Consider the following 56,430-nt stretch of genomic DNA (forward strand, 5'->3'; position numbering starts at 1 on the left):
TGACGATCGACAGCATGTGCTGGCGCTCGTCGACAATCGCCATCAGGCCGTTTTCCATGACGGTCAGGCCTTCCGGATTGCTCCAGCCCACCAGCGGCATCTTGCGCAGTACCTCGCCCTGCAACGTCAGCTCAGCGAGAAACGGATTTTTACCCATCACCGAAAACAGCGTTTTGGTCTGCGGGTTGTACGACAGATCGGAAGCCTCGTCCTTTTCCATCCCTTTTAGCGGCTTGGCATCGATCACCACCCGATAGTCCGGCAGCCAGATGCTCTCTTTCTGCTCGGCCTGGCTTTCAAAGCGTTCCTGCAGCCAAAGCACACCGCGATCATCCCAATGCATGGCAAACGCCAAGGCATAGGCGGCGGCAACCACCAACAAGAGCCAGACATACCAACGCAGGGCGAAACGTGAACGGCGAGTGGGTTTGAGCTGAGTTTGAGATGACATCGATGGACGCGTTCCGAAAATTCAGGCTATGGGTAATAGCACAAAGAGGCCGGCTCAGACGCCAGAATGAGAGGAATTATCCGTACAGGATGTGAAAAAAACGGCAAATGGCGGGATTGCCCTGCACTGCCAGCGGTCTGCAGGGCAGCACAAAACAATGTGGGAGCGAGCTTGCTCGCGAAGGCAGAGTGTCAGTCGACATCTTTGTTGACTGACAAAATGCTTTCGCGAGCAAGCTCGCTCCCACAGGTGATTTGCGGCGTGGCGGTTAGCGCACGCTGCTGGTGAAGCTGCTCGCGCCGACCAGTTCGAGGACGATGTCATCGCCAACGTTCAGCGGGCCAACGCCCACCGGCGTGCCGGTGAGGATCACGTCGCCGGCCTGCAGCGAGAAGCAGCCGGCCATGTGCTGGATCATCGGCACGATCGGGTTGAGCATCGCACTGCTATTACCGTCCTGACGCACTTCGCCGTTGATGGTCAGGCGAATGCCGATGTCAGTCAGGTCAGCAAAGGTGCTGCCAACCACGAACGGGGCGATTACCGCCGCGCCGTCGAACGACTTGGCGATTTCCCACGGCAGGCCCTTGGCTTTCAGCTCGGCCTGCTTGTCGCGCAGGGTCAGGTCCAGCGCCGGGGCGAAACCGGAAATGGCATCGAGCACTTCTTCACGGCTCGGCTTGGTCGACAGCGGCTTGCCGATCAACACGGCGATTTCCGCTTCGTAGTGCACCGAACCGCGCTCGGTCGGAATGGCGAAACCGCCTTCCAGCTCGACCACGCAACTGCCCGGCTTGATGAACAGCAACGGCTCGGTAGGCACCGGGTTGTCCAGTTCCTTGGCGTGTTCGGCGTAATTGCGGCCAATGCACACGACTTTCCCGATCGGGAAGTGGATGCGCGTGCCGTCGACGTACTGGTGCTGATAGCTCATTTACCGACTCCTGCCTTCATTGATTCATCAAAGATTGCCGATCAAACTGCGAAAATCTTGCCCGGGTTCATGATGCCGTTCGGGTCGAACACCGCTTTCACCGCTTTCATGTACTCGATCTCGACCGGGGAACGGCTGTAGGTCAAGTAATCGCGCTTGGTCATGCCGACGCCATGTTCAGCGGAAATCGAACCGTTGTACTTCTCGACGGTTTCGAACACCCACTTGTTGACGGTCGCGCACTTGGCGAAGAACTCGTCCTTGCTCAGGTTATCCGGCTTGAGGATGTTTAGGTGCAGGTTGCCGTCGCCGATGTGGCCGAACCAGACGATTTCGAAGTCCGGATAGTGTTCGCCGACGATCGCGTCGATTTCCTTCAGGAACGCCGGCACTTTCGACACGGTGACCGAGATGTCGTTCTTGTACGGCGTCCAGTGCGAAATGGTCTCGGAGATGTACTCGCGCAGTTTCCACAGATTCTGCAGTTGGGTTTCGCTCTGGCTCATCACGCCGTCCAGCACCCAGCCCTGCTCGACGCAATGCTCGAAGGTTTCCAGCGCGCTGTTGGCCACTTCTTCGGTGGTCGCTTCGAATTCCAGCAAGGCATAGAACGGGCAATCGGTTTCGAACGGCGCCGGTACGTCGCCACGGCCCATGACTTTCGCCAGGGCCTTGTCGGAGAAGAATTCGAAGGCGGTCAGGTCGAGCTTGCCCTGGAAAGCGTGCAGCACTGGCATGATCGAGTCGAAATCGGCGGTGCCGAGAACCATCGCGGTGAGGTTTTTCGGCGCACGATCGAGACGCATGGTCGCCTCGACAACGAAACCGAGGGTGCCTTCAGCGCCAATGAACAGCTGACGCAGGTCGTAACCGGTGGCGTTCTTGATCAGGTCTTTGTTCAGCTCCAGCACATCGCCCTTGCCGGTGACGACTTTCATGCCGGCGACCCAGTTGCGGGTCATGCCGTAGCGAATCACTTTGATCCCGCCGGCATTGGTGCCGATATTGCCGCCAATCTGGCTGGAACCTGCCGAGGCGAAATCGACCGGGTAATACAGGCCTTTTTCTTCGGCGACGTTCTGCAAATGCTCGGTGACCACGCCCGGCTGACAAACGGCGGTGCGGTCAGTGAGGTTCACGTCGAGAATCTGATTCATGTAGTCGAACGACACGACCACTTCGCCATTCGCGGCCACGGCAGCGGCGGAAAGCCCGGTGCGCCCGCCCGATGGCACCAGCGCAACCTTGTGCGTGTTGGCCCAGCGGACCACGGCCTGCACCTGCTCGATGGTCTTGGGAAACACGATGGCGCTGGGCGCCGGGGCGAAATGCTTGGTCCAATCCTTGCCGTACGCATTCAGGGAGTCGGCGTCGGTCAGGACCTTGCCAGGCTCGACCAGGGTCTTCAGTTCATCAATCAGGGCAGGATTGGTCATCGACAGAACTCTCGAACAATTCATGGTCATCCTGAGAACGCTTCACGTCGCAGGAATGAGTGTTTAGCGGGGAGGCTATGCTAGCATATCGACCCCGCAGGACAGTGCCCAAGGCCAGATCCGCGGAGACGACTTTCTTGTCGTCCGGGTCAGCGTCTGTTGACCATTTCCTGCCATTTTTCTCCGGGATACAGGTTTACGCAGATGAGCAAGACTTCTCTCGATAAGAGCAAGATCAAGTTCCTTCTTCTCGAAGGCGTCCACCAATCGGCTGTCGACGTCCTCAAGGCGGCGGGCTACACCAGCATCGAATACCTGACTGGTTCCTTGCCGGAAGCCCAGCTCAAGGAAAAGATCGCTGACGCTCACTTCATCGGCATTCGTTCGCGCACGCAACTGACCGAAGAGATCTTCGATCACGCGAAGAAGCTGGTAGCGGTCGGCTGTTTCTGCATCGGCACCAACCAGGTTGACCTGAGTGCTGCCCGCGAGCGCGGTATCGCCGTGTTCAACGCGCCGTACTCCAACACTCGCTCCGTTGCCGAGCTGGTGCTGGCCGAAGCGATCCTGCTGCTGCGCGGCATCCCGGAGAAAAACGCGTCCTGCCACCGTGGCGGCTGGATCAAATCCGCAGCCAACTCCTTCGAGATCCGTGGCAAGAAACTCGGCATCGTCGGCTACGGTTCGATCGGTACTCAGCTGTCGGTTCTGGCTGAAGGTCTGGGCATGCAGGTGTTCTTCTACGACACCGTGACCAAACTGCCGCTGGGCAACGCCACTCAGGTCGGCAACCTGCACGAACTGCTGGGCATGTCCGACATCGTCACCCTGCACGTTCCGGAAACCGCTGCGACCCAGTGGATGATCGGCGAGAAGGAAATCCGCGCCATCAAGAAGGGCGGCATCCTGATCAATGCGGCGCGCGGCACCGTGGTCGAGCTGGACGCCCTGGCGGACGCGATCAAGGACAAGCACCTGATCGGCGCAGCCATCGACGTATTCCCGGTGGAGCCACGCTCCAACGACGAAGAGTTCGAAAGCCCGCTGCGTGGCCTCGACAACGTCATCCTGACCCCGCACATCGGTGGTTCGACCGCCGAAGCGCAAGCCAACATCGGTCTGGAAGTGGCAGAGAAACTGGTCAAGTACAGCGACAACGGTACCTCGGTTTCGTCGGTGAACTTCCCGGAAGTGGCCCTGCCGGCTCACCCTGGCAAGCACCGCCTGCTGCACATCCACGAGAACATCCCGGGTGTGATGAGCGAGATCAACAAGGTCTTCGCCGAAAACGGCATCAACATCTCCGGTCAGTTCCTGCAGACCAACGAGAAGGTTGGCTACGTGGTGATCGACGTCGACGCCGAGTACTCGGATCTGGCGCAAGAGAAGCTGCAGCACATCAACGGCACTATCCGTAGCCGCGTTTTGTTCTGATTTAGCGTTGAGCGAGAAAAAAGGGAGCCTTCGGGCTCCCTTTTTCATGCACGGCGAAAGGTTATTCGACGTTGATGGTGATTTTCTTCGAGACGATTGGCGGGTCGAACGCCATGTGATTCTTGTCACCCAGCTCCAGTTGCAAGGTGTGCTTGCCCGGGGCCAGTTTGATTTCAGCGAAGGTCTGCGCCTTGCCGAAGTGCATGTGGTTGGCGTCAGTCGGCACCACAGCGCCGGCCGGAACGATTTCCTTGGCGTCGATCAGCAGATGGTGGTGACCGGTGTTGGCGGTGACGTCACCGGCCGGTGCCAGCGCGACGTCCTTGGTACCGAACTTGACGGTGAAGGTCTGCGAAACCGTGGCCCCGTCCTCGGGAGAAACGATGAACACTTCGGCGCCTTTGGGGGCCGGAGTAGCCGCACTGGCCAGCACCGAAACGCCCATCAGCACACCCGCCAACGCTGCACGTGACATAAAGCTTTTCATTTTCTTCTCCAGTTTTTCCGTAAAATCCGCACGGTCATGACAACTTCATGACCATTCGTTGTCGAAGGCACTCGACAACCATAGCAAAGCGCGCCAGAAACACAGGCCGCGATAATGATTTCAAAGGAGTGACCATGCGTTTTCTGCCTGGCCTGATCTGCCTGCTACCCCTTTTGAGCCCTTTGGCTCACGCCGAACTGATTGATGACGTCAACGACCGTGGTGAGCTGCGCATAGCCCTTGAGGCTAATACACCGCCCTTCAATTTCAAGGATGGCGATACCCTCACAGGGTTCGAGGTCGAGCTTGGGCAACTGCTGGCCAAGGAACTGGATGTGCGCGCCGACTTCATCGTCACCGACGAAGCGGACCTGCTCCAAGGCGTAGAAAGCGGCAAGTACGACGTTGCGCTCAACCACATAGCACTGACACCCGAACTCAAGGATCGTTTCGACGTCAGCGAGCCTTACGGCAAGGTCGACTCACAGCTGCTGGCGAAAAAGGATGAACAGCCACAACCGATGGTGCTGGTGCAGGCGTTGACTGAAGAGAAGCCGAAAGCGGCGGAAGCGGTGGATTTGGCGATTCCGTTTCAGAAGGGTAATCCGGCGTTTCAGGCCAGCCTTGCGAGTGCGATGCAGCGGATCAGGGCGGATGGGCGTTTGGCGGCGTTGACCGAGAAGTGGTTGAAGCCTTAAAAGCCCCTCACCCTAGCCCTCTCCCAGAGGGAGAGGGGACTGATTGGGGGATGCTGAAGAAATACGCCGACCTGAAATGGATGTACCGAATCCGAAATCGACTGGTCATGACTGTGTTGAATCAATAGTCGAAAAGGTTTTTCAGGTCGATGCAGGACGCCGGACAACTCGGTCGGCCCCCTCTCCCTCGGGGAGAGGGCTGGGGTGAGGGCAACGATTCCGGATCATTCCAAACCCGCCAGAGCCACCGCAGCCTGCGGCAGTTCAAGCTCGCTGAATACCTGCACACCATGGCGCTTGAGCAACGCAGCCGTCACGCCCTCGCCACTGACTTTGACGCCACTGAACGTCCCGTCATACGTCAGCAGATTCCCGCAAGAAGGACTGTTGGCCTTAAGCACCGCCACCCGAATGCCATGCTTCTGCACCAGCGCCAACGCCTGCCGCGCACCGTCGAGAAACTGCGCACTGACATCCTCGCCATCGGTAGTAATCACCGCAGCGACACCATCCAGCACGTCACCGCCCTGCCCTCCGGGAATCTCCGCCGCCGCCCGTGGCGTCGGCAACCCGCCCGCGACCTCCGGACACAACGGCACCACCCGCCCTTCGGCAATCCACTGTTCAAGCACATCAAACGGCCCGCTCGCGCCACCGTCGTAACGCACGCGGTGGCCCAACAGGCAACGGCTGACCAGAATCCTGTCCATCTCAGAACGGCTCGTTGCCACGGCGGCGGAACCAGCCGGTCAGCGACAGGCGCTCGCGGTTCGCCGGCAGCACTTCGTGCGGCACTTCGCCGGAAAGGAACACCACCAGACAACCGCCGGTGGGCTGCACGTCGTGCACGCGCTCGTCGTTCAGGTACATACGCAACTGACCACCGTCCTCCGGCAGCCACGCGTCGTTGAGATAGACCACCACCGAGACCATGCGCTTGTCATCGTCACGAAAACGGTCGACATGTCGGCGATAAAACGCACCCGGCGGGTACAGCGCGAAATGGCACTCGAAGTCTTCAAGACCGAGGAACAAGCCACGGTTGAGCGCCTCGCGCAGGCTCTCCATGAGGTTCAGATAACGGTCGCTGGCCTCGGCCTGGCCCGGGTCGATCCATTGGATGTGGTCGCCGCGAATGCCCTCGCGAATCTCTGAAAACGGCCCACGACCGACCGCCGCCGGCGCCAGTTCACCCTCGGCCTCACGTTTGCGGCACTCGGCCGCCAGCTCGCGGGTCAAACCGGCGGGCAGGAATATGTTCTGCTGCGACCAGCCGTGTTCGGCCAGATCGTCGACAATGCGTAACAGCAGTGGGTGCTCAGAGGATATTTGCATGGCGCGCATAGTATGTCGGCGGCAAGAAATCCGACAGAGCCACGCGGCGGCTTGCTACGAATTCTCGACAAGTACCGGCACCGCACGGAGAATAGTCCGCTGCTGACAGGAGTCCCTATGCGCCGTTTGCTTTTTTCACTGTTGATGTTCTGCGTGTTGCCCGCCTGGGCGGACGGCCACGATCAGTTGTACAAGGTCGCCGGCTGGCCAGATCAACGTGCGCATTTCAATGACGCCCTGAGTGCCGCGCAGCAGCGCTATCAAAACAGCCTGCCGCCTGCCGTGTTTCAAGCGTTGGTGAACAACAGCAACCAGCGCTTCGCCCCGCAGGCCGTGGATCAACGTGCCGAAGCACAACTGCGGCAGAACCTCGCCGACCCGAAACCGGCCCTGACCTTTTTTCAATCGCCATTGGGCAAGAAAATTGTTGCCGCGGAATTGCTCGCGACCCGCCGCGATCAACTGGCAAAGAATGCCAAGGGTCTGCCGAAGATGCAGGTCAGCGACAGCCGCCTGCTGATCATCGGCCACCTCGCGCAAGCCTTGCCTGCCCGTGAAGCCGGCGCCGAAGTGAGTCTGGCGATTGCCGGCGTCGCGGCGGACAGTTTGAGTTCGATGATTCCGGGGCTGCTCGGTGGCGGTCAGGCGCAAGGCATGCTCAACGGTCAGCGCCAGCGTTTGATGGATCAGATTGGCGCGGACATCAACAACACGCTGCTCTACGTTTATCGCGATCTGTCGGATGAAGAGCTGGAAGAGTTTGCAACGTTTGCCGAGTCGGCTGAGGGCAAGGCCTACTATCAGGCGGCGCTGGCGGCGATTCGGGCGGGGTTGGCGGTCGGGCAATGATCTTTAGCGCCTGACCGGCCGCCTTCGCGAGCAGGCTCGCTCCCACATTTGGATCTTCAGCGAACACAAAATTTGTGAACATCCCCAATCCCCTGTGGGAGCGAGCCTGCTCGCGAAGAGGCCCTCACAGACGCTACAGATTCCTGCCCCTGATCCGCTTGCTCAAGAATTCGAAATACTCCTCCCGCATCTCCGCCGTCTCATTCGCCAGATGATGCCGCGCCTCGGCCAGCAGCAAAATCTGCGGCCGGTCGAACTTCCACTTCATCACTTGCAAATTGTGCTGCCAGTCCACCGTCATGTCCGCCTGCCCCTGAATGATCAGCGGCCGTCGCGGGCTTTTTTTCGCGTGCTCGACGCGGATGATCCAGCGTGACAGCGCGCCTACCCACTTGGTTGGCAAGCGTCGCGGCTGCAACGGATCGGCCTGCAGAAACGGCAGGAAATCCGGATCGTTGGAGTTCTCGCTGAAGCGTCGCGCGACACCCCGAACGAAAGGCCTGAGCAGGTAATAACTCAGCTGCGACCAGCCCCACGCCCTTGGCCGCACCAGCGGCGCCATCAAAATCACCTGACCCTGCGCCGGGCTGTTTTCGCCATGGTTGAGCAGGTGATCGACCACAATCGCCCCGCCGGTGCTCTGTCCGCACAGATGCCACGGCTGCGGCAGCGCGATCGACTGTGCCTCGGCGAACAAGGCTTGCAGGACGTCCTGGTACTCGGAGAAATCGCGGATGCTTGCGCGCGGCCCGCTCGACAGGCCATGCCCCGGCAGATCGCAGGCAATCACCGCAAAATCCTGATCCAGCGCCCACTCGATCACATGCCGGTAAAGCCCGACGTGATCGTAATAACCGTGCAGCAGAAACAGCGTGGCTTTGACCTTCTCCGGCCACCAGCAATGGCTGACCACTTCATAGCCATCGACCTCGAAACGGCCCATGCCACGCCAGACATCGCGATGGGGAAAATCGGTTTGATAAAACTGCTGGTACGCCTTCGCCTCGTCCGACAACGGCTGCCACTCGGCCAAAGGCTTGAGGCTGGCGCGGATTTGATCGGGGTCGAAAGTGGCAGGCATGCGGAAATTCCAAAGCGGTAAACAGACTTTATCGGCCTGCGATATTCATCTGTCGTGGCAGACATGGCAAGCTAGCCGACCTTTCGAGGATCGAAAACCATGCGTTCGCCCTACCGCACCGCACTGTTTGCCAGCCTGCTCGCGCTGATTTGCGCCGGGGTGCTGTGGGCGGCGTACGACTGGTTTCAGGGGCGTTATCTGCGCGCGTTCAGCGAACACACGGCAGTGTTTTCCGGTGATCCGCTGCGCCTGCCGGACAATCTCGCCGGTCCCGGCAAGATCCGTCTGGTGCATTTCTGGGACCCGGCTTGCCCGTGCAATGTCGGCAACCAACAGCATCTGACCGAGATGGTCGAGCAGTTCAGCGCCAAAGGCGTTGAGTTCTTCGCCGTGCAGAAGGCTGGCAGCCACGGCCAGTTGCCCGCGACCCTCAGCAGCCTGAAAACCATCACGATATTGCCCGGTTCCGAACAGGTGCCCGCCAGCCCGGCCGTGGCGATCTGGGACCGCAGCGGCAAGCTGGCGTACTTCGGCCCGTACAGCGAAGGCCTGACCTGCAACTCCAGCAACAGCTTCATCGAACCGATTTTGAATGCCCTGACGCAAGATCGCCCGGTCAATGCCACGCACACCCTGGCGGTCGGTTGTTACTGCCCGTGGCCGGTGGAGGCGCAGTAAGGCATTCCGGACTTTTCAAGGACAGCGCTGCACGGCACAGAAGGTCTGTGCTAATTGTTTGCAGCCCGACGGGCGGCAATCCCGCATGCACAAGGAGTCACCATGAAGCGCGTGTTCACCGTACTTGGCTTGCTCATCGTTGTTCTGCTTGCCGGTGTCGGCTGGTATGTCTACAGCAAACAGCCAACACGCCAGGGTCAGGTTGAACTGCGCAACCTGCAAGGTTCGGTGACCGTGCGTTACGACGAACGCGGTGTGCCGCACATTCGCGCCGAGAATGAAACCGACCTCTACCGCGCCCTCGGCTACGTGCATGCCCAGGATCGGCTGTTCCAGATGGAAGCCATGCGCCGCCTCGCCCGTGGCGAATTGGCCGAAGTGCTCGGGCCGAAGCTGCTCGACACCGACAAACTGTTCCGCAGCCTGCGCATCCGCGAGCGCGCCGCCAGTTATGTCGCCAGTCTCGATAAACAATCGCCGGCGTGGAAAGGCCTGCAAGCCTATCTGGATGGCATTAACGAATATCAGGACACCCACGCCGCGCCGATCGAGTTTGACGTGCTGGGCATCCCCAAGCGGCCGTTCACAGCAGAAGACAGCATCAGCGTCGCCGGTTACATGGCCTACAGCTTTGCCGCGGCGTTTCGTACCGAGCCGCTGCTGACCTACGTGCGCGATCAACTGGGCGCCGATTACCTCAAAGTCTTCGACCTCGACTGGCAGCCCAATGGTGTGCTGGCCAACGGTCACGCCAAGCCAGCGCCAGCCCTCGCGGCCGGCGACTGGAAAGACCTCAACGCCCTCGCCCGCCTCAGCGAACAAGCGCTGATCGACAACGGCCTGCCTCAATTCGAAGGCAGCAACGCCTGGGTCATCGCCGGCAGCCGCAGCCAGAGCGGTAAACCGTTGCTGGCGGGTGATCCGCACATTCGCTTCTCGGTGCCGTCGGTGTGGTACGAAGCGCAATTGTCGGCGCCGGGCTTTGAACTTTACGGCCACCATCAGGCGCTGGTGCCGTTCGCGTTCCTCGGCCACAACCTCGACTTCGGCTGGAGCCTGACCATGTTCCAGAACGACGATCTGGACCTGATCGCCGAGAAGGTCAATCCGGATAACCCCAATCAGGTCTGGTATCGCGGACAGTGGACCGACATGGTCGTCACGCAGCAGCAGATCAATGTGAAAGGCCAGACACCGGTGACCCTCACCCTGCGCCAATCGCCCCACGGTCCGATCGTCAACGATGCCCTCGGCAGCGCTGCCGGCAAGACGCCGATCGCGATGTGGTGGGCGTTTCTCGAAACGCCGAACCCGATCCTCGAAGGTTTCTACCAGCTCAACCGCGCCGACACCCTGGCCAAGGCGCGCGCTGCCGCCGCCAAAGTGCAGGCGCCGGGGCTGAATCTGGTTTACGCCAACGCCAAGGGTGACATCGCCTGGTGGGCCTCGGCATTGCTGCCCAAGCGCCCGACCGGGGTGCGGCCGGAGTTCATTCTCGATGGCAGCAGCAATCAGGCCGACAAGGACGGCTTCTACCCGTTCAGCGCCAACCCGCAGGAAGAGAACCCGGCGCGCGGCTACATCGTCTCGGCCAACTTCCAGCCGCTGTCGCCGACCGGCATGGAGATTCCCGGTTACTACAACCTCGCCGATCGCGGGCAGCAACTCAATCGCCAGCTCAGCGACAAGAACGTGAAGTGGACCAACGAAGCCAATCAGAAACTGCAACTGGGCACGGCGACCGGTTATGGCCCGCGCTTGCTCGCACCGTTGCTGCCAGTGCTGCGTGAGGTGGTCAGCGATCCGGCGCAGCTGAAACTGGTCGAGCAACTGGCGCAGTGGCCGGGCGACTATCCGCTGGACTCGGTCAATGCGACGGTGTTCAACCAATTCCTCTACGACCTGGCCGATGCGGCGATGCGTGATGAGTTGGGCAATGACTTTTTCGACACGCTGCTGTCGACGCGGGTGATCGATGCGGCGCTGCCGAAGCTGACGGCGAATGCCGATTCACCGTGGTGGGATAACCGCAGCACGCCGAACAAGGAGACCCGTGCCGATGTCGTGCGCACAGCGTGGCAGGCGAGCATGCAGCACTTGAAGCTGACCCTGGGCGATAACTCTGCCGAGTGGAAATGGGGCGTGGCGCATACGCTGACTCACGGCCATCCGCTGGGACAGCAGAAGCCGCTGGATCGGATTTTCAACGTCGGCCCGTTTGCGGCGCCGGGCAGTCATGAAGTGCCGAACAACCTTTCCGCACGGATCGGCCCGGCACCGTGGCCGGTGACTTACGGACCGTCGACGCGGCGGCTGGTGGATTTTGCCGATCCGGCGCATGGATTGACGATCAACCCGGTCGGGCAGAGCGGTGTGCCGTTCGACAGTCACTATGACGATCAGGCTGAGGCGTATGTCGACGGCATGTATGTGCAGGCGCATTTCAACGAAGAAGAGGTGACGGCGAATACGCGCAGTACGTTGAAGTTGTTGCCGGCGCGGGCAGCGCCTTAAAAGCCCCTCACCCTAGCCCTCTCCCAGAGGGAGAGGGGACTGACCGAGGTGTCTTTCGCTATGCACCGACCTGAGAGATCGAGTCGATTATGGATTCGGTACAGCAACATCACGTCGGCGTATCTCCCCAATATCCCCGAATCGGCCCCCTCTCCCTATGGGCGGTCCGACGTTTCGGGAGGGCTGGGGTGAGGGTCAAACCATCGCCGCAAAATTCAGCCGAAACTGCTGCGGCGTAACCCCCAACCGCCGGTTAAACACCCCGCGCATATGCTGCGCATCGCGAAACCCGCACTGATACGCCACAGTCTTCAACGGCACCGCCGTGCTTTCCAGCATCACCCGCGCCGCATCCACCCGCGCCCGCTCGACGAACTCCGCCGGGGTGACTTTCGCTTCCCGGGCGAACACTCTGGAAAAGTTACGCGCACTCATGTTCGCTGCATTGGCCAGATCGGCAATCGTCAGATCGCCCGTGAGATTGGCCAATACATACAACTGCACCATCGCTACTGCCGATGTCGGCTCCGCATGGGGCGTGAGGAACGGACTGAACTGCGACTGCCCACCGGAACGCTGCGTAAACACCACCAATCGCTTGGCCACGCTCAACGCCACTTCGGCACCGTGATCACGCGCCAGCAGGTACAGCGACAGATCAATCCCCGCCGTAACCCCGGCCGAGGTGTAGAGCGTGCCGTCCTCAACATACAGGCGATCCGCCTCGACCCGCGTTGACGGACACAACTGCGCCAATGCCTCGGCATCGTTCCAGTGCGTGGTGACGGTGCGCCCTTCCAGCAAACCGGCGCGCGCCAGCATGAACGCGCCGTTGCAGATCGAGCCGAAACGCTGCGCGCGTGCGCAGGCCTCACGCAGCCAACCATCGAACGTCGCGCCAAAAGCCATGAACGGCAATTGCGGGCCACCGGCGACCAGCAGCAGGTCGTAGGCATCGAGTGCTGCGCTGAAATGCCGATGGGCATTGAGCACCAACCCATTGGAACAGGCCATCGCCTCATGCTCGACACCGATCACCTCCAGCCGATAGTGATCCTTGGGCGCGAGAAACCGGTTGGCCTCGGCGAACACGTCCATGGGGCCGGTGACGTCCAGCGACTGCACGCCGGCGAACACCACGATGGCGACTGATCTATTCATATGTTTTGAAGTCCCCTATATCCCTGTGGCGAGGGAGCTTGCTCCCTCGCCACAATGGATGGCATTCCAACCTGTGAGGGGCAGTTGGCACGATTTGCAGGTCGATTGGCAAGGATCGCAGCCATGCGTCGATTGTCCGCTTGCAGCGCCGGGCACAGACTTTCCCCATCAGCGCCACGACGGCGTTTTCGACGAGGAAACCGTTATGAGCACCACCATCGCCGGCATCAAAATCCCCGACAGCGCCCTCGCCCGCGCCACCACCGAATACATCCGCGACATCGAGTCCGATCTGCTCTACCACCACTCGCGCCGGGTCTTTCTGTTCGGCGCGCTGAGCGGTGAACGTCAGCAACTGGCCTACAATCCGGAGTTGTTGTACGTCGGCGCGATGTTCCATGACTTGGGTCTGGTCGAAGGTCATCGCAGTGATGACGAGCGTTTTGAAGTCGACGGTGCCAATGCAGCGGCAGCGTTTCTCAAACCGTACGGGTTGAGCGATGACGATATCGAACAGGTGTGGCTATCGATTGCGCTGCACACCACGCCGGGCGTACCAAAACATCTACGGCCAACCGTGGCGCTGGTCACCGCAGGCGTGGAGATGGATGTGCTGGGCATGGATTACGCCGCGTTCAGCAGCGTGCAGCGTGAAGCGGTGGTGCATGCGCACCCGCGTGGGGAAGGTTTCAAGGAATGCATCATCTGCGCGTTTGCCGATGGTTTGCGTCATCGTCCGCAGACCACGTTCGGCAATGTGAAGACCGATGTGCTGGTGGATCAGGAACCGGGGTTCAAACCGATGAACTTCGTTGAGGTCATCCGCAACTCTCCCTGGACTTGAATACCACCAACAAACCTGTGGGAGCGAGCTTGCTCGCGAATGCGGTGGATCAGCCGACATTTCAGTCGACTGACACGCCCTCTTCGCGAGCAAGCTCGCTCCCACATGGATTTGGGTTGATCACAGATTTGTGATCAACCCCATTGGCTTACGCCGCTTCCGGCGCCGGTGCGCGACGCACGTCCGGCTGTTTCCACGAATCGGCTGCGCTTTCTTCGATGGCTTGCTGAATGGCCTTCTTGCGCGCTTCTTCGGCGCGGCGGCTGAAGAACCAGACCATGAAGGTCACGATCGACACCGCCAGCAGAATCAGGCTGGCCACGGCGTTGATTTCAGGCTTCACACCCAGACGCACCGCCGAGAACACTTCCATCGGCAGGGTCGTCGAACCCGGCCCGGAAACGAAGCTCGCCAGTACCAGGTCATCCAGTGACAGGGCGAACGACATCATGCCGCCCGCCGCCAGCGATGGCGCGATCATCGGGATGGTGATCAGGAAGAACACCTTCCACGGCCGTGCACCCAGATCCATCGCCGCTTCTTCGATCGACAGGTCAAGCTCACGCAGACGCGCCGACACCACCACCGCCACGTACGCCGCACAGAATGTGGTGTGGGCGATCCAGATGGTGACGATGCCGCGTTCCTGCGGCCAGCCGATCATCTGCGCCATGGCCACGAACAGCAGCAACAGCGACAGACCGGTGATCACTTCCGGCATCACCAACGGCGCGGTGACCAGACCGCCGAACAGCGTGCGGCCCTTGAAGCGGGTGATACGGGTCAACACAAACGCTGCCAGCGTACCCAGCGCCACCGCCGCAACGGCGGTGTAACAGGCGATTTCCAGCGAACGCAGCACCGAGCCCATCAGTTGCGTGTTGTCGAGCAGGCCGACGTACCACTTGATCGACCAGCCGCCCCACACCGTCACCAGTTTCGAGGCGTTGAACGAGTAGATCACCAGGATCAGCATCGGCAGGTAGATGAACAACAACCCGATGACCAGCATCAGGCTGGAGAAACGGAAGCGCTTCATTCTTTACCCTCCATTTCCTTGGCCTGACTGCGGTTGAACAGGATGATCGGCACAATCAGGATCGCCAGCATCACCACCGCCAGCGCGGACGCCACCGGCCAGTCACGGTTGTTGAAGAACTCTTGCCAGAGCACTTTACCGATCATCAGGGTTTCCGGACCGCCGAGCAGTTCCGGGATCACGAACTCGCCCACGACTGGAATGAACACCAGCATGCAGCCGGCAATAATGCCGTTCTTGGACAGCGGAATGGTGATTTTCCAGAAGCTGTTGAAGGTGCTCGAACCGAGGTCGGAAGCGGCTTCCAGCAAGCTTTGATCGTGCTTCACCAGGTTGGCATACAGCGGCAGGATCATGAACGGCAGGTACGAATAAACGACGCCGATGTACACCGCGAGGTTGGTGTTGAGGATCTGCAGCGGCTCGTCGATGAAACCCATGCTCATCAGGAAACCGTTGAGCAGACCGTTGTTGCTGAGAATGCCCATCCACGCATAAACGCGGATCAGGATCGCGGTCCAGGTCGGCATCATGATCAGCAGCACCAGCACCGTTTGCATCTCTTTACGCGCGGTGGCGATGGCGTAGGCCATCGGGTAGCCGATCAACAGGCACAACAGCGTGCTGAAAAACGCCATTTTCAACGAGCCGAGGTAAGCGGCGATGTACAACTCGTCGCCCGCCAGCATCGCGTAGTTGCCCAGGTTCAGCAGCAGTTGCAGCTTCTGCTCGGCGTACGTGTAGATCTCGGTGTACGGCGGGATCGCCACGTCGGCTTCAGCGAAACTGATCTTCAGGACGATGAAGAACGGCAACATGAAAAACAGAAACAGCCAGATGAACGGGACCCCGATGACCAACTGCCGGCCATTGGGGATTATTCGGTTGATGCGGCGTTTGAATTTGCGCATGTTCATGAGCGAAGTACCACGCCGCTGTCGTCTTCCCACCACACGTAAACCTGATCGCCCCAGGTCGGACGTGCGCCACGGCGTTCGGCGTTGGCGACGAAGGACTGCACCAGTTTGCCGCTCGGCAATTCAACGTAGAACACCGAGTGCCCGCCAAGGTAGGCGATGTCGTGCACCTTGCCGCTCGACCAGTTGTATTCGCAAGTCGGTTGGTCGGCGGTGACCAGCAGCTTCTCCGGACGGATCGCGTAGGTCACGGACTTGTCTTGCACCGAGGTGCTGATGCCGTGGCCGACGTAGATCTGCCGATCGAGATCCTTGCAGGTGATGGTCGCGTGGCCTTCGGCGTCGTCGATCACTTCACCTTCGAAGATGTTGACGTTGCCGATGAATTCGCAGACCAGACGGCTGGTCGGGGTTTCGTAAATGTCGATCGGGCTGCCGATCTGGGCGATCCAGCCCAGGTGCATGATTGCGATGCGCTCGGCCATGGTCATGGCCTCTTCCTGGTCGTGGGTCACCATGACGCAGGTCACGCCGACGCGCTCGATGATTTCCACCAACTCAAGCTGCATCTGCGAACGCAGTTTCTTGTCCAGTGCGCCCATCGGTTCGTCGAGCAACAACAGCTTCGGCCGCTTGGCCAGCGAACGCGCCAGTGCCACACGCTGACGCTGACCGCCGGACAGTTGATGCGGCTTGCGCTTGGCGTACTGGCTCATCTGCACCAGTTTGAGCATCTCGGCCACACGGGCGTCGACCTCAGCCTTGGGAATCTTGTCCTGTTGCAGGCCGAAGGCGATGTTCTGCGCCACGGTCATGTGCGGGAACAAGGCGTACGACTGGAACATCATGTTGATCGGACGTTCGTACGGCGGCATGTCGGTGATGTCGACGCCGTCGAGAAAAATGCGCCCCTCCGTGGGCCGTTCGAACCCTGCCAGCATCCGCAGCAGAGTGGATTTGCCCGATCCCGAGCCGCCGAGCAGGGCGAAGATCTCGCCCTTTTTGATTTCCAGGGACACATCGTCCACGGCAATCGTCTCGTCGAACTTCTTCGTGACCCGGTCGATTTTGACCAACACCTGTTTCGGTGTCTGGTCGCCCTCGAGGGCTTTCTTATAGGCGCCGGAGGCAACTGCCATTTACGAAACTCCCAGAAAAAAACAATGCAGTTCGCCCCGCAAGGCGAACCCAGGATAGTGTGTGCCTTACATCCCCGACTTGACCTTGGTCCAGCTGCGGGTCATCAGGCGCTGAATGTTCGGTGGCAACTCGGTCGACACGTAGGCCTTGTCGATAACGGCCTGCGGTGGATACACCGACGCATCGGTCCGGATGGATTGCTCCATCAACTTGTCCGACCCCGGGTTGGGATTGGCGTAACCGACGTAATCACTGACCTGAGCGATCACCTCAGGTTTCAGCAGATAGTTGATGAAGGCATGAGCCTCCTTCACGTTCGACGAATCCTTCGGAATCGCCAGCATGTCGAACCACAGCGCACCGCCCTCTTTCGGTACCGAGTAGGCGATGTTCACGCCCTTCTTGGCTTCTTCGGCGCGGTGCTTGGCCTGGAAAATGTCGCCGGAGAAACCGATGGCCACGCAGATGTCGCCGTTGGCCAGGTCGCCGATGTATTTCGAGGAATGGAAGTAGGTCACGTAAGGACGCACCGCGAGCAGCTTGGCGGTGGCTTTTTCGTAATCCTTGGGATTGGTGCTGTTGGCGTTCAGGCCCATGTAGTTGAGCACGGTCGGCATCATTTCATCCGCCGAATCGAGGAACGCTACGCCGCAGCTTTGCAGCTTCTTGATGTTCTCCGGCTCGAACAGCACGCCCCACGAATCGATCTTGTCGACGCCGAGCACTGCCTTCACTTTATCGACGTTGTATCCAATGCCGTTGGTGCCCCACAGGTACGGCACGGCGTACAGGTTGCCCGGATCGTTCTGCTCCAGACGCTTGAGCAGCGCCGGGTCGAGGTTGGAATAATTCGGCAGTTGCGAGCGGTCGAGCTTCTGGAACGCGCCCGCCTTGATTTGCTTGCCGAGGAAGTGGTTCGACGGCACGACTACGTCGTAACCGGTACGCCCGGCCAGGAGCTTGCCTTCCAGGGTTTCGTTGGAGTCGAACACGTCGTAGACCGGCTTGATCCCGGTGGCTTTCTGGAAGTCGGCCAGGGTGGTCTCGCCGATGTAATCGGACCAGTTATAAATATGCACCGTACCGGCGGCCTGGGCTCCGACAGCAATCGTCAGGCCGGCAGTGGCCAGCAGGGCTTTGCGCAAAGAAGAAAAAATAGGCAAGTGGAGGTCCTCTAAATTAGTTGGGCCCAAGTTGCCCCGCGCTGCATGACAGCCATGGCTGCCCGGCAACAAAACCGGCGCGCAACTTACCCTCGAAAAACCGTTCCAGCAAAACTTTCTGTCATTTAATTAATCCGCTGGCCGCCCTCGCGGGGGATGACGGCCAGCGGTTGTTGCTTCAAACCGGCTTATTTACCCGATTTGATCTTGGTCCAGCTGCGGGTCAGGATGCGCTGGGTCGCGGCCGGCAAGTCGGCAATCGCGTACAGCTTGGCCAGCACGTCAGCCGGTGGGTAAACGCCCGGATCGCTGGTGATGTCTTTATCAACCAGTGGGGTGGCAGCGGCGTTACCGTTCGGGAAACGTACGGCGTTGGTGATTTCCGCCATGATTTCCGGCTTCTGCAGGAAGGTCATGAACTTGTAGGCGCCTTCGACGTTTTCGGCATCTTTAGGGATGGCGACCATGTCGTAGAAGCTGCCGGCACCTTCTTTCGGAATGTTGTAGCTGACTTTCACCTTGTCACCGGCTTCAGCCGCGCGGGACTTGGCCTGGTAGATGTCACCCGAGTAACCGATCGCTACGCAGATGTTGCCGTTGGCCAGGTCGGAGATGTACTTGGACGAGTGGAAGTAGGCGATCGAAGGACGGACCTTCATGATCAGCGCTTCAGCCTTGTCGATGTCTTCTTTCTTCTGGCTGTCGGTTGGCAGGCCCAGGTAGTGCAGCGCCACCGGAATCATCTCGGTTGGCGAGTCGAGCAGGCTGATGCCGCAGGATTTCAGCTTGGCCGCGTTTTCCGGCTTGAAGATCAGATCCCACGAATCGACAGGCGCGTCGGCGCCCAGTGCAGCCTTGACCTTCTCGGCGTTGAAGCCGATGCCGATCGAGCCCCACATGTACGGGAAAGCGTGCTCGTTGCCCGGGTCGCTGACCGACACGGCTTTGAGCAAATCAGTGTTGAGGTTCTTCCAGTTAGGCAGCTTGGACTTGTCCAGCTTCTGGTAGACACCGGCCTTGATCTGCTTGGCGAGGAAATTGTTCGACGGCACGACGATGTCGTAGCCGGACTTGCCTGCGAGCAGTTTGGCTTCGAGGGTTTCGTTGCTGTCGAAGACGTCATAGACGACTTTGATGCCCGACTCGTCTTCAAACTTCTTGATGGTGTCCGGGGCGATGTAGTCGGACCAGTTATAGACGTGCAACACCTTGTCGTCCGCCTGAGCCGCAGCCGCCATGATTCCCATCAGGGACATGGCGAGCAGAGTCTTGCCAGCGAGCTTTTTGCCTAATGCCTTCATGCGTAATGCTCCAAATTTTTCTTTTTTGAACCACTTTGTTCAGCGGCCGAACCCGGACAACTGGAACCGCGGCTAGTCTGGCAAGATCCGAGGCGGTCTTTCAAGAAAAGACCAGCCTTTCTGACAGCTTTGAGCGAGTGCGCCGCAGCTCCCCCGCTCAGAGCCTAGCACTTAGCCTTGCAACGCACTGAGGGTCAGGTCCAGACACTTGCGTGCCTTTGTAACCAGCTCATCGATCTCCGCTTTGCTGATCACCAGCGGCGGCGCGATGATCATGGTGTCGCCCACAGCGCGCATGATCAGGCCGTTGTCGAAGCAGAACTGGCGGCAGATCATGCCGACGCCCTTGCCTTCGTAACGCTTGCGCGTGGCCTTGTCCTGCACCAGCTCGATCGCCCCCAACAGACCAACCCCGCGAACTTCACCCACCAACGGGTGATCGTTCAGTTCCCGCAGACGTTTCTGCAAATACGGTGCCGTTTCGTTGTGCGCATTCTCGATAATTTTTTCATCGCGCAGGATGCGGATGTTTTCCAGACCCACCGCTGCCGCCACCGGGTGACCGGAGTAGGTGAAGCCGTGGTTGAAGTCGCCACCCTCGTTGAGCACCGCAACAACGGAGTCGCGGACGATCAGGCCACCCATCGGGATGTAGCCGGAGGTCAGGCCTTTGGCGATGGTCATCATGTCGGGTTTGAGGTCGTAGAAATCGCTACCGAACCACTCACCGGTACGGCCGAAACCGCAGATCACTTCGTCGGCGACGAAGAGGATGTCGTACTTGGCGAGGATTTCCTTGATGCGCGGCCAGTAGCTGTCGGGCGGAATGATCACGCCGCCGGCGCCCTGGATCGGCTCGGCAATAAAGGCACCGACGTTGTCGACGCCGACTTCGAGAATCTTCTCTTCCAGCTGATTGGCCGCCCAGATGCCGAACTCTTCCGGGGACATGTCGCCCCCTTCAGCGAACCAGTACGGCTGCGCGATGTGGACGATGCCCGGGATCGGCAAGTCGCCTTGTTCGTGCATATACGTCATGCCACCGAGGCTCGCGCCGGCCACGGTCGAACCGTGATAACCGTTCTTGCGGCTGATGATGACTTTCTTGTTCGGCTGGCCTTTGATCGCCCAGTAGTGGCGAACCATACGCAGCATGGTGTCGTTGCCTTCGGAGCCGGAACCGGTGAAGAACACGTGGTTCATGCCTTCCGGCGCGACGTCGGCGATCGACTTGGCCAGTTCCAGTGCCGGCGGGTGTGCGGTCTGGAAGAACAGGTTGTAGTACGGCAGTTCGCGCATCTGTTTGGCGGCCGCATCGGCCAGCTCGTCGCGACCGTAACCGATGGCCACGCACCACAGGCCGGCCATGCCGTCGAGGATCTTGTTGCCTTCGCTGTCCCACAGGTAAACGCCCTTGGCGTTGGTGATGATCCGCGGGCCCTTCTCTTTCAGTTGCTTGAAGTCGCTGAACGGCGCCAGGTGGTGATCATTGCTGAGTGCTTGCCACTCGCGGGTTTGCGGGTTGTTGCTGGTCATGCCAATTCTCCTTGTTATCGGTGAAGGCGCGGCCGGTGAAGACCGCGCCCGGCGTATCAGACGGCGAAGAGCAGGTACTCACGCTCCCAGGAACTGATCACGCGCTTGAAGTTTTCATGCTCGGCCCGCTTGACCGCGACGTAGCCAGTGATGAAAGTTTTGCCCAGGTATTTCTCGACGGTCGAGCTGTTTTCCATGCGCTCCAGCGCGTCTTCGATGGTCAGCGGCAGGCGCAGGTTGCGGCGCTCGTAACCACGACCGACCACTGGCGCGCTCGGGTTGAGGCCTTCGACCATGCCGATGTAGCCGCAGAGCAGGCTCGCGGCAATCGCCAGGTACGGGTTGGCGTCGGCGCCCGGCAGACGGTTTTCCACGCGGCGGTTCTGCGGACCGGCATCCGGTACACGCAGGCCCACGGTGCGATTCTCTTCGCCCCACTCGACGTTGACCGGTGCCGAGGTGTCCGGCAGGAAGCGGCGGAACGAGTTGACGTTCGGCGCGAACAGCGGCAACAGCTCAGGAATCAGCTTCTGCAAACCACCGATGTGGTGCAGGAACAGCTGGCTCATGGTCCCGTCATCATTGGAGAAGACGTTCTTGCCGGTTTCGATGTCGATGATGCTCTGGTGCAAGTGCATCGCACTGCCCGGCTCGCCCGTCATTGGCTTGGCCATGAAGGTGGCGGCCACGTCGTGCTTGAGCGCGGCTTCACGCATGGTGCGTTTGAACACCAGAATCTGGTCGGCCAGCGACAGTGCGTCGCCATGACGGAAGTTGATTTCCATCTGCGCCGTGCCGTCCTCGTGGATCAGCGTGTCGAGGTCCAGCTCCTGCAATTCGCACCAGTCGTAGACATCTTCGAACAGCGGATCGAATTCGTTCGCCGCTTCAATGGAGAACGACTGACGACCGATTTCCGGACGGCCCGAGCGACCGATTGGCGGCTGCAAAGGATAGTCAGGGTCGTCGCTGCGCTTGGTCAGGTAAAACTCCATTTCCGGCGCCACGATTGGCTGCCAGCCTTTGTCGGCATAGAGTTTGAGGACTTTCTTGAGGACGTTGCGCGGCGACAGCTCGATCGGGTTGCCTTGCTTGTCGTAGGTGTCGTGGATCACTTGCGCAGTCGGCTCGATGGCCCACGGCACCATGTACACGGCGTTCTGGTCGGGGCGGCAGATCATGTCGATGTCGGCCGGGTCGAGCAGTTCGTAATAGATGTCGTCTTCGACGTAGTCGCCGGTCACTGTCTGCAACAGCACGCTTTCTGGCAGGCGCATGCCTTTCTCGGCGATGAACTTGTTGGTCGGCGAGATCTTGCCACGGGTGATCCCGGTCAAGTCGGCGATCATGCATTCGACTTCTGTGATCTTGTGGTCTTTCAACCAATCGGTGAGCTGGTCGAGGTTGGTGCTCATAAATGCCTCTGGGCTGAGTCTCCTGACATGATGTCAGGCAAAGTTTGACGCTTTGAGCGTCGCGTTAAAGGGGGCTTGCTTGTGCGCAGTGCGGGCTTACGCCGGGCACCGCGCATAGACAATGAAAGAGGAGCTTACCTGCCCTTTACGCTGGCGTTGCATTTCCTGTGCACAGGCAACGCGTGCAGAATCATGAGCACGGCTTGAGAAGCGGCACAGGCTTTGGGAGTGAAAGCGATCTATATTGGAGGGGGACGCCATAAACAGGATGCTTTCCCGTACGTCCAGAATATCGGACGCTGACGCTTGAACGGTCATGGACGGGAACATCGTCGGCAAGCGGCGAGCCTTGCTGGCTGCGCTACGGACGGATTTGTCGCCACTGATGTGATGAGCATGCAGACCGGACTGTTGCGAGCAGTCGGTGATGCCGATTAACGGCAGGCGAGACATGAAGCACCCCGGTATTATTGCTGTTATGGGTTTGATCGGAGCTTAGCCTTGTTCATTTTTTTACACAACACCCCCGTAAAAAATACAACACGGCCTGCTCAAGCCCGCGGGTGCCAAGCGTCTCAAGGGCCAAAAATCGCCCCAAAGTGCCCCATAAATGCCCTCACAGCGCTTTTTTAGGGCAAAAAAGGCCTCGCTTGACTTCGGCAGGCCGTTCGGGTTGACTGAAACCAGAAAAGATCAATGATTGATATTTTTAACAACAAAGGTGTTGCATCATGTCGGTACCCCCGCGTGCCGTTCAGCTTAACGAAGCGAACGCGTTCCTTAAGGAACATCCTGAGGTTCTGTACGTTGACCTTCTGATTGCGGATATGAATGGTGTGGTGCGCGGCAAGCGCATTGAACGCACCAGCCTCCACAAGGTTTACGAGAAAGGCATCAACCTGCCGGCCTCTCTATTTGCTCTGGATATCAACGGCTCCACGGTGGAAAGCACCGGCCTGGGCCTGGACATCGGCGACGCCGATCGTATCTGCTATCCAATCCCCGATACCCTGTGCAACGAGCCATGGCAGAAGCGCCCGACCGCGCAACTGTTGATGACCATGCACGAACTCGAAGGCGACCCATTCTTCGCCGATCCGCGCGAAGTGCTCCGTCAAGTTGTTGCAAAGTTTGACGAGCTGGGCCTGACCATCTGCGCCGCCTTCGAACTCGAGTTCTACCTGATCGACCAGGAAAACGTGAACGGCCGTCCACAGCCGCCACGCTCGCCGATCTCCGGTAAACGTCCGCACTCGACGCAGGTCTACCTGATCGACGACCTCGACGAATACGTCGACTGCCTCCAGGACATTCTGGAAGGTGCCAAAGAGCAAGGCATCCCGGCCGACGCCATCGTCAAGGAAAGTGCCCCGGCGCAGTTCGAAGTGAACCTGCACCACGTCGCCGACCCGATCAAGGCATGCGATTACGCGGTACTGCTCAAGCGTCTGATCAAGAACATCGCCTACGACCATGAAATGGACACCACCTTCATGGCCAAGCCGTACCCGGGCCAGGCAGGTAATGGTCTGCACGTACACATTTCGATTCTGGATAAAGAAGGCAAAAACATTTTTGCCAGCGAGGATCCCGAGCAGAACGCCGCGCTGCGTCACGCGATCGGCGGTGTGCTCGAGACCCTGCCCGCGCAGATGGCTTTCCTCTGCCCGAACGTCAACTCCTACCGTCGTTTCGGCGCACAGTTCTACGTGCCGAACTCGCCGTGCTGGGGCCTGGACAACCGCACCGTGGCGATTCGCGTACCGACCGGCTCGTCCGATGCCGTGCGTATCGAACACCGCGTGGCCGGTGCCGACGCCAACCCGTACCTGCTGATGGCTTCGGTTCTGGCCGGCGTGCACCACGGTCTGACCAACAAGATCGAACCGGGCGCGCCTGTCGAAGGCAACAGCTACGAGCAGAACGAGCAAAGCCTGCCGAACAACTTGCGCGATGCCCTGCGTGAGCTGGACGACAGCGAGGTGATGGCCAAGTACATCGATCCGAAATACATCGATATCTTCGTCGCCTGCAAGGAAAGCGAGCTGGAGGAGTTCGAACACTCCATCTCCGACCTTGAGTACAACTGGTATCTGCATACCGTTTAAGCGGATTGCGAACCAGATAAAAACGCCGTTGGCTGTCATAGCCCACGGCGTTTTTTATGGCCGAACACAAATTCCTGGGGTTGGGGTAAATGGCCGCCTGCGGCGGTTCGCGAGCAAGCTCGCTCCCACAGGGATCTCCATTCAACATGATTTGTGCGTACACAGGAGATCCCCTGTGGGAGCGAGCCTGCTCCGGGCGGCGTTCCGACGAAAGCGGCAGACAAGACAACGCACAAGCCGGCTCGTACAATGCCCGCTGCCCCGCAGGAGACTTCCATGACGCGACCCGCCCCCGTCCGCAAACCCCGTGCCCGCAGTCAGGCGCGCATCGATTCGATACTCGACGCCGCGCGCACGCTGCTGGCTGCCGAGGGCGTGGCCAGTCTGTCGATCTACAGCGTCGCCGAGCGCGCGCAGATTCCGCCCTCCTCCGTGTATCACTTTTTCGCCAGCGTGCCGGCCTTGCTCGAAGCACTGACGGCGGATGTCCACGCGGCGTTTCGTGCCTGCCTGCAAGCGCCTATCGATCATGAAGCCTTGCGTGACTGGCGTGACCTGTCGCGGCTGGTCGAGCAACGGATGCTGGAGATCTACGACCAAGACGCGGCGGCGCGCCAGTTGATTCTCGCCCAGCATGGTTTGACCGAAGTCACCCAGGCTGACCGCCAGCACGACATTGAACTGGGCGACCTGATGCACAAGCTGTTCGATCATCACTTCGAATTGCCGAGGCTGCCGGAAGATGTCGATGTATTTGCCCTGGCGATGGAGTTGGGTGACCGGGTGTATGCGCGCTCGGTGCAGCAGCACGGGCAGATCACGCCGCGCATGGCCGAGGAAGGGATGCGCGTGTTTGATGCTTACATCGGGCTGTATCTGCCGCCGTATCTACCCAAAAGATCTCTAGTGCTCTGACTGGCCCTTTCGCGAGCAAGCTCGCTCCCACAGTGACTTGTAGTGAACACAACATCTGTGGACAACACTGAACCTGTGGGAGCGAGCTTGCTCGCGAAGGCCGCACCGCGGTTTTCAGGCCAGGGACAAAAAACCCCGAAGGGCTCACGCCCTCCGGGGTTGTTTTTTACTCACCGGCTTACAACTTGGCGATCGACACCTCGGTGGATTTCACAAAGGCGATCACTTCACTGCCCACCACCAGTTCCAGCTCCTTGACCGAGCGGGTGGTGATCACCGAAGTGACGATGCCCGAAGCGGTTTGCACGTCGATTTCCGACAGCACGTCGCCGAGGACGATTTCCTTGATCGAGCCTTTGAACTGGTTGCGCACGTTGATGGCTTTAATAGTCATGGCATTGATTCCTGTCGTTGATAAAACTTGAGTTATTGCGCCCAACGCAATTGCGTAGGCAGTGGTGAAACAGGTTCCGGCGCCGGCGGTTCGCCGGGCAGGGACAAAACTCGGTTAAGCACTTCGGTTTCCAGCGCCGCCAGGCGATGCGAACCGCGCACCCGTGGGCGCGGCAGTTCGACGTGCAGGTCGAGGCCGACTTCGCCGTCCTCGATCAGAATCACCCGGTCGGCAATCGCCACCGCTTCGCTGACATCGTGGGTCACCAGCAGCACGGTGAAGCCGTGTTGCTGCCAGAGATGCTCGATCAGTTGCTGCATTTCAATGCGCGTCAGCGCGTCCAGTGCGCCGAGCGGTTCGTCGAGCAACAGCAGACGTGGTTGATGAATCAACGCCCGCGCCAGTGCGACGCGCTGCTTTTGTCCGCCAGACAAAGCCGCCGGCCATTCATTGGCGCGATCCGCCAGACCAACCGCTTCCAGCGCGTCCAGTGCTTGCTGACGCCAGTTGCCCTTGAGACCGAGGCCAACGTTGTCGATGATCTTTTTCCATGGCAGCAGACGCGCTTCCTGGAACATCAATCGGGTGTCTTCACGCGCATCGCTGAGCGGCGCAGAACCAGCCAGCAAGTCGCCGCCAGTCGGTTGATCAAGGCCGGCGAGCAAGCGCAGCAAGGTACTTTTGCCACAGCCGCTGCGCCCGACCACGGCGACAAATTGCCCTGCCGGAATGTGCAGATCGATGTCACGCAGCACCTGCCGCGCACCAAAGGTTTTCTGCAGGTTGCGCACCGCCAGCGGAATCCCGCGCAGCAGGCGTGGAGGTTGTTGAGCGGTCATGCCGCACCTCCTTTGGCAACCTGATAAGCCGGATGCCAGCGCAACCACACACGTTCAAGTCCACGGGCGGCGAGGTCGGCGAGTTTGCCGAGCACTGCGTAAAGCAGGATCGCCAGCACCACCACGTCGGTCTGCAAAAACTCGCGAGCGTTCATCGCCAAGTAGCCGATGCCGGAGCTGGCGGAAATGGTTTCAGCGACGATCAACGTCAGCCACATAAAGCCCAGGGCGAAGCGCACGCCGACCAGAATCGAAGGCAGCGCGCCCGGCAGAATCACCTGCCAGAACAAGCTGAAACCGCTCAGGCCATAACTGCGCGCCATCTCCACCAGCGCCGGGTCGACGTTGCGGATGCCGTGATAAGTGTTGAGGTAGATCGGGAACAACGTGCCCAGCGCCACCAGAAAAATCTTCGCCGACTCATCGATGCCGAACCACAGGATCACCAGCGGAATCAGCGCCAGGTGCGGCACGTTGCGGATCATCTGCACCGAGCTGTCGAGCAAGCGTTCGCCCCATTTCGACAGACCGGTGATGAAACCCAAGACCAGACCGATGCTGCCGCCGATGGTGAAACCGAGTGCCGCGCGCCAGCCGCTGATCGCCAGGTGCGTCCAGATTTCGCCGCTGCGCACCAGGCTCACGCCGGCCTCTATCACCGCCACCGGTGCCGGCAGAATCCGTGTCGACAACCAACCCGCCGATACCGACAACTGCCACACCGCCAGCAACAACACCGGCAACGCCCAGGGCGCGAGGCTGTGGATGATTTTCTTCATGGCGCGCCTCAGCTCTGCGACGCGGCTTTGGGAAGAATGTCGTTGGCGACCATCTCGCCGAACGGGCTGACATAACCGGCGCTTTTCGGCAGTTCCGGACGCTCGATGTCGAGGTGCGGGAACAGCAGTTCAGCGACGCGATACGACTCTTCGAGGTGTGGATAACCGGAGAAGATAAAGGTGTCGATGCCCAGATCGGCGTATTCCTTCACGCGCGCAGCCACGGTCGGGCCATCGCCGACCAGCGCCGTACCGGCACCGCCGCGCACCAGACCGACACCGGCCCAGAGGTTCGGGCTGACTTCGAGGTTGTCGCGGCTGCCACCGTGCAGCGCGGCCATGCGTTGCTGGCCGACCGAATCGAAACGCGCCAGCGAGGCTTGGGCGCGAGCGATGGTGTCGTCGTCCAGGTGCGAGATCAGCCGATCCGCCGCTTGCCAGGCTTCAGCATTGGTTTCGCGGACGATCACATGCAGACGAATGCCGAAGCGTACGGTGCGACCGAGCTTGGCGGCTTTGGCGCGCACTTGGGCGATCTTCTCGGCGACGGCTGCTGGCGGCTCGCCCCAGGTCAGGACCATTTCCACTTGTTCGGCGGCCAAGTCCTGCGCCGCTTCCGACGAGCCACCGAAGTACAGCGGCGGACGTGGTTGCTGGATCGGCGGATAGAGCAGCTTGGCGCCTTTTACACTGATGTGCTGGCCGTCGTAATCGACGGTTTCGCCTTCCAGCACACGACGCCAGATACGAGTGAATTCCACCGAGGCTTGATAGCGTTCTTCGTGGCTAAGGAACAGACCGTCGCCGGCCAATTCTTCCGGGTCGCCACCGGTCACCAGATTGAACAGCGCACGACCGCCGGACAACCGATCCAGTGTGGCTGCCTGCCGCGCCGCGACCGTCGGGGAAATGATCCCGGGGCGCAGAGCAACGAGGAACTTCAGACGCTGGGTCACCGGGATCAGCGACGCTGCCACCAGCCACGAGTCTTCGCAGGAACGGCCGGTGGGAATCAGCACACCGCCGAAGCCCAGACGATCCGCCGCTTGCGCGACCTGTTGCAGATAACCGTGGTCGACGGCGCGAGCGCCTTCGGCGGTGCCAAGGTAATGGCCGTCGCCGTGGGTTGGCAGGAACCAGAAGATATTGAGGCTCATGGAGTGGTCTCCTTGGGGATTCGAATTACGGCGCTTTAGCCACAGCGGCCGGTGGTGTCCAGATCACATCCTTGATGCTCAGCGGTTTCGGAATCAGCTTGAGCTGGAAGAACGTGTCAGCGATTTTCTGCTGTGCGGCGACCACTTCCGGGGTCAGGAACAGCGCGCCGTAACCCTGGCGTTTCACCGAGGTCAGGGTGATGTCCGCTGGCAAGCCGAGCAGTGGTGCGACTTGTTGGGTCACGTCTTCAGGATTGGCTTTCGACCACTCGCCGACCGCGCGCACTTCTTCCACGAGGGTCTTGATCACCTCGGGATTTTTCTGTGCGTAAGGCTTGGTGGCGAGATAGAACTGGTGGTTGTCGACGATGCCTTTGCCGTCGCGCAGGGTGTGCGCTTGCAGTTGTTTCTCGGCGGCAGCCTGGTACGGATCCCAGATGACCCAGGCGTCGACGCTGCCACGTTCGAACGCAGCGCGGGCATCGGCGGGCGGCAGGAATACGGTTTGAATGTCGGTGTATTTGAGGCCGGCATCTTCCAGCGCACGCACCAGCAGGTAGTGAACGTTGGAGCCTTTGTTCAGGGCGACTTTCTTGCCCTTGAGATCGGCCACCGATTTGATCGGCGAGTCTTTCGGCACGAGGATCGCTTCGCTGTCCGGCGCTGGCGGTTCGTAGGCAACGTAGAGCAAATCAGCGCCAGCAGCCTGAGCGAACACCGGCGGGGTTTCGCCGGTGACACCGAAGTCGATCGAGCCGACGTTCAAGCCTTCCAGCAACTGCGGGCCACCGGGGAATTCAGTCCATTGCACGTCGACGCCTTGAGCGGCCAGACGTTTTTCCAGAGTGCCCTTGGCTTTGAGCAGCACCAGCGTGCCGTACTTCTGATAACCGATCCGCAATGTCTCGGCTTGAGCTTGAGTGATGGCGCCGAAGGTGACAGCCGCAGCAAACAGAGCGACCAGACCACGACGCAAAAATACAGTGCGCATAGCGCTCTCCTTTTTGCTGTTGGGTTTTGGCTGCACCTGCTTGCCCGTTAGCGGGCGAGTAAGGCGAGTACTTCAAATTTCGATGAGGCTTAAATGCTCCAGCGAGCACTCAACAAACGTTCGTTCAACAGGCCCGGTTCCAGCGGCTTGGGCCGGCGCGCCATGGCACCGACAAACTGATCCAGCGCTTCATGCAGTCGCTGCTCCAGCGCCGGGGCCAGTTGCGCGGCGGCACTGCCTTCGCCGTAAGCGATCTGGCTGTCCTCGGCGAAAATCCCCTGGAGCATTTCCTGGGCTTTCAGTGCCGACAGCACAGGCTTGAGGGCGTAATCGACCACCAGCATGTGGGCGATGCTGCCGCCGGTAGCCATCGGCAAGACAATCTTGTGGTTCAAGGCGCGCTCGGGCAGCAGATCCAGCAGGGTTTTCAGCGCGCCGGAGAACGACGCTTTGTAAACCGGTGTGGCGATCAGCAGACCGTCGGCGTTTTCAATCTGTTGCAGCAGGTCGAGCACTTTCGGGCTGTCGAAGCGCGCGTGGAGCAGATCTTCGGCGGGGAAATCCCGAATCTGATAACTCACCACTTCCACACCCTGCTGTTGCAACCAGCGTTGCGAGCGCTCCAGCAGCACCCCGGAACGGGAGCGCAGGCTGGGACTGCCACCGAGTGAGACGACCAGCATCCAGATGATTCCTTAAGCGTTACAGGCGATTCGCGGGTTGCGATCTCGCTTCGATGAGAGTGACCTTACCAGCTGATTTATATATCCATAAATCATATTTATTCATTTGGTTATGCATTTTGGAGATATGCATTTCAGCAAACTGCGGGCGAAAAAAAAGGCCGTCGAAACGGCCTGAAATCCCCTGCTTTGTGGTTCCGTGGTGACTGGACTAACGCCTTCGCGAGCAGGCTCGCTCCCACATTTGGAATGCGATCACCTGTGGGAGCGAGCCGGCTCCGGGCGGCGTTCCGACGAAAGCGGTGGTGGCTACACCGCAAATTTCATTTGTTCGGCTGTGGCGTCAGGCGCAGATACGGCTTAACAGCCCGATAACCCTTCGGAAAGCGCTGCTTGATCTCTTCCTCGTCCTTGAGCGACGGCACAATCACCACCTCATCACCGTCCTGCCAGTTGGCCGGCGTGGCCACCTTGTAGTTGTCGGTGAGCTGCAGCGAATCGATCACCCGCAAAATCTCGTGGAAGTTGCGCCCGGTGCTCGCCGGATAGGTGATGGTCAGACGAATCTTCTTGTTCGGGTCGATCACGAACAGCGAACGCACGGTCAGCGTGTCGTTGGCGTTCGGGTGGATCAGGTCATACAGATCCGAAACTTTGCGATCGGCATCGGCAAGGATCGGGAAGTTGACGATGGTGTTCTGAGTCTCGTTGATGTCTTCGATCCACTTGTGGTGCGAATCCACCGGGTCGACCGACAGCGCGATGGCTTTGACGCCGCGTTTGCTGAACTCATCCTTGAGCTTGGCGGTGAAACCCAGCTCAGTGGTGCACACCGGGGTGAAGTCCGCCGGGTGGGAGAACAGCACGCCCCAGCTATCGCCCAGCCATTCGTGGAAACGAATCTTGCCGGCGCTGGAATCCTGTTCGAAATCGGGGGCGATGTCGCCGAGTCTGAGGCTCATGATGCTGCTCCTGATGAGTTGTTGGAGACCTCAACTGTAGCTCGGGATTTGCCATCGTGAAAAAGAATAAATAACTAGATATCTAGATCATAAGTGAATATTAAACATCTGTTCACTGGACGCTCGACGGCATCCCGACGAACATCGGTCGCAAGGTTCGAGAAGGCCTTGAGTTGCTGTAAAGAGGGGAATTTCGGGGAAGGCTTACGGGGGTGGGCCTGACTCGAAAACGCAAAAGCCCCGTCCGGCGCGATGCCGGACGGGGCTTTTTTACATCAGGTGCAGGAGCGCGCTATTACAGCAGCGGGATCGAGTAGCTGACGATCAGGCGGTTTTCATCCTGGTCACGCTGACCTGGGATGTCGTTGCGCCAGGTAGCGTTTTTCCACATCAGGCCCAGGTTTTTCAGTGGGCCTTCTGGTACGACGTAACCGATGGTCAGGTCGCGTTCCCACTCGGAACGGCCGGTGGCGTTGACAGTAACCTGACGCTCGCCGACTCTGCCGGAAGTGTCGATGTTATCGCCACGCAGATAAACCATACCGGCGGTCAGACCCGGGATTCCCACTTTAGCGAAGTCATACGAGTAGCGCGCCTGCCAGGTACGCTCGCCAGCACGGCCGAACTTCTGGATTTGCATGTCAGTGATGGTGTAGTTCGACGAACCGTCACCCTGGTTCAGCCACGGGAAGTCGCTGTTGCCATTGCTGACCTGGTAACCACCACCGAAGGTATGACCTGCAACGGTGTAAAGGAACAAGCCGCTGTACAGGTTGTTGTCGACTTTACCTTTGGTGATGCCAGTGCCGTAGTCACCCGTGGTGAAGTAGTTGGCATCGTGGCCGTTTTTGCCGTCGTCACGGCTGTTGAAGTAACGGAAATCCGACTTCAATACGCCCGGGCCGATTGCCCAGTTGTGGACCAGACCCAGGAAGTGCTGCTTGTAGAAATCTTCCAGGTTGCCGTAGTAGTACTGAGCCGTCAGGTCTTTGGTGATTTTGTAGTCACCACCGGCATAGATGAACTTATTGCTGTCACGGCCAGCGGCGGTACGGCTGTTGGCGCCGTTGATCGACAGCTGTTCGTTGTTGCTCGAGTTACGACCTTTAACGGCTTCGATCTGACCGCCAACCAGCGTCAGGTCTTTGATGTCGCCGGAAGTAATCTGGCCACCCTGCCAGGTTTGCGGCAGCAAGCGACCGTCGTTGGTCACGATAACCGGGTTTTTAGGCTGCAGAGTGCCCAACTTCAGTTCAGTCTGGGAGATCTTGGCTTTGGCAGTCAGACCCAGGCTGGAGAAATTGTCGACCGCTTCACCGTTGTGCTCACTCGGGAACACGGTGCCGCCGTAAGAGCCGGCGTTAGTACGGGTCGCTGCCGAAGCACCGTTGGTGCCGCCGCCCGAATCCAGACGCACGCCCAGCAGGCCGATGGCGTCGATACCGAAGCCTACAGTGCCTTGGGTGTAACCGGAGATGAAACGCAGATCGAAGGCTTGACCCCACTCTTCCTGCTTGTTCTGAGCGCCGGCGGCTTTGGTATCGCCGTCACGGTTATCTGTGTTGATGTAGAAGTTACGCAGCCCCAAAGTAGCTTTGCTGTCTTCGATGAAACCGGCGGCGCCTGCCTGCTGCGCCATAACCCCTACGGCCACAGCCAGGGCCAAGGTGGACTTGTTCATGTAAAGCTCCTCTCGTTTCTAATTCTTGTGTTCCTGGCCCTGGGTCTGATGCCCCGGGTCCTAAGATGCGCGATTAGCGCCAGACCGTGACTGACAAGTCAATCGTAACCTTTCATGTCTACGACCAAGGTCTAATCGCAGTGATTTGGTCCGTGCAGAGTAAAGATTTCCTGATAAACCCAAAAAGAATTTATTCATTCTTTTTCATATCATTTCGGAATATGGCCAGTATCTCGCCACCTCCGCCGGGAAACAGCGTATCGGCGACTAAGCTCATTCCTAAATGGTATTTGTTAGCCTTTTTTTATATCGATTAGCTTTGGCGCAACCGCAATTCGTCAAACCCTATCGAAAAGGCGACGCCATGATGGCCAAACGCGCACTATCTAGTCAATTTGTTACAGTTTGTGTGTCAGCACTGATTTGTTTTTCCGCTCACGCCGCCAACCTCACTGTTGGCTATCAAACCGGTATCGACCCAAGCAAAGTCCCCCAGGCCGACGGCGTCTACGAGAAAACCCTCGGCGAGAAAATCGACTGGCGCCGCTTCAACAGCGGCCCGGAAGTTGTGACAGCCATTGCTTCCGGAGACGTGCAGATCGGCAATCTCGGCTCCAGCCCGCTGGCCGCTGCCGCTTCGCGCAATCTGCCCATCGTCGCGTTCATCGTTTCGGCGCAGATCAATGCCGCCGAAGCCCTGGTGGTGCGCAACGGCAGCGGCATCAATACACCGCAGGATCTGGTCGGCAAAACCATCGCCACACCCTTCGTTTCCACCTCCCACTACAGCCTGCTCGGCGCGCTCAAGCACTGGGGCCTGGACACCTCGAAAGTCAAAGTAGTGAACCTGCAACCGGCAGAGATCGCCGCTGCGTGGAAGCGCGGTGATATTGATGGCGCGTTTGTCTGGTCGCCGGCGCTGGGGGAAATCCGCAAGACCGGCAAGACCCTGACCGATGCCGCGCAAGTGGGCCAATGGGGTGCGCCAACCTTTGAGGTGTGGGTCGCCCGTAAAGACTTTGCCGAGAAACATCCTGAGGTCGTGGCCAAATTTGCCAAGGTCACTCTAGACGCGTTTGCCGATTACGCCAGCCATAAAGACAGCTGGACGGCTGAGTCCGAACCTGTGCAAAAAATCGCCAAATTAACCGGTGCCAACGCCGCCGATGTGCCGGAATTGCTCGCAGGTTCGACGTTCCCGGATGCCAAGGCGCAGCAAACCACGGCGCTGCTGGACGGCGGCACGGCGAAGGCGATTGGTGAGACGGCGAAGTTTTTGAAGGAACAAGGGAAAGTTGAAACGGTGCTGCCGGACTATTCACCGTATGTGAGCGCCAAGTTCGTGGCGCAATAAAAGCTTCGCGAGCAGGTCGAATCGTCGCACCGTCGCTCCCACAGGAAGTCGCGTTCCAAATGTGGGAGCGACGGTGCGACGATTCGACCTGCTCGCGAATGGAGCAACTCGGTTACAGGGTTTTTTCGAAGATCTTCGAGTTGCGCTGAAAGTTGTACAGCGACGCCCGCGCCGCTGGCAGACGTTCAACACTGCTCGGTTCGAAACCGCGCTCGCGGAACCAGTGCGCGGTACGCGTGGTGAGAACGAACAAGGTCTTCAAACCCTGCGCCCGTGCTCGGGTTTCGATGCGCTCCAGCAGTTCATCACCGCGACCGCCATGGCGGTACTCCGGATTCACCGCCAGGCACGCCAGTTCACCGGCATCGGAATCGGCAATCTGATACAGCGCCGCGCAGGCGATGATCATGCCTTCACGCTCGACCACGCTGAACTGCTCGATCTCGCGCTCCAGCACCTCGCGCGAACGACGCACCAGAATCCCCTGCTCTTCCAGCGGACTGATCAAGTCGAGCAAGCCGCCGACGTCTTCAATCGCCGCCTCGCGCACCAGTTCAAATTGCTCTTGCGCCACCAGCGTACCGCCACCGTCACGGGTGAACAGTTCGGTCAGCAGTGCGCCATCCTCGGCGTAACTGACGATATGGCTGCGCGCCACGCCGCCACGGCAGGCTTCGGCGGCGGCATCGAGCAGTTCAGCCTGATAGTTGCTGCTGCCCAGACGCTGCAAATGCGCTGGCACTTGCTGTGGACGCAGTTCGCGCACCAGTTTGCCGTTTTCGTCGATCAGGCCGAGGTCGGCGCCGAACAGCAACAGCTTGTCTGCGCCCAGGTCGATGGCGGCGCGGGTGGCGACGTCTTCGCAGGCGAGGTTGAAGATTTCACCGGTTGGCGAGTAGCCCAGCGGCGACAGCAGCACGATTGAACGCTCGTCGAGCAGACGGTTGATACCCTTGCGGTCAACCCGGCGCACTTCGCCGGTGTGGTGATAATCGACACCTTCAAGCACGCCAATCGGCCGCGCCGTAACGAGGTTGCCGCTGGCCACGCGCAGACGTGAGCCCTGCATCGGCGACGAAGCCATGTCCATCGACAGCCGCGCTTCGATAGCGATGCGCAACTGCCCCACCGCATCGATCACACACTCCAGCGTTGCCGCATCAGTAATGCGCATGCCGTGGTGGTAATGCGGGGTCAGGCCGCGGGCGGCGAGACGGGTTTCGATCTGTGGACGCGAACCGTGCACCAGCACCAGACGCACGCCAAGGCTGTGCAGCAGAACGATGTCGTGAACGATGTTGCCGAAATTCGGATGCTCCACGCCGTCGCCGGGCAGCATGACGACGAAGGTGCAGTCGCGGTGGGCATTGATGTAAGGGGACGCGTGACGAAGCCAGTTAACGTATTCGGGCATGAACCTGGGCCTGTAATAAATAGCAGCCTAAAAAGGGGCGAAACGGAAAACGCACAGCGGGCTGATGGTTATCGTCGGAACAGGCTTGGCGACACGCGCGCTCTCCTCATGAATACGGGTTGGAATGCTGGCAATTTACAGCGTTTGATCAGGCAAAACACAATCCCTGTGGGAGCGAGCTTGCTCGCGAAAGCGGTGTAGCAGATACATCAATGTCGACTGACCCGACGCCTTCGCGAGCAAGCTCGCTCCCACATGGACATTGTTCAATTCATAGAACTTTGTCCGGGGTCAGGCAGTAATGTTCAATCAGTTGCCGTAATAGATGCACGGTAGGCTGCAAACGTGACATTTCAAGGTACTCGCCGGGCTGATGCGCGCAGGCAATGTCGCCGGGGCCGAGGACGATGGTTTCGCAGCCGAGGCGCTGAAGATAAGGCGCTTCAGTGCCGAACGCTACTGCTTCGGCACTGTGACCAGTGAGCTTTTCGGCGATGCGCACCAGTTCGGCGTCTGCATCCTGCTCGAACGGCGGCACTTCCGGGAACAACGGTTTGTAATCGATCTTCACTTGATGCCGTTCGGCGACCGGGTTGAGCTTGCGCAAAATCTCCGCGCGCAGGACTTTCGGGTCCATGCCGGGCAGCGGTCGCAAATCAAATTCCAGCGAACACTGGCCGCAGATACGGTTGGGATTATCGCCACCATGAATGCAGCCAAAGTTCATCGTCGGCTGCGGCACGCTGAACTGCGGGTTGTTGAATTCACGCTGCCACAACAGGCGCAGGCCGCGCAGTTCGCCAATCGCGTCGTGCATCGCTTCGAGGGCGCTGTGGCCCAGGCGCGGATCCGACGAATGGCCGCTCTGCCCGAGGATGTCGATGCGCTCCATCATGATGCCTTTGTGCATGCGGATCGGCTTGAGCCCGGTCGGCTCGCCGATCACCGCCGCGCGGCCCAGCGACCGCCCGGCCTCGGCCAGCGCGCGGGCGCCGGACATCGAGCTTTCTTCATCGCAGGTGGCGAGAATCAGCAACGGCTGTTTGAACGGCTGATCGAGCAGCGGCAGCACGGCTTCGATGATCAGGGCGAAAAAGCCCTTCATGTCACAACTGCCGAGGCCGACCCAGCGGCCATCGACTTCGGTGAGTTTCAGCGGGTCGGTCTGCCACAACGCATCGTCGTACGGCACCGTGTCGCTGTGCCCGGCCAGCACCAGCCCGCCGGGGCCGCTGCCGAAACTGGCGAGCAGGTTGAATTTGCCGGGGCTGACTTGCTGGATATCGCAGCTGAAACCCAGATCACCCAGCCAGCCGGCGAGCAAATCGATCACCGCGCGGTTGGACTGATCAAGGTTCGGTTGGGTACAGCTGACCGACGGCGCGGCGATCAGCGCCGCGAACTGGTCTTGCATGGACGGCAAAGGCATCGCTGACTCCAACTCCCGAATTGAAGTCCATCATAGAACCATCCGGCGCTCGGAATAAACCGCCGCAGGGCGTAGGAAGTTTGAGTCCTGTACACTGCACGGCCTTGGCAGCCACACATTCCCCCGGCTGCGCTCCCGATCCTGGATTTTCCGGCCATGCAGAAAGAAACCGAAATCAAACTCCGCGTCAGCCGCGAAACCCTCGCTGCCCTGCGCGAGCACCCGCTACTGAAAAAACGCAACAAAAGTGGCTGGGAACGCCGTGAGTTGATGAACCAGTACTTCGACACCCCCGAGCGCGACCTGGCTCAGGCCAAGGTTGCCCTGCGCCTGCGCAAGGACGGTGACGAAGTGATTCAGACCCTCAAGACCCGTGGCCAGAGCGTCGCCGGCCTGTCCGAGCGTAACGAATACGACTGGAAGTTGCCGAAAGCCAAGCTCGACGTGAAGAAACTCGACGGCGAATGCTGGCCCGAGTCGCTGGCCGAGCTGGACAAGAAAACCCTCAAGCCGATCTTCACCACCGATTTCGTCCGCGAGCGCGCCGAAATCGCCTGGGGCCGTGGCAAGAGCAAAGTGGTCATCGAAGCCGCGCTGGATCTCGGTCACGTGGTGGTCGGCAAACAGAAAGAAGAAATCTGCGAGCTGGAACTGGAATTGCGCGAAGGCGAGCCTGCCGCGCTGCTGGAACTGGCGGCCGAGCTGGCCGAAACTCTGGCGCTGATGCCGTGCGACATCAGCAAAGCTGAGCGCGGCTATCGTCTGTATGACGCCAACAGCTACTCGCTGAGCCTGCCGGCGCCGGAGCTGACCCCGGAAACCCAACTCGACGACGCCTTCGCCGCACTGAGCTGGCACTTGCTCGGCAGCAGCCAGCGTCTGGCTGAGCAATATCGTTTCAACGGCCACTGGCGCCTGCTGCTCGACTGGGTCGAAAGCCTCGCGGAAATGCGCGCCCTGCTCAGCAGCCTCGGCCAGGCCGCGCCGCGTCAGTCGACCCACGACTTGCGCGTCGCCCTGGATGCACTGCTGGAAGACTGGCGCCCACTGGTGCAGGCCGGTATCGAAGACGAAGACGTGCGTAAAGCCGCGCCAGAGCAGTTCCTCGAAGAACTCGAAGACCCGCGCTGGGGCTCGTTCTCGCTGAACACTTCGCGTTGGTTGCTGGCCCGCACCTGGACCGCCGAGCGCAATGTGCGTGGCAATCGTCAGGGCGGCGCGCAACTGCACAGTTGGTTGCCGCGTTTGCTGGGTGAAGAAGCCACCGCTCTGCAATTGCAGCGCTACCAGCAGCAGCCGGAAGATCTGGCTGAGCAACTGCCGCGTATCGAGCGCATTCAGGTCTGGCTGCACCACGCCCGTAACGTGTTGGGCATCCCGGAAATGGATCGCCTGTACGGTGAACTGAACAAGTTGGCGCAACTGGCCAACGAGCCAACGATCACTGACGAACTGCTCGACGCGCGCAAGCATCAGGCGATTGCGGTTTACCAGAATCGCGCGTGGAAAATGCTGCTGCGCATGTAAAACCGCTTTCGCGAGCAGGCTCGCTCCCACAGGGGATTGCATTCCAATGTGGGAGCGAGCCTGCTCGCGAAGAGGCCAGCCGCCTTACCTCAAACCGGGAGGCTGGTGGTGGATTTGATCTCCGACAACGCCACAATCGAATTCACTTCCTGAATCCCCGGCACCAGCGACAGCTTCTCGAAGAAGAACCGCTCATACGCCTCGATGTCCGCCGCGACAATGCGCAGCAAAAAATCCACCGCCCCCATCAGCACATAGCACTCCAGTACCTCCGGAAACCCACGAATCGCTTCGGTGAACTCAGTGAAGTTCGAACGCCCGTGCGCGTTGAGTTTGATCTCGGCAAAGATCTGCGTGTTAAGACCAATCTTCTTGCGATCGAGCAAGGTCACCTGGCCACGAATGATCCCCTCCTCTTTCATCCGCTGAATCCGCCGCCAGCACGGCGATTGCGACAGGCCGACCTGTTCGGCGATCTGCGCGCTCGACAGTGAGGCGTCCTCTTGCAGCAGAGCAAGAATCTTGCGGTCGTAGCTGTCCAACTCACTGTGCATAGAAAAACCTCAATAACCGGATTATGCGAATTGATCTTTTCGATCAGCCGTCATTAACGCCGATCATAGCCAAGAAATACCCGGCACCGAATGTAAAAATTCCTCCAGAGATTTTGGAGACTCGCCATGCCGCACCTCGAAGCCGTCACCACCACGCCCACCCGCGCCGACGTCTGGAACGTCAGCAACGCCCATTGCCTGGCGCACTATCAAATCCTCGCCGAGGCCGAGCCGGACTTGCTGGTGCGCGTGCTCAACCTGTTCGCGCTGCAATTCCTCACACCCGAGCAGGTCAACGTGCAGCGCATGGACGATCTGCTGTCGATCAACCTGGTCATGGGCGGTTTGAGCTGGCATCGCGCACAAGTGATCGCGGAAAAACTTCGTAACCTGATCAGCGTCTGTTCGGTCAACCTGCAAAACGCCGACAGCGCCTGGAATGCGCCGGCACAAGCGGCAGGCTGAAAAATCCGGCAACGGCTTCGTCGGGTAGTGGCCCAACGGTCGGCAGGGCCACGACTATCCTTTGGCGCACTGTCGCTTAAAAGGAAGCCCGCATGTCCGTTCAATTCGCCACTCAGGACCGCTGGCTGGATCTCAACGATGTGTTGCGTGAACTGGTCGCCCAAGGTTTTATCTGTCAGGACGCGGCGGAGCAGGCACTCAATGCCCGCCGTCGCCATGCCGCCCACGGCCAGATGCACCCGCTGGAATTCATCGCCAGCCAGCAGCTCGACGACTTAAGCCGTCCGGGCAAACACCTCGACCTGGAAAGCCTGACCCTGTGGCTGGCGCAACAGGCCGGCCAGCCGTATTTGCGCATCGACCCGCTGAAGATCAATGTCGCCGCGATCACCCCGTTGATGTCCTATGCCTTCGCGCAGCGGCACAAGATTCTCGCCGTGGCGGTCGATCGTGATGCGGTCACCGTGGCCAGCGCCCAGCCTTACGTCACCGGTTGGGAAGCCGATCTGACGCACGTATTGAAACTGCCGATCAAACGCGTGGTGGCCAACCCGGCGGATATCCAGCGTTTCAGCGTCGAATTTTTCCGCCTGGCCAAATCGGTCAGCGGCGCCAACCATGCAGACACCCAGAGTGGCAACCTCGGCAACTTCGAACAACTGCTCAACCTCGGCGCCAGCGATCAGGAGCCGGACGCCAACGACGCGCACATCGTCAACATCGTCGACTGGCTGTTTCAGTACGCCTTCCAGCAGCGCGCCAGCGATATCCACATCGAACCACGGCGCGAACAAGGCACGGTGCGTTTTCGCATCGACGGCGTACTGCATAACGTCTATCAATTCCCGCCGCAGGTGACCATGGCGATTGTCAGTCGCCTGAAAAGCCTCGGGCGGATGAACGTCGCCGAAAAGCGCAAACCCCAGGACGGCCGGGTCAAGACCAAGACCCCGGACGGCGGCGAAGTGGAGCTGCGGCTTTCAACGCTACCCACCGCGTTCGGCGAAAAAATGGTCATGCGGATCTTCGACCCGGAAGTGTTGCTCAAGGATTTCGATCAACTGGGTTTCAGCGCCGACGATCTGAGGCGCTGGCAGGACATGACCAGCCAGCCCAACGGCATCATTCTGGTCACCGGACCGACCGGTTCAGGCAAGACCACCACCCTGTACACCACGCTGAAAAAACTGGCGACGCCGGAAGTGAATCTTTGCACCATCGAAGACCCGATCGAAATGGTCGAGCCGGCGTTCAACCAGATGCAGGTGCAGCACAACATCGACCTGAGCTTCGCCGCCGGCGTGCGCGCACTGATGCGGCAAGACCCGGACATCATCATGATCGGCGAGATCCGCGACCTCGAAACCGCCGAAATGGCCATTCAGGCAGCGCTGACCGGGCACTTGGTGCTATCAACCCTGCACACCAACGACGCGCCCAGCGCGATCAGCCGCCTGCTCGAACTCGGCGTGCCGCATTACCTGATCAAAGCCACCGTTCTCGGGGTCATGGCGCAGCGTCTGGTGCGTACCTTGTGCCCGCATTGCAAGGCACCACTGACACTGGCGGAGGAAGACTGGCAAACCCTGACTCGCCCATGGCAGGCACCGCTGCCGAGTAACGCTCAGCGCGCGATCGGTTGCGTCGAATGTCGCGACACCGGTTACCACGGACGCGCCGGGGTCTACGAGATCATGCAATTGAGCGACAGCCTCAAGGCGTTCATCACCCCGGACACCGACCTCACGGCGATCCGCCGCCAGGCCTTCAAGGAAGGCATGCGCAGCCTGCGTTTGTCCGGTGCGCAGAAGGTCGCGGCCGGGTTGACGACGGTCGAAGAGGTGCTGCGGGTGACGCCGCAAAGCGAGCAGAAATGAGCAGATAGCCATCAATCTGTTCTTAACCCCGGCCCACGCCGTTACACTTGCGCCACTGATCTATCCCAACAAGGAATCGTTATGCAGACCGGAAGTGTACTTTTACTGTTCGTGGCCCTGGCCATCGCCATCCTGTTCATGGGCTTCAAGGTCGTGCCGCAGGGCTTCGAGTGGACGGTCGAGCGCTTTGGTCGCTACACCAATACCCTCAAACCGGGGCTGAACATCATCATTCCGGTGATGGACCGGATCGGGCGCAAGATCAACGTGATGGAAAGCGTGCTGGATATCCCGCCGCAGGAAGTCATCACCGCCGACAACGCCACGGTGCAGATCGATGCGGTGTGCTTTTTCCAGGTGGTGAATACCGCCCAGGCCGCCTACGAGGTGAACAACCTTGAGCACGCCATCCGCAATCTGCTGCAAACCAACATCCGCACCGTGCTCGGCTCGATGGAGCTCGACGCGATGCTCAGCCAGCGTGACAACATCAACGAACGCCTGCTGCGCACCGTCGACGAAGCCACCGCACCGTGGGGCATCAAGATCACCCGGATCGAAATCAAAGACATCAGCCCGCCGGCCGATCTGATGGCGGCGATGTCCGGCCAGATGAAAGCCGAGCGGATCAAACGCGCGCAAATCCTCGAAGCCGAAGGCCTGCGCGCCTCGGCGATCCTCACCGCCGAGGGCAAGAAGCAGGCGCAGATTCTCGAGGCCGAAGGTAGCCGTCAGGCCGCATTCCTCGAGTCTGAAGCCCGTGAGCGTCAGGCCGAAGCCGAAGCTCAGGCGACCAAAGTGGTGTCCGAAGCCATTGCTGGCGGCAACGTTCAGGCGGTCAACTATTTCGTTGCACAGAAATACATCGACGCGCTGGGCAAGCTGGCATCGGCCAACAACAGCAAGGTGATCCTCATGCCGCTGGAAGCCAGTTCGATGATCGGTGCCGTGGGCGGGATCGGCGAAATCGTCAAGGCGACCTTCGACGGCAAGAAGGCCTGAGTCATGCCCACCGAACTGTTCACCTTCTGGAGCTGGCTGGGGCTGGGCACCGTGTTGCTGATCCTCGAAGTGTTCGGGGCGGGCGGCTACCTGCTGTGGATCGGCATGGCGGCGGCCGCGGTCGGTGTCACCACGTTCGTATTGCCGACCCTGCCGTGGGAAGTTCAGCTGCTCCTGTTTGCTGTGTTTTCGATTTTCACCGCGCTGTATTGGTGGCGACGCCAACGCACAGCCGTGCGCCGCAGCGATCAACCGCTGCTCAACCTGCGCGGTCAGGAACTGATCGGCAAAGTGTTCGTGGTCAGTGAAGCGATTGTCGATGGTCGCGGCAAGATCAAGGTGGCCGATGGCGTGTGGATCGCTCGCGGGCCGGACACCGCGCTCGGCAAACGCGTACGCGTGACCGGGCAGCATGGTGCGGTGCTGTTGGTGGAACGCGCCGAATAGCCGGATACGGAACTGGATCGTGGAAATGACGATCCAACGCCGTAGTTAACCCCCAGGAGTCACCTCATCATGCGTCTCAAACTTGCTGTCGCCACACTGGCCTTGCTGTCCCTTCCCGTTGGTTCGGCCATGGCGGACAGCTTCTGGCGTAATGTCATCTCGTCCGGTGCGACCACCGGTTCGACCTACCTGACGTTCAAGGATCACAAGCTGATCATCGCCGCGCAAGACGATGCCGGCAGTTTCGTTGCCAGTGACGGCGGCATTCGCGGCCCGTATCTGGAAGCGGCAATGCAGAAAGTCCGCGCTGACAATCCGGGCCTGCAGGCAACCGATATGGAATTGGCGAATGCGATTCTGGCAAAGAATGCCGTGGCATCCGAGTAAGCCGTTCGCCAACAGAAATGCCGCTCATATGAGCGGCATTTTTTTTGCCCGGATTTCAGATTCACCACACCACCCTGTGGGAGCGAGCTTGCTCGCGAAGACAATGTCACATTCACAATATGCAGCGACTGACACTCCGTCTTCGCGAGCAAGCTCGCTCCCACAAGGACTGCATACAGTCTGAATGTCAGCGGTAATCGTTCACCGGGACGCACGCGCAGAACAGGTTGCGATCGCCGTAGACATTGTCGACCCGGTTCACCGCCGGCCAATACTTGTGCGCCTTGGTGTGTGCATCCGGGGTAATGCCTTGCTCGATGCTGTAAGGCCGCTCCCAAACCCCGGTGACATCCGCCAAGGTATGCGGCGCTCGTTTCAGTGGATTGTCCTCCGCCGGCCAGTTGCCGTTCTGCACCTCAGTGATTTCCGCACGAATGCTCAGCATCGCGCCGATAAAACGATCCAGCTCAGCCTTGGATTCACTTTCGGTCGGCTCGACCATCAAGGTGCCCGGCACCGGGAACGACATCGTCGGTGCATGGAAGCCGTAATCCATCAGACGCTTGGCGACATCTTCCTCACTGATGCCGGTCTGCGCTTTCAATGGCCGCAGATCGAGAATGCACTCGTGGGCCACACGCCCGTTGCGCCCGGTGTAGAGCACCGGGAACGCCCCGGATAAATGTTGCGCCAGGTAATTCGCCGCCAGAATTGCCACCTCGCTGGCATCCGCGAGTTGCGGCCCCATCATGGCGATGTACATCCAACTGATCGGCAAGATGCTCGCACTGCCCCACGGCGCGGCGCTGACCGCACCGTTCTGCGCCAGCGGTCCGTCAATCGGCACCACCGGGTGATTGGCGACGAACGGCGCCAGGTGCGCGCGAATGCCGATCGGGCCCATGCCCGGCCCGCCGCCGCCATGGGGAATGCAGAACGTCTTGTGCAAGTTCATGTGCGACACGTCGGCGCCAATGTCCGCCGGCCGCGCCAGGCCGACCTGCGCATTGAGGTTGGCGCCGTCCATGTACACCTGACCGCCGTGTTTGTGGATCACTTCGCAGATCTCGCTGATGCCCTCCTCATACACACCATGCGTCGACGGATAGGTCGCCATCAGGCACGACAACTTATCCCCGGCCTCGACGGCTTTCGCTTTCAAATCCTCCAGATCGACGTTGCCCGCCTCGTCGCACTCGACGATGACCACACGCATCCCGGCCATCTGCGCCGACGCCGGGTTGGTGCCGTGAGCCGAGGATGGAATCAGGCAAATGTCCCGCGCGCCCTGCTGCCGGCTCTCGTGATATTTACGGATCGCCAGCAACCCGGCGTACTCGCCCTGCGCACCCGAATTGGGCTGCATGCAGATCGCATCGAACCCGGTGATCGCGCACAACCAGCGTTCCAGCTCTTCGATCATCAATGTGTAACCGACGGCCTGCTCACGTGGCACGAACGGATGCAGGTTGGCAAATTGCGGCCAGGTGATCGGGATCATTTCGCTGGTGGCATTGAGTTTCATCGTGCAGGAGCCCAGCGGGATCATCGACTGGTTGAGCGCCAGATCCTTGTTCTCCAATTGCTTGAGATAGCGCAGCATCTCGGTTTCGCTGTGGTGGGCGTTGAATACCGGGTGGCGCAGGTACGGGGTTTTGCGCTGGAGGTTGTCGGGGATGCCCGAGCTCAGGGCTTCGGCGTCAAGTTCATCGACGTTCAGCCCATGATCGGCACCCAGCAACACATTGAACAGCTGGCTCACCGTGCGTTCATCGGATGTTTCATCGAGACTCAGCCCGAGCCGACCACGCCCGAGAATTCGCAGGTTGATCTGTGCGGCCCGAGCACTTTCGAGGATTGCACTTTGCGCACCGCCGACCTCCAGCGTCAACGTGTCGAAGAACTGCGCATTGACCCGACTGATGCCTTTGCGCTCAAGCCCGGCCGCCAGAATGCAGGTCAGCCGATGCACACGCTGAGCAATGCGTTTCAAGCCTTCCGGGCCGTGATACACCGCATAGAAACTGGCGATGTTGGCCAACAGCACCTGCGCCGTGCAGATGTTTGAGTTGGCCTTCTCGCGGCGGATATGTTGCTCGCGGGTTTGCAGGGCCATGCGCAGCGCCACGTTGCCCCGCGCGTCCTTCGACACCCCGATGATCCGCCCCGGGATCGCCCGTTTGTATTCTTCGCGGCTGGCAAAAAACGCCGCATGCGGGCCGCCATAGCCCATCGGCACACCAAAGCGCTGCGACGAACCGAACACCACATCGGCGCCCAACTCACCCGGTGGCGTCAGCAACAGCAGACTCAACAGATCCGTGGCGACGCAAGCCAGCGCCTGTTGCGCATGCAGGTGATCGATCAATGGCCGCAGATCGTGAATCTCGCCGTGGGTGTCGGGATACTGCAGCAACGCACCGAACACCTGATGCTGTTTCAAGTTATCCACAGTGTCGATGATCAGCTCGAAGCCGAAGCCTTCGGCGCGGGTCTGCACCACCGAAATGGTTTGCGGATGACAGTTCTCATCGACGAAAAACAGATTGCTCTTCGACTTCGCGACACGCTTGGCCAGCGCCATGGCTTCGGCAGCCGCCGTGGCTTCATCGAGCAGCGAAGCGTTGGCCAGTTCGAGGCCGGTGAGGTCGATGGTCAACTGCTGGAAATTCAACAGCGCTTCGAGCCGGCCTTGGGCGATCTCCGGTTGATACGGCGTGTACGCGGTGTACCAGCCGGGATTTTCCAGGACGTTGCGCAGGATGACGGTCGGCGTCAGGGTGCTGTGGTAGCCCATGCCGATCAGGCTGGTCCAGAGTTGATTCTGCTCGGCATAACCACGCAGCTTGGCCAGCGCCGCTTGTTCATCCAGCGCTGGCGGCAGATCAAGCGCGCGATTGAAGCGAATGCCCGGCGGCACGGTCTGCTCGATCAGTTCAACGCGGCTGCCGAGGCCGAGACTGTCGAGCATCGCCTGTTGCTCGGCGGCATCGGGGCCGAGATGACGGCGCAGGAAGGCATCGGGGTCGCGTAACTGGCTCAGGGACGGCAACTGGGACATGACGGGCTCTCTCTTGGCTGGCGCTCGGCGTCAATGCAATACGGTCAAACCAGCATAGCAGCCCATGCCACGGCTAGATTTTCAAGATCAACACTGACCCTGTGGGAGCGAGCTTGCTCGCGAAAGCGGTGTGTCAGTCGCGGAAGATGTTGAATGTAAAACCGCCTTCGCGAGCAAGCTCGCTCCCACATTGGATTTTTCATCGTGCATAAAAAAGCCCCGACGGATCGGGGCTTTGGGGTCTTGCAAGCGACTTACTCGCCAATGGCAGCCTTGTAAGCGGCAGCGTCGAGCAGCTTGTCCAGCTCAGCTTTGTCGCTCGGCTGGAGCTTGAAGATCCACGCGCCGTACGGGTCGGAGTTCAGCAGCTCCGGCGAGGCGCCCAGCTCTTCGTTGATCGCGATGACTTCACCGCTGATCGGCGAATAGATGTCGGACGCGGCCTTCACCGACTCGACCACGCCTGCCTGATCTTCAGCAGCGAAAACCTTGCCTACTTCGGTCAGTTCGACGAACACCACATCACCCAGCGCTTCCTGCGCGTGATCGCTGATGCCCACGGTGACGGTGCCGTCGGCTTCCAGACGGGCCCATTCATGACTTTCGGCAAAACGCAGGTCGGCAGGGATATCGCTCATCTTCGGTGTCCTCAAGAAATTGTCAGCGGTCATGCCCGCCGGAAAAGGTTAGATCAAAGTTTTGCCATGGCGCACGAAGGTCGGTTTGACCACTCGCACCGGGTACCACTTGCCACGGATTTCCACTTCGGCGCGGTCGGCCGTGGCCATCGGAACACGCGCCAGGGCAATCGATTTGCTTAGCGTAGGAGAGAAACTACCACTGGTGATCTCCCCTTCGCCAACATCGGCGATGCGAACCACCTGATGGGCGCGCAAAACACCGCGCTCTTCCAGCACCAGGCCGACCAGTTTGTGCGCGACGCCGGCGGCTTTTTCCGCTTCCAGCGCAGCACGGCCGATGAACTGGCGAGTGGCCGGTTCCCAGGCGATGCTCCAGGCCATGTTCGAGGCCAGTGGCGAAACGTCTTGATGAATGTCCTGACCGTAGAGGTTCATCCCGGCTTCCACCCGCAGGGTGTCGCGGGCACCGAGGCCAATCGGGGAAATACCGGCGCCGACCAAGTCGTTGAAGAACCCCGGCGCCTGATTGGCCGGCAGACAGATTTCCAGACCATCCTCGCCGGTATAACCGGTGCGAGCGATGAACCAGTCGCCGTCGGCGTAGCCTTCAAACGGTTTGAGGTGCTGAATCAGCGTGGCACGGGCCTGGGTCACCAGTTCGGCAATCTTGTGCCGGGCCTGCGGGCCTTGAATGGCGAGCATCGCCAGTTCGCAGCGTTCGTGCAGCTGCACGTCGTAATTGCCGCGCTGCGCGTTCATCCAGGCCAGATCCTGATCGCGTGTGGAGGCGTTGAACACCAGTCGATAAGCGTCGTCGAGGCGGTAGACGATCATGTCGTCGACGATGCCGCCGCGCTCGTTGAGCATGGTGCTGTACAACGCCCGGCCGGGGCGGTGCAGACGGTCGACATCATTGGCCAGCAAATGCTGCAGCCAGGCCTTGGCCTGGGCACCGGTGACGTCGATCACGGTCATGTGGGAAACATCGAACACCCCGCAATCGCGGCGCACTTCGTGGTGCTCCTCGACCTGCGAGCCGTAATGCAGTGGCATGTCCCAACCGCCAAAATCGACCATCTTCGCGCCGAGGGCGAGATGCAGGTCATACAGAGGCGTACGCTGTCCCATGGGTTTCTCCTTCCGGGCGTGGCGAAGGTGCGGACAGCCGCTGTACGGGGTGAAAGCCTTGAAATAGAAGGCTCTCAGCCGATTCCAGCGAACGGGTCTGTCAGACGAACCGCACCGAATGCCGCGCATTGTAGCCGCATGATTCAGGACTGACGACTAAGTGTTTCGGTGCGCCGAGCGGCGGATCAGTCCGATAACCGGCAATAAGCCGACCAGCACCAGCGTCAGCGCCGGCAAAGATGCCCGCGCCCATTCACCTTCACTGGTCATTTCAAAGATCCGCACCGCCAGCGTGTCCCAGCCAAACGGGCGCATCAGCAGGGTCGCGGGCATTTCCTTGAGCACATCGACGAACACCAGCAACGCCGCGCTCAACGTGCCGGGCAGCAACAGTGGCAGATACACTTTGAAAAACAGTCGCGGCCCACTGACACCCAGGCTACGTGCCGCTTCAGGCAAAGAGGGCCGTATACGCGCCAGACTGCTTTCCAGCGGACCGTACGCCACCGCGATAAAACGCACCAGATAAGCCATCAGCAACGCCGCCAGACTGCCGAGCAGTAACGGTTTACCCGCACCGCCGAGCCAGCCGGACAGCGGAATCACCAGCTCGCGATCCAGATAACTGAACGCCAGCATGATCGACACCGCCAGCACCGACCCCGGCAAGGCGTAACCGAGATTGGCCAGACCTACGCCGGCGTTGATCGCTCGAGTCGGTGCCAAGCGCCGGGCAAACGCCAGCAGCAAGGCAACGCTGACGGTGATCAGCGCCGCCATGCCGCCCAGATACAGCGTATGCAGGATCAGCCCGGCGTAGCGTTCATCCAGATCGAAACGGCCGCGTTGCCAGAACCAGACGATCAGTTGCAGCACCGGAATGACGAACGCACAGGCGAACACCAGTGCGCACCAGCTCATCGCCGCGAAGGCCTTGAATCCGCGCAGGTGGTACAGCGCTTTGACCCGTGGACGCTCGTTGCTCGCCCGGTTGGCGCCGCGCGCACGACGCTCGCCGTAGAGCACCAGCATCACCACCAGCAGCAACAGGCTGGCCAGTTGCGCCGCACTCGGCAGGCTGAAGAAGCCGTACCAGGTTTTGTAGATCGCGGTGGTGAAGGTGTCGAAGTTGAACACCGACACGGCGCCGAAATCGGCGAGGGTTTCCATCAGCGCCAGCGCCACGCCGGCGCCGATGGCCGGACGCGCCATCGGCAACGCCACCCGCCAGAAGGCTTGCCACGGTGATTGGCCGAGCACGCGCGCCGCTTCCATCAAACCCTTGCCCTGCGCGAGGAACGCGGTGCGCGCCAGAAGATAAACGTACGGGTAGAAGACCAGCACCAGCACGATGATCACCCCGCCGGTGGAGCGCACCCGTGGCAGCCGCAGGCCGCTACCGAACCATTCCCTGAGCAGTGTCTGCACCGGGCCGGCGAAGTCGAGCAGGCCGACGAAAACGAAGGCCAGCACGTACGCGGGGATGGCGAACGGCAACATCAGCGCCCAATCGAGCCAGCGCCGTCCGGGGAATTCGCAAAGGCTGGTGAGCCAGGCGAGGCTGACGCCGAGCAGCGTCACACCGACACCGACGCCGACGACCAGCGTCAGGGTGTTGCCGAGCAGGCGCGGCATCTGGGTTTGCCACAGGTGCGACCAGATTTGTTGGTCGATGGTCTGCCAGGACAGCAGCAGAACGCTCAGGGGTAACAGCACCAGCGCGGCGACGGCGAAGACGATGGGGTACCAGCGGCGTTGGGCGGGGTGGGCCACTTTTTGGACTCTGGAGGGATGTGAGTGTTCTTGGACTTGGTGTTTCAGGTCAGGACTGCTGCCCTCACCCTAGCCCTCTCCCAGAGGGAGAGGGGACTGACCGAGGTGCTTATGCAAGCTACATCGACCTGAAACATCGAGTCGAACTCAGGTTTCGAACACACTACAAGTCGGCTCCCTCTCCCTCCGAGAGAGGGCTGGGGTGAGGGCAGCGATCTAAAGTGAGCAGAGTTATCGGAAAAGCCTCAATTCCAACCCGCCCGATCCATCATCCGAATCGCTTCAGCCTGACGCTTGCCCGCCACTTCCACCGGCAAGGTATCAGCAATGAACTTGCCCCACGCCGCCACTTCTTCGGAAGGTGCCACCGCCGGGTTGGCCGGGAATTCCTGGTTCACGTCAGCAAAAATCTTCTGCGCCTCAGGCGTGGTCATCCATTCAACCAATGCCTTGGCCGCCTCCGGGTGTGGCGCATGCTTGGTCAAACCGATACCCGACAGGTTTACGTGAACGCCACGATCCGCCTGATTCGGCCAGAACAGTTTCACCGGCAGCTCCGGCTTCTGCTTGTGCAGGCGACCGTAGTAGTAAGTGTTGACGATGCCGACGTCGCACTGCCCGGCATTGATCGCTTCGAGCACCGCGACGTCATCGGAGAACACATCGGTGGACAGGTTGTTGACCCAGCCCTTGAGGATTTCCTCGGTCTTCGCCGCGCCGTGGACTTCGATCATGGTCGCGGTCAGCGACTGGTTGTAGACCTTCTTCGCCGTGCGCAGGCACAGGCGCCCTTCCCAGTTCTTGTCGGCCAGTGCTTCGTAGGTGGTCAGTTCGCCCGGCCTCACCCGTTCGGTGGAGTAGGCGATGGTCCGCGCGCGCAGGCTCAAACCAGTCCAGGCGTGGGTGGACGAGCGATATTGCAGAGGGATGTTGGCGTCGATGGTCTTCGAGGTGAACGGCTGGAGGATGCCCATCTGCTCGGCCTGCCAGAGGTTGCCGGCGTCAACGGTGAGCAGCAGGTCGGCGGTGGCGTTCTCACCTTCGGCCTTGATGCGTTGCATCAGCGGCGCTTCCTTGTCGGTGATGAACTTGATCTTCACCCCGGTCTTGGCGGTGTAGGCATCGAACACCGGCTTGATCAGTTCATCGATGCGCGACGAGTAAACCACCACCTCATCAGCGGCCTGGGCCGTGGTGCTACCGATCAGGGTCAGGGCCAGTGCGGTCAGAAGACGCTTGGGTGCCAACATGGGAGTGGTCTCTCGGTCGGAAAATGTGGGCCAAATGATAAGGACTCACATTTACCACCTCAATCGAACTCTTTTTGAAGGAGTTACCAGATGTTGCACAGCCTGAAATTTGTGGTGGCTGGTCTGGCCCCTTCGCGAGCAGGCTCGCTCCCACATTGGAATGCATTTCAAATGTGGGAGCGAGCCTGCTCGCGAAGAGGCCATCAGCCTTAGATGTCAGGCTTTGGCGAGGGCCGGAAGATCTCCGGTCAACCCGAGGGCTTCACGCACAAAAAGCGCTTTCGCCTCCGGCATCTGCTCCACCAGCTTCAACCCGGCATTCCTTAACCAGCGCACCGGCAACGGATCCGCCTGAAACAACCGCTCAAAGCCCTCCATCGCCGCCATCAACGCAAGGTTATGCGGCATGCGCCGACGCTCGTAACGGCTCAGCACCTTCACATCGGACAAACGCTCACCGCGCTCGGCTGCCTGCAACAGCACTTCAGCAAGCACCGCCGCATCGAGGAAACCGAGGTTCACGCCCTGCCCCGCCAATGGATGAATGGTGTGCGCCGCATCGCCGATCAGCGCCAGACCTTCGGCCACATAACGCTTGGCATGGCGCTGACGCAGCGGCACGCACAGTCGCGGATCGGCACTGATCACATCGCCGAGACGCCCCTCAAAGGCACGTTCCAGCTCCCGGCAGAAATCCGCTTCGTCCAGCGCCATCAAGCGCTCGGCTTCGCTCGGCGTGGTCGACCAGACGATCGAGCACCAATCCTGCTGGCCGTCACGCTCCAACGGCAGAAACGCCAGCGGCCCGTGATCGGTAAAGCGCTGCCACGCGGTCATCTGGTGCGGTTTGCTGCTGCGCACGCTGGTGACGATGGCGTGATGCAAGTAATCCCACTCACGCGTCGCCACACCGGTAAGGCGGCGCACTGCCGAGTTGGCACCGTCAGCGGCGATAACCAGCGGCGCACGCAATTGCCGGCCATCGGCCAAGGTCAGCAGCCAGTCATCGCCCGAACGGCGCATCTGTTCCAATCGAGCGTTGGCCAGCATGCCCAGATCGCAATCGTGCAAACGGTCGAGCAAGGCATCCTGCACCACACGGTTTTCGACGATGTGGCCGAGCACCTCGGCATGCACACTGCTCGCCGAGAAATGAATCTGCCCGGTGCCGCTGCCGTCCCACACATGCATGTCGGTGTACGGACTGCTGCGGCGTTTGGCGATGCCGTCCCAGACGCCAAGGCGTTCGAGAATGCGCTGGCTGGCTGCCGACAAGGCGCTCACCCGCGGTTCAAACGCGGCTTCGACGTCGAACGGTTTGACGCTCAGCGGGCTGCCGTCGAGCAGCAGGACTTCCAGCCCGCTGTCCTGCAACGCCAGCGCCAGGGCGCTGCCGACCATTCCGGCTCCGACAATCAGCAGATCTGCGCGCATTTCCATGCTTTAAGCCTGTCTCGCTTGCGGCTTGAGCCGCACGTAAAGGGTTTTACCGACCCGCGCCACCAGATTGCCGGCGCCGTCATGAATATCGACCTGCAACTGCGGCAGGTATTTCTCGCCAGTGGCGGTCTGCCGACGAACCTCGGCGAGCAAGGTCTCGTCGATAGTGAAGCGGGCGAACACCGGGCCTTTGCCCGGCGCAATGAAATCGATGTCGGCGGCTTTGTCCCACACAATGTACTTCGAACCGAGGTTTTCCATGAGCATCAGCATGAAGAACGGATCGACCATCGAATACAGGCTGCCGCCGAACTGGGTGCCGACGTAGTTGCGGTTGTACCAGCCGAGGCCCATCGACACCTGAATGTCGCGAAAGTCATCACTGATGTGCCGCACGCGTACGCCGGCGCCGAGGTATGGCGGGTAAAACGTCATGATCCAGCGCATCAATCGCGCCTTGCCGAATTTAGCGGTCAACCACTTAAGCATCCGGGCGCGTTCCCAAACCCATGGCCTGACGCGCAAACCAGCGCTTGGCCGGTGGCAGCAGATCAAGACCAAGCAGGCCGATGTTACGGCCCAGCGAAACCAATGGCTGGGTGCTGCCGAACAGTCGCGTGACCTGATCGGAGAAACCGACGGTGAGATCCTGATCAAGACGTTGGCGCTCGCGATACGCCTGCAACGTGGCGAAGTCGCCCAGCGGTTTATCGCTGGTCAACAGCGCCGCCGCCAAAGCATCGGCATCCCGCAGCGACAGGTTGAAACCCTGCCCGGCTATCGGGTGCAAGCTATGCGCCGCATTGCCGAGAACGGCCAAATGCGAACGCACTTGTTCTTCGGCCTCGACCAACGTCAGCGGATACAAATGCCGCGCGCCGACCTGTTTCAGCGTGCCGAGGCGGTAACCGAACACGCCCTGCAACTCGCTGAGGAAATCGCGCTCGCTCAGATCGGCCAAGCGCTGCGCGTCCATGCCCAAACGGGTCCAGACCAAAGCGCAGCGGTTTTCCGGCAGCGGCAGCAGCGCCATCGGCCCTTCGTCGGTGAAACGCTCGAACGCCATGCCGTTGTGCGCTTCACTCGGGGTGATGTTGGCGATCAGCGCGCTCTGGTTGTACGGACGCTTGCGCACGTTGATGCCCAGTTGTTCGCGCAGCCCTGAGCGCCCGCCATCGGCGAGCACTGCAAGATCGCATTCCAGCGTGGTTTCATCGTTAAGGGTCAGGCGATAGCCTTCGGGCAGCGGTTCCATGCGCGTGACTTCTGCCGGGCAGCGCCAGCTGATCACCTCTTTATCGAGGTGCTGCCACAGGCACTGGCCGAGCCAGGCGTTTTCCACTACATAACCGAGCGCCGGCACGCCCTCTTCCATCGCCGACAAGCGCGCGGTAGAGAAGCGTCCACGGTCAGAGACGTGAATCTGTTTGATTGGCTCGGCGCGGCGGGAGATTTCCTGCCACACGCCCAAGCGTTGATAAATCTGCCGCGAGCCAAAGGACAACGCCGACGAACGTGCGTCGTAGCTCGGCTGCCAACTGTCGCCGGGGGCGAACGGTTCGATCAGGACGATTTTCCAGCCACGCGCCTTGGCCCCGGCCTGCAGGGCCAACGCCAGACTGGCGCCGACCAGACCGCCACCGATGATTGCCAGATTGACTCGACTCATGCCGCGTGTGTCCTTGCTTGCGCCATCAGCGCTTCGATTTCAGCGACGGTTTTCGGCACGCCGTGGGTGAGGATTTCACAACCGGTTTTGGTCACCACCACGTCATCCTCGATGCGCACGCCAATGCCGCGCCATTTCTTCGCGACGCTCTGATTGTCCGGGGCGATGTAGATGCCCGGTTCCACGGTCAGCGCCATGCCGACTTCCAGCACGCGCCATTCGCCGCCAACCTTGTACTCGCCGACATCGTGTACATCCATGCCCAGCCAGTGGCCGGCGCGGTGCATGTAAAACGCTTTATAGGCTTCGCTGGCGATCAACTCGTCGACCTCGCCTTGCAGCAAACCAAGCTCCACCAACCCGGTGGTGATCACTCGAACCGTGGCCTCGTGCGCCTGATTCCAGTGCTTGTTCGGGGCGATTTCGGCGAATGCGGCTTCCTGCGAGGCCAAGACCAATTCGTAGATCGCTTTCTGCTCCGGCGAAAACTTGCCATTGACCGGCCAGGTGCGGGTGATGTCGCTGGCGTAGCAGTCGATCTCGCAACCGGCGTCGATCAACACCAGATCGCCGTCCTTGAGCACCGCGTCATTCTGCTGGTAATGCAGGATGCAGCTGTTGCGCCCGGCGGCGACGATCGAACCATAAGCCGGCATTTTCGCCCCGCCCTTGCGGAATTCGTAGTCGAGTTCGGCTTCGAGGCTGTACTCGTGGAGCCCGGCCCGACTGGCCTGCATCGCGCGGATATGGGCTTGCGCCGAGATCCGTGCGGCTTCGCGCATCACCTTCACTTCTGCCGCCGATTTATACAGACGCATGTCGTGCAGCAGATGATCCAGGGCAACGAATTCGTTCGGCGGCTGAGCGCCGAGGTGCGCTTTAGAGCGGATCACGTTGATCCAGTCCATCAGGTGGCGGTCAAATTCGGGGTTGCTGCCCATCGCCGAATACACCCGGTCGCGGCCTTCGATCAGGCCCGGGAGGATGTCGTCGATGTCGGTAATCGGAAAGGCGTCGTCGGCACCGAAGTCGCGGATCGCGCCTTCCTGCCCTGCGCGCAGGCCGTCCCACAATTCGCGTTCGGCATTGCGCTCACGGCAGAACAGCACGTATTCGCCATGCTCACGGCCGGGCATCAAGACGATGACGGCTTGCGGCTCGGGAAACCCGCTGAGGTACTGGAAGTCGCTGTCCTGACGGTAGACGTGCTCGACGTCGCGGTTGCGGATGGCCACCGCGGCGGCGGGCAGAATCGCGATGCTGTTGGGTTCCATCTGCGCCATCAGGGCCTTGCGGCGACGGCTGTATTCCGCTTTCGGGATATGGGTCATGGGCAGATGGCTTTCCCTGGCACGCGATTAATGCAGCGACGGCTTGGCGGCTGGCGGCACGTCGGCTTTCTTGGTTTCCGAGAACAGCAGCAACGGCGCGACGCGCAGGTACTCCATGACTTCCATGTAGTCGGTCTCGCCGTCTTCGGATTCTTCCAGGGCGTCTTGCACCTGGGAAATGGCGGCCAGATCCTGCAGCACTTCGGTGGCTTCAGTGCTGAGCATGCTGCTGTCGCGGCAGTTCAGGCCAAAACCGCTGAGGAAGCCCTGGCACCACTCGCCCAGTGCAGCGGCGCGGTCGGCCAGTGGCGCGTCATCGGTCGGCAGCAGCAGAACGACGGTAACATCGTCGCCGGTCAGTTCGCCTTTGACCATCTCTTGCAGGCCGATCAGGGCGTTGCGGACGTTGTCCTGGATGCCGCCTTCGAGCAGTTCGGCGGCGTCGATCAGCCAGCCTTCGTTATCGAAGCCGGCACCGGCGCAGCTGCGTCCGAGCAGCACGCCATGCAGTTCGGCAGGCGAGACGTTGTGGCCGCTGGTAGTCAGCAGGGTGGCAAAGGCTTGGTACGGGGAATTCGCAATGGTCATGGGCAGCTAGGCGCCAGACGGCGCTATGTCTAGAATGAAGGCCTTGTATCCTACATCGACAGACTCGCCAAGACTATTAAAGGCTGTCCGCCAGCTATCCCATCAGACAGACTCCGACCCAGTGGACACAATGGAAGACACCGACCTGCAAGCGCTGATGGCCAGACTCGA

53 protein-coding genes (2 of these 53 only partly in view) are annotated in these 56,430 nt (G+C 60.2%); 16 read left to right on the forward strand and 37 right to left on the reverse strand.

Annotation, left to right across the window (positions count from 1 at the left end):
• From A8O26_RS00545 to A8O26_RS00555, 3 genes are all read right to left on the reverse strand, one after another.
• Nucleotides 1–451, reverse strand: partial view of an SdiA-regulated domain-containing protein gene (locus tag A8O26_RS00545; protein WP_064116315.1) — the 5' end (the start) only. The gene continues 473 nt to the left of window position 1, outside the view; only the first 451 of its 924 coding nucleotides appear in the window; it begins with the start codon at nucleotides 449–451; its stop codon lies off the left edge, out of view.
• 268 nt (nucleotides 452–719) lie between these two features.
• Nucleotides 720–1,385 (reverse strand): fumarylacetoacetate hydrolase family protein, encoded by a 666-nt coding sequence (locus A8O26_RS00550; protein ID WP_008085293.1) that lies wholly within the window; start codon nucleotides 1,383–1,385, stop codon nucleotides 720–722.
• 41 nt (nucleotides 1,386–1,426) lie between these two features.
• Nucleotides 1,427–2,821: an FAD-binding oxidoreductase gene (locus tag A8O26_RS00555; RefSeq protein WP_064116316.1), complete on the reverse strand. Its 1,395-nt coding sequence runs from the start codon at nucleotides 2,819–2,821 to the stop codon at nucleotides 1,427–1,429.
• A 204-nt stretch (nucleotides 2,822–3,025) separates the two neighbouring features.
• On the opposite strand from A8O26_RS00555, the gene serA reads away from it, so the two are divergent.
• Nucleotides 3,026–4,255: a phosphoglycerate dehydrogenase gene (gene serA / locus A8O26_RS00560; protein ID WP_064116317.1), complete on the forward strand. Its 1,230-nt coding sequence runs from the start codon at nucleotides 3,026–3,028 to the stop codon at nucleotides 4,253–4,255.
• Nucleotides 4,256–4,316: 61 nt separating this feature from the next.
• Here serA and A8O26_RS00565 read toward each other — a convergent pair whose 3' ends face one another.
• Nucleotides 4,317–4,742: a DUF4399 domain-containing protein gene (locus A8O26_RS00565; protein ID WP_064116318.1), complete on the reverse strand. Its 426-nt coding sequence runs from the start codon at nucleotides 4,740–4,742 to the stop codon at nucleotides 4,317–4,319.
• 134 nt (nucleotides 4,743–4,876) lie between these two features.
• Here A8O26_RS00565 and A8O26_RS00570 point away from each other — a divergent pair, with 134 nt between their 5' ends.
• A complete protein-coding gene (locus tag A8O26_RS00570) occupies nucleotides 4,877–5,440 on the forward strand; it encodes a transporter substrate-binding domain-containing protein (RefSeq protein ID WP_064116319.1) in 564 nt (187 codons plus the stop codon).
• A 224-nt stretch (nucleotides 5,441–5,664) separates the two neighbouring features.
• Here the strand turns inward: A8O26_RS00570 and A8O26_RS00575 are convergent, their stop codons facing one another.
• Together A8O26_RS00575 and A8O26_RS00580 are read right to left on the reverse strand one after the other, a co-directional pair.
• The gene (locus A8O26_RS00575) at nucleotides 5,665–6,150 is read right to left on the reverse strand and encodes a DUF523 domain-containing protein (RefSeq protein ID WP_064116320.1); all 486 of its coding nucleotides are present in this window, start codon (nucleotides 6,148–6,150) and stop codon (nucleotides 5,665–5,667) included.
• 1 nt (nucleotide 6,151) lies between these two features.
• On the reverse strand, nucleotides 6,152–6,784 hold the full coding sequence (locus A8O26_RS00580; RefSeq protein WP_007913869.1) for a 2OG-Fe(II) oxygenase: 633 nt from the start codon (nucleotides 6,782–6,784) through the stop codon (nucleotides 6,152–6,154).
• A gap of 108 nt (nucleotides 6,785–6,892) precedes the next feature.
• Here A8O26_RS00580 and A8O26_RS00585 point away from each other — a divergent pair, with 108 nt between their 5' ends.
• Nucleotides 6,893–7,624 (forward strand): DUF2059 domain-containing protein, encoded by a 732-nt coding sequence (locus A8O26_RS00585; protein ID WP_064116321.1) that lies wholly within the window; start codon nucleotides 6,893–6,895, stop codon nucleotides 7,622–7,624.
• 133 nt (nucleotides 7,625–7,757) lie between these two features.
• On the opposite strand, the gene A8O26_RS00590 is transcribed toward A8O26_RS00585, so the two are convergent.
• Complete coding sequence (locus A8O26_RS00590) at nucleotides 7,758–8,705, reverse strand: alpha/beta hydrolase (protein WP_064116322.1); 948 nt, start codon at nucleotides 8,703–8,705, stop codon at nucleotides 7,758–7,760.
• A gap of 99 nt (nucleotides 8,706–8,804) precedes the next feature.
• Between A8O26_RS00590 and A8O26_RS00595 the strand changes: the two genes are divergently transcribed.
• Nucleotides 8,805–9,383 carry a DUF6436 domain-containing protein gene (locus A8O26_RS00595; protein ID WP_064116323.1) on the forward strand — a complete coding sequence of 193 codons (579 nt, stop codon included), beginning with the start codon at nucleotides 8,805–8,807 and terminating at the stop codon, nucleotides 9,381–9,383.
• A gap of 102 nt (nucleotides 9,384–9,485) precedes the next feature.
• Nucleotides 9,486–11,897: a penicillin acylase family protein gene (locus A8O26_RS00600; protein ID WP_064116324.1), complete on the forward strand. Its 2,412-nt coding sequence runs from the start codon at nucleotides 9,486–9,488 to the stop codon at nucleotides 11,895–11,897.
• A 195-nt stretch (nucleotides 11,898–12,092) separates the two neighbouring features.
• On the opposite strand, the gene A8O26_RS00605 is transcribed toward A8O26_RS00600, so the two are convergent.
• Complete coding sequence (locus A8O26_RS00605; RefSeq protein WP_064116325.1) at nucleotides 12,093–13,058, reverse strand: GlxA family transcriptional regulator; 966 nt, start codon at nucleotides 13,056–13,058, stop codon at nucleotides 12,093–12,095.
• Nucleotides 13,059–13,263: 205 nt separating this feature from the next.
• Between A8O26_RS00605 and A8O26_RS00610 the strand changes: the two genes are divergently transcribed.
• Nucleotides 13,264–13,902, forward strand: a complete 639-nt coding sequence (locus A8O26_RS00610) for an HD domain-containing protein (protein WP_064116326.1) — start codon at nucleotides 13,264–13,266, stop codon at nucleotides 13,900–13,902.
• Nucleotides 13,903–14,050: 148 nt separating this feature from the next.
• On the opposite strand, the gene A8O26_RS00615 is transcribed toward A8O26_RS00610, so the two are convergent.
• The 8 genes from A8O26_RS00615 to A8O26_RS29705 form a co-directional block, all read right to left on the reverse strand.
• Entirely contained in the window at nucleotides 14,051–14,941 is an 891-nt protein-coding gene (locus A8O26_RS00615; protein WP_064116327.1) for an ABC transporter permease subunit, read from the reverse strand.
• A complete protein-coding gene (locus A8O26_RS00620; protein WP_172828108.1) occupies nucleotides 14,938–15,819 on the reverse strand; it encodes an ABC transporter permease subunit in 882 nt (293 codons plus the stop codon). Before A8O26_RS00620 ends, A8O26_RS00615 begins: the two co-directional genes overlap by 4 nt.
• A gap of 35 nt (nucleotides 15,820–15,854) precedes the next feature.
• Complete coding sequence (locus A8O26_RS00625; protein ID WP_034151965.1) at nucleotides 15,855–16,997, reverse strand: ABC transporter ATP-binding protein; 1,143 nt, start codon at nucleotides 16,995–16,997, stop codon at nucleotides 15,855–15,857.
• Nucleotides 16,998–17,063: 66 nt separating this feature from the next.
• Complete coding sequence (locus tag A8O26_RS00630) at nucleotides 17,064–18,161, reverse strand: polyamine ABC transporter substrate-binding protein (RefSeq protein WP_064116329.1); 1,098 nt, start codon at nucleotides 18,159–18,161, stop codon at nucleotides 17,064–17,066.
• Nucleotides 18,162–18,349: 188 nt separating this feature from the next.
• Nucleotides 18,350–19,462, reverse strand: coding sequence for a polyamine ABC transporter substrate-binding protein (locus A8O26_RS00635; RefSeq protein WP_064116330.1), 1,113 nt, complete (start codon nucleotides 19,460–19,462; stop codon nucleotides 18,350–18,352).
• A gap of 171 nt (nucleotides 19,463–19,633) precedes the next feature.
• Nucleotides 19,634–20,998 carry an aspartate aminotransferase family protein gene (locus A8O26_RS00640; protein ID WP_064116331.1) on the reverse strand — a complete coding sequence of 455 codons (1,365 nt, stop codon included), beginning with the start codon at nucleotides 20,996–20,998 and terminating at the stop codon, nucleotides 19,634–19,636.
• A 56-nt stretch (nucleotides 20,999–21,054) separates the two neighbouring features.
• Nucleotides 21,055–22,413 (reverse strand): glutamine synthetase family protein, encoded by a 1,359-nt coding sequence (locus A8O26_RS00645; protein WP_064116332.1) that lies wholly within the window; start codon nucleotides 22,411–22,413, stop codon nucleotides 21,055–21,057.
• 96 nt (nucleotides 22,414–22,509) lie between these two features.
• Nucleotides 22,510–22,866, reverse strand: coding sequence for a gamma-glutamyl-gamma-aminobutyrate hydrolase family protein (locus tag A8O26_RS29705; RefSeq protein ID WP_155740628.1), 357 nt, complete (start codon nucleotides 22,864–22,866; stop codon nucleotides 22,510–22,512).
• A gap of 278 nt (nucleotides 22,867–23,144) precedes the next feature.
• On the opposite strand from A8O26_RS29705, the gene A8O26_RS00650 reads away from it, so the two are divergent.
• Entirely contained in the window at nucleotides 23,145–24,521 is a 1,377-nt protein-coding gene (locus tag A8O26_RS00650) for a glutamine synthetase family protein (RefSeq protein WP_007913842.1), read from the forward strand.
• 276 nt (nucleotides 24,522–24,797) lie between these two features.
• Nucleotides 24,798–25,436, forward strand: coding sequence for a TetR/AcrR family transcriptional regulator (locus A8O26_RS00655; protein ID WP_064116333.1), 639 nt, complete (start codon nucleotides 24,798–24,800; stop codon nucleotides 25,434–25,436).
• 178 nt (nucleotides 25,437–25,614) lie between these two features.
• On the opposite strand, the gene A8O26_RS00660 is transcribed toward A8O26_RS00655, so the two are convergent.
• From A8O26_RS00660 to A8O26_RS00695, 8 genes are all read right to left on the reverse strand, one after another.
• The gene (locus A8O26_RS00660) at nucleotides 25,615–25,830 is read right to left on the reverse strand and encodes a TOBE domain-containing protein (RefSeq protein ID WP_003229256.1); all 216 of its coding nucleotides are present in this window, start codon (nucleotides 25,828–25,830) and stop codon (nucleotides 25,615–25,617) included.
• 32 nt (nucleotides 25,831–25,862) lie between these two features.
• Nucleotides 25,863–26,669, reverse strand: a complete 807-nt coding sequence (gene ssuB, locus A8O26_RS00665) for an aliphatic sulfonates ABC transporter ATP-binding protein (protein ID WP_064116334.1) — start codon at nucleotides 26,667–26,669, stop codon at nucleotides 25,863–25,865.
• A complete protein-coding gene (gene ssuC, locus A8O26_RS00670) occupies nucleotides 26,666–27,448 on the reverse strand; it encodes an aliphatic sulfonate ABC transporter permease SsuC (protein WP_003229260.1) in 783 nt (260 codons plus the stop codon). The genes ssuB and ssuC overlap by 4 nt, the downstream gene beginning before the upstream one ends.
• Before the next feature lie 8 nt (nucleotides 27,449–27,456).
• Nucleotides 27,457–28,605, reverse strand: coding sequence for an FMNH2-dependent alkanesulfonate monooxygenase (gene ssuD, locus A8O26_RS00675; protein WP_018928626.1), 1,149 nt, complete (start codon nucleotides 28,603–28,605; stop codon nucleotides 27,457–27,459).
• Nucleotides 28,606–28,630: 25 nt separating this feature from the next.
• Entirely contained in the window at nucleotides 28,631–29,596 is a 966-nt protein-coding gene (locus tag A8O26_RS00680) for a sulfonate ABC transporter substrate-binding protein (RefSeq protein ID WP_064116335.1), read from the reverse strand.
• Nucleotides 29,597–29,685: 89 nt separating this feature from the next.
• Nucleotides 29,686–30,279 carry an NADPH-dependent FMN reductase gene (gene ssuE, locus A8O26_RS00685; protein WP_008085340.1) on the reverse strand — a complete coding sequence of 198 codons (594 nt, stop codon included), beginning with the start codon at nucleotides 30,277–30,279 and terminating at the stop codon, nucleotides 29,686–29,688.
• Between the two features lie 323 nt (nucleotides 30,280–30,602).
• Entirely contained in the window at nucleotides 30,603–31,241 is a 639-nt protein-coding gene (locus A8O26_RS00690) for a peroxiredoxin (RefSeq protein WP_064116336.1), read from the reverse strand.
• Nucleotides 31,242–31,536: 295 nt separating this feature from the next.
• Nucleotides 31,537–32,922: an OprD family porin gene (locus tag A8O26_RS00695; protein ID WP_064116337.1), complete on the reverse strand. Its 1,386-nt coding sequence runs from the start codon at nucleotides 32,920–32,922 to the stop codon at nucleotides 31,537–31,539.
• Between the two features lie 364 nt (nucleotides 32,923–33,286).
• On the opposite strand from A8O26_RS00695, the gene tauA reads away from it, so the two are divergent.
• Nucleotides 33,287–34,276, forward strand: a complete 990-nt coding sequence (gene tauA / locus A8O26_RS00700; protein ID WP_064116649.1) for a taurine ABC transporter substrate-binding protein — start codon at nucleotides 33,287–33,289, stop codon at nucleotides 34,274–34,276.
• Between the two features lie 112 nt (nucleotides 34,277–34,388).
• On the opposite strand, the gene argA is transcribed toward tauA, so the two are convergent.
• On the reverse strand, nucleotides 34,389–35,690 hold the full coding sequence (gene argA, locus A8O26_RS00705) for an amino-acid N-acetyltransferase (protein ID WP_064116338.1): 1,302 nt from the start codon (nucleotides 35,688–35,690) through the stop codon (nucleotides 34,389–34,391).
• Nucleotides 35,691–35,961: 271 nt separating this feature from the next.
• Complete coding sequence (gene argE / locus A8O26_RS00710; RefSeq protein ID WP_064116339.1) at nucleotides 35,962–37,119, reverse strand: acetylornithine deacetylase; 1,158 nt, start codon at nucleotides 37,117–37,119, stop codon at nucleotides 35,962–35,964.
• A 156-nt stretch (nucleotides 37,120–37,275) separates the two neighbouring features.
• Here argE and A8O26_RS00715 point away from each other — a divergent pair, with 156 nt between their 5' ends.
• The gene (locus A8O26_RS00715; RefSeq protein ID WP_064116340.1) at nucleotides 37,276–38,646 is read left to right on the forward strand and encodes a CYTH domain-containing protein; all 1,371 of its coding nucleotides are present in this window, start codon (nucleotides 37,276–37,278) and stop codon (nucleotides 38,644–38,646) included.
• An 89-nt stretch (nucleotides 38,647–38,735) separates the two neighbouring features.
• Here the strand turns inward: A8O26_RS00715 and A8O26_RS00720 are convergent, their stop codons facing one another.
• Nucleotides 38,736–39,200: an Lrp/AsnC family transcriptional regulator gene (locus A8O26_RS00720; RefSeq protein WP_016983809.1), complete on the reverse strand. Its 465-nt coding sequence runs from the start codon at nucleotides 39,198–39,200 to the stop codon at nucleotides 38,736–38,738.
• A 126-nt stretch (nucleotides 39,201–39,326) separates the two neighbouring features.
• Between A8O26_RS00720 and A8O26_RS00725 the strand changes: the two genes are divergently transcribed.
• The 5 genes from A8O26_RS00725 (at nucleotide 39,327) to A8O26_RS00745 (ending at nucleotide 43,378) form a co-directional block, all read left to right on the forward strand.
• Nucleotides 39,327–39,665 (forward strand): hypothetical protein, encoded by a 339-nt coding sequence (locus tag A8O26_RS00725; protein WP_064116341.1) that lies wholly within the window; start codon nucleotides 39,327–39,329, stop codon nucleotides 39,663–39,665.
• Nucleotides 39,666–39,757: 92 nt separating this feature from the next.
• The gene (locus tag A8O26_RS00730; protein WP_064116342.1) at nucleotides 39,758–41,542 is read left to right on the forward strand and encodes a GspE/PulE family protein; all 1,785 of its coding nucleotides are present in this window, start codon (nucleotides 39,758–39,760) and stop codon (nucleotides 41,540–41,542) included.
• Nucleotides 41,543–41,623: 81 nt separating this feature from the next.
• On the forward strand, nucleotides 41,624–42,544 hold the full coding sequence (locus A8O26_RS00735) for an SPFH domain-containing protein (protein WP_064116343.1): 921 nt from the start codon (nucleotides 41,624–41,626) through the stop codon (nucleotides 42,542–42,544).
• Nucleotides 42,545–42,547: 3 nt separating this feature from the next.
• The gene (locus tag A8O26_RS00740; protein WP_064116344.1) at nucleotides 42,548–42,991 is read left to right on the forward strand and encodes an NfeD family protein; all 444 of its coding nucleotides are present in this window, start codon (nucleotides 42,548–42,550) and stop codon (nucleotides 42,989–42,991) included.
• Nucleotides 42,992–43,057: 66 nt separating this feature from the next.
• Nucleotides 43,058–43,378 (forward strand): DUF2388 domain-containing protein, encoded by a 321-nt coding sequence (locus A8O26_RS00745; protein WP_171057234.1) that lies wholly within the window; start codon nucleotides 43,058–43,060, stop codon nucleotides 43,376–43,378.
• A 187-nt stretch (nucleotides 43,379–43,565) separates the two neighbouring features.
• Here the strand turns inward: A8O26_RS00745 and gcvP are convergent, their stop codons facing one another.
• The 10 genes from gcvP to A8O26_RS00795 all read right to left on the reverse strand — a co-directional run bounded on the left by gcvP (nucleotide 43,566) and on the right by A8O26_RS00795 (nucleotide 56,259).
• Entirely contained in the window at nucleotides 43,566–46,439 is a 2,874-nt protein-coding gene (gcvP, locus tag A8O26_RS00750; protein ID WP_064116345.1) for an aminomethyl-transferring glycine dehydrogenase, read from the reverse strand.
• A 254-nt stretch (nucleotides 46,440–46,693) separates the two neighbouring features.
• Complete coding sequence (gcvH, locus tag A8O26_RS00755; protein WP_064116346.1) at nucleotides 46,694–47,077, reverse strand: glycine cleavage system protein GcvH; 384 nt, start codon at nucleotides 47,075–47,077, stop codon at nucleotides 46,694–46,696.
• A gap of 48 nt (nucleotides 47,078–47,125) precedes the next feature.
• Nucleotides 47,126–48,208 (reverse strand): glycine cleavage system aminomethyltransferase GcvT, encoded by a 1,083-nt coding sequence (gcvT, locus tag A8O26_RS00760; protein ID WP_064116347.1) that lies wholly within the window; start codon nucleotides 48,206–48,208, stop codon nucleotides 47,126–47,128.
• Nucleotides 48,209–48,364: 156 nt separating this feature from the next.
• A complete protein-coding gene (locus A8O26_RS00765) occupies nucleotides 48,365–49,981 on the reverse strand; it encodes an ABC transporter permease (protein ID WP_064116348.1) in 1,617 nt (538 codons plus the stop codon).
• A 245-nt stretch (nucleotides 49,982–50,226) separates the two neighbouring features.
• Nucleotides 50,227–51,231 (reverse strand): extracellular solute-binding protein, encoded by a 1,005-nt coding sequence (locus tag A8O26_RS00770; RefSeq protein ID WP_064116349.1) that lies wholly within the window; start codon nucleotides 51,229–51,231, stop codon nucleotides 50,227–50,229.
• A 216-nt stretch (nucleotides 51,232–51,447) separates the two neighbouring features.
• On the reverse strand, nucleotides 51,448–52,665 hold the full coding sequence (locus A8O26_RS00775; RefSeq protein WP_172828109.1) for a 2-octaprenyl-3-methyl-6-methoxy-1,4-benzoquinol hydroxylase: 1,218 nt from the start codon (nucleotides 52,663–52,665) through the stop codon (nucleotides 51,448–51,450).
• Nucleotides 52,666–52,674: 9 nt separating this feature from the next.
• Nucleotides 52,675–53,160 carry a DUF4442 domain-containing protein gene (locus A8O26_RS00780; RefSeq protein ID WP_064116351.1) on the reverse strand — a complete coding sequence of 162 codons (486 nt, stop codon included), beginning with the start codon at nucleotides 53,158–53,160 and terminating at the stop codon, nucleotides 52,675–52,677.
• Nucleotides 53,153–54,340 carry a 2-octaprenyl-6-methoxyphenyl hydroxylase gene (ubiH, locus tag A8O26_RS00785; RefSeq protein WP_064116352.1) on the reverse strand — a complete coding sequence of 396 codons (1,188 nt, stop codon included), beginning with the start codon at nucleotides 54,338–54,340 and terminating at the stop codon, nucleotides 53,153–53,155. Before ubiH ends, A8O26_RS00780 begins: the two co-directional genes overlap by 8 nt.
• Complete coding sequence (gene pepP, locus A8O26_RS00790) at nucleotides 54,337–55,671, reverse strand: Xaa-Pro aminopeptidase (RefSeq protein ID WP_064116353.1); 1,335 nt, start codon at nucleotides 55,669–55,671, stop codon at nucleotides 54,337–54,339. Before pepP ends, ubiH begins: the two co-directional genes overlap by 4 nt.
• Nucleotides 55,672–55,698: 27 nt before the next feature.
• Nucleotides 55,699–56,259, reverse strand: a complete 561-nt coding sequence (locus A8O26_RS00795; RefSeq protein WP_064116354.1) for a YecA family protein — start codon at nucleotides 56,257–56,259, stop codon at nucleotides 55,699–55,701.
• A 130-nt stretch (nucleotides 56,260–56,389) separates the two neighbouring features.
• On the opposite strand from A8O26_RS00795, the gene A8O26_RS00800 reads away from it, so the two are divergent.
• A protein-coding gene (locus A8O26_RS00800) for a TIGR02449 family protein (RefSeq protein ID WP_007940359.1) crosses the window boundary here: on the forward strand, nucleotides 56,390–56,430 show its beginning. It continues 169 nt past the right edge of the window; 41 of the gene's 210 nt are visible here — the first part of the coding sequence; its start codon is at nucleotides 56,390–56,392; the stop codon falls past the right edge of the window.

This window comes from Pseudomonas fluorescens, from assembly GCF_001648775.1.
In the GTDB taxonomy this organism is placed as follows: Bacteria; Pseudomonadota; Gammaproteobacteria; order Pseudomonadales; family Pseudomonadaceae; genus Aquipseudomonas; species Aquipseudomonas fluorescens_M.

Excerpts from the sequence above, each read along its gene's own strand:
- A8O26_RS00660 (WP_003229256.1), bottom strand. The coding sequence starts at position 25,830 with ATGACTATTAAAGCCATCAACGTGCGCAACCAGTTCAAAGGCTCGATC.
- A8O26_RS00625 (WP_034151965.1), bottom strand. The coding sequence starts at position 16,997 with ATGGCAGTTGCCTCCGGCGCCTATAAGAAAGCCCTCGAGGGCGACCAG.
- A8O26_RS00640 (WP_064116331.1), bottom strand. The coding sequence starts at position 20,998 with ATGACCAGCAACAACCCGCAAACCCGCGAGTGGCAAGCACTCAGCAAT.
- A8O26_RS00635 (WP_064116330.1), bottom strand. The coding sequence starts at position 19,462 with ATGAAGGCATTAGGCAAAAAGCTCGCTGGCAAGACTCTGCTCGCCATG.
- A8O26_RS00735 (WP_064116343.1), top strand. The coding sequence starts at position 41,624 with ATGCAGACCGGAAGTGTACTTTTACTGTTCGTGGCCCTGGCCATCGCC.
- ubiH (WP_064116352.1), bottom strand. The coding sequence starts at position 54,340 with ATGAGTCGAGTCAATCTGGCAATCATCGGTGGCGGTCTGGTCGGCGCC.
- A8O26_RS00725 (WP_064116341.1), top strand. The coding sequence starts at position 39,327 with ATGCCGCACCTCGAAGCCGTCACCACCACGCCCACCCGCGCCGACGTC.
- A8O26_RS00585 (WP_064116321.1), top strand. The coding sequence starts at position 6,893 with ATGCGCCGTTTGCTTTTTTCACTGTTGATGTTCTGCGTGTTGCCCGCC.
- tauA (WP_064116649.1), top strand. The coding sequence starts at position 33,287 with ATGATGGCCAAACGCGCACTATCTAGTCAATTTGTTACAGTTTGTGTG.
- pepP (WP_064116353.1), bottom strand. The coding sequence starts at position 55,671 with ATGACCCATATCCCGAAAGCGGAATACAGCCGTCGCCGCAAGGCCCTG.
- A8O26_RS00570 (WP_064116319.1), top strand. The coding sequence starts at position 4,877 with ATGCGTTTTCTGCCTGGCCTGATCTGCCTGCTACCCCTTTTGAGCCCT.
- A8O26_RS00595 (WP_064116323.1), top strand. The coding sequence starts at position 8,805 with ATGCGTTCGCCCTACCGCACCGCACTGTTTGCCAGCCTGCTCGCGCTG.
- ssuE (WP_008085340.1), bottom strand. The coding sequence starts at position 30,279 with ATGCTGGTCGTCTCACTCGGTGGCAGTCCCAGCCTGCGCTCCCGTTCC.
- A8O26_RS00555 (WP_064116316.1), bottom strand. The coding sequence starts at position 2,821 with ATGACCAATCCTGCCCTGATTGATGAACTGAAGACCCTGGTCGAGCCT.
- A8O26_RS00740 (WP_064116344.1), top strand. The coding sequence starts at position 42,548 with ATGCCCACCGAACTGTTCACCTTCTGGAGCTGGCTGGGGCTGGGCACC.
- argA (WP_064116338.1), bottom strand. The coding sequence starts at position 35,690 with ATGCCCGAATACGTTAACTGGCTTCGTCACGCGTCCCCTTACATCAAT.
- ssuD (WP_018928626.1), bottom strand. The coding sequence starts at position 28,605 with ATGAGCCTCAATATCTTCTGGTTCCTGCCAACCCACGGCGACGGCCAT.
- serA (WP_064116317.1), top strand. The coding sequence starts at position 3,026 with ATGAGCAAGACTTCTCTCGATAAGAGCAAGATCAAGTTCCTTCTTCTC.
- A8O26_RS00575 (WP_064116320.1), bottom strand. The coding sequence starts at position 6,150 with ATGGACAGGATTCTGGTCAGCCGTTGCCTGTTGGGCCACCGCGTGCGT.
- gcvT (WP_064116347.1), bottom strand. The coding sequence starts at position 48,208 with ATGGGACAGCGTACGCCTCTGTATGACCTGCATCTCGCCCTCGGCGCG.
- A8O26_RS00615 (WP_064116327.1), bottom strand. The coding sequence starts at position 14,941 with ATGAAGCGCTTCCGTTTCTCCAGCCTGATGCTGGTCATCGGGTTGTTG.
- A8O26_RS00550 (WP_008085293.1), bottom strand. The coding sequence starts at position 1,385 with ATGAGCTATCAGCACCAGTACGTCGACGGCACGCGCATCCACTTCCCG.
- argE (WP_064116339.1), bottom strand. The coding sequence starts at position 37,119 with ATGCCTTTGCCGTCCATGCAAGACCAGTTCGCGGCGCTGATCGCCGCG.
- ssuB (WP_064116334.1), bottom strand. The coding sequence starts at position 26,669 with ATGACCGCTCAACAACCTCCACGCCTGCTGCGCGGGATTCCGCTGGCG.
- A8O26_RS00600 (WP_064116324.1), top strand. The coding sequence starts at position 9,486 with ATGAAGCGCGTGTTCACCGTACTTGGCTTGCTCATCGTTGTTCTGCTT.
- A8O26_RS00605 (WP_064116325.1), bottom strand. The coding sequence starts at position 13,058 with ATGAATAGATCAGTCGCCATCGTGGTGTTCGCCGGCGTGCAGTCGCTG.
- A8O26_RS00775 (WP_172828109.1), bottom strand. The coding sequence starts at position 52,665 with ATGCGCGCAGATCTGCTGATTGTCGGAGCCGGAATGGTCGGCAGCGCC.
- A8O26_RS00715 (WP_064116340.1), top strand. The coding sequence starts at position 37,276 with ATGCAGAAAGAAACCGAAATCAAACTCCGCGTCAGCCGCGAAACCCTC.
- A8O26_RS29705 (WP_155740628.1), bottom strand. The coding sequence starts at position 22,866 with ATGTCTCGCCTGCCGTTAATCGGCATCACCGACTGCTCGCAACAGTCC.
- A8O26_RS00795 (WP_064116354.1), bottom strand. The coding sequence starts at position 56,259 with ATGACCATTGCGAATTCCCCGTACCAAGCCTTTGCCACCCTGCTGACT.
- gcvP (WP_064116345.1), bottom strand. The coding sequence starts at position 46,439 with ATGTCCCAGTTGCCGTCCCTGAGCCAGTTACGCGACCCCGATGCCTTC.
- A8O26_RS00720 (WP_016983809.1), bottom strand. The coding sequence starts at position 39,200 with ATGCACAGTGAGTTGGACAGCTACGACCGCAAGATTCTTGCTCTGCTG.
- A8O26_RS00695 (WP_064116337.1), bottom strand. The coding sequence starts at position 32,922 with ATGAACAAGTCCACCTTGGCCCTGGCTGTGGCCGTAGGGGTTATGGCG.
- gcvH (WP_064116346.1), bottom strand. The coding sequence starts at position 47,077 with ATGAGCGATATCCCTGCCGACCTGCGTTTTGCCGAAAGTCATGAATGG.
- A8O26_RS00650 (WP_007913842.1), top strand. The coding sequence starts at position 23,145 with ATGTCGGTACCCCCGCGTGCCGTTCAGCTTAACGAAGCGAACGCGTTC.
- A8O26_RS00780 (WP_064116351.1), bottom strand. The coding sequence starts at position 53,160 with ATGCTTAAGTGGTTGACCGCTAAATTCGGCAAGGCGCGATTGATGCGC.
- A8O26_RS00645 (WP_064116332.1), bottom strand. The coding sequence starts at position 22,413 with ATGAGCACCAACCTCGACCAGCTCACCGATTGGTTGAAAGACCACAAG.
- A8O26_RS00580 (WP_007913869.1), bottom strand. The coding sequence starts at position 6,784 with ATGCGCGCCATGCAAATATCCTCTGAGCACCCACTGCTGTTACGCATT.
- A8O26_RS00590 (WP_064116322.1), bottom strand. The coding sequence starts at position 8,705 with ATGCCTGCCACTTTCGACCCCGATCAAATCCGCGCCAGCCTCAAGCCT.
- A8O26_RS00690 (WP_064116336.1), bottom strand. The coding sequence starts at position 31,241 with ATGAGCCTCAGACTCGGCGACATCGCCCCCGATTTCGAACAGGATTCC.
- A8O26_RS00680 (WP_064116335.1), bottom strand. The coding sequence starts at position 29,596 with ATGCGCACTGTATTTTTGCGTCGTGGTCTGGTCGCTCTGTTTGCTGCG.
- A8O26_RS00655 (WP_064116333.1), top strand. The coding sequence starts at position 24,798 with ATGACGCGACCCGCCCCCGTCCGCAAACCCCGTGCCCGCAGTCAGGCG.
- A8O26_RS00730 (WP_064116342.1), top strand. The coding sequence starts at position 39,758 with ATGTCCGTTCAATTCGCCACTCAGGACCGCTGGCTGGATCTCAACGAT.
- A8O26_RS00610 (WP_064116326.1), top strand. The coding sequence starts at position 13,264 with ATGAGCACCACCATCGCCGGCATCAAAATCCCCGACAGCGCCCTCGCC.
- A8O26_RS00770 (WP_064116349.1), bottom strand. The coding sequence starts at position 51,231 with ATGTTGGCACCCAAGCGTCTTCTGACCGCACTGGCCCTGACCCTGATC.
- A8O26_RS00565 (WP_064116318.1), bottom strand. The coding sequence starts at position 4,742 with ATGAAAAGCTTTATGTCACGTGCAGCGTTGGCGGGTGTGCTGATGGGC.
- ssuC (WP_003229260.1), bottom strand. The coding sequence starts at position 27,448 with ATGAAGAAAATCATCCACAGCCTCGCGCCCTGGGCGTTGCCGGTGTTG.